Below are 56,672 nucleotides of genomic sequence, written 5' to 3'. Positions count from 1 at the left end.
CGCTTTCCGTGGTCACGTATTCGGCCAGGTACAAAGGCGACAAGCGGTCATAGAACGCGTCGGCCGCATGCAGCGGGTGGCGGAAGCTGATGCCGGCCAGGGCCGCGCCGTCGCACGTGGCGATGGTCGTGCCATCGAGTTTGAAGCGCGCCAGGCTGGCGACGACCAGGTCTTGCGCCAGGATCAGCAGCAGCGGCTGGCCATCGCGCTCGGCTTTCACCAGCGCATATTTGACTTCCGGGTGCACGTTCAGGGCCTGGTTCGACGGGATGGTCCACGGCGTGGTGGTCCAGATGACGATGAAACCGTTATCGGTCGGCAGGGAGCGCAAGCCAAAGGCTTGCGCGATTCGTTCAAGCTCTTCAAACTTGAACCCGACATCGATGGCGGGATCGCGTTTTTCCGCGTATTCCACTTCCGCCTCGGCCAAGGCCGACTGGCAGTCGAAGCACCAGTTGACGGGCTTCAGGCCGCGGTAGACATAACCTTTTTCCAGCAGCTTGCCCAGCGCGCGCAATTCGTCGGCTTCATTGCCGTGCGCCATCGTCAGGTAGGGGTTGTCCCACTCGCCCAGCACGCCCAGGCGGATGAAATCCTTTTTCTGGCGCTCGACCTGCACGTTGGCGTAGGCGCGGGCCTTTTCCAGCACTTCGGCCGTCGGCAGGTTCTTGCCGTGCAGTTTTTCGATCTGGATCTCGATCGGCATGCCGTGGCAATCCCAGCCCGGCACGTACGGCGCGTCGAAGCCGGCCAGCGAGCGCGACTTGACGACCATGTCCTTCAGGATCTTGTTGACGGCGTGGCCCAGGTGGATATCGCCATTCGCGTACGGCGGGCCGTCATGCAGGATGAATTTCGGGCGGCCGGCGGCAGCCTTGCGCACGCGCTCGTAAATCTTCTTGTCTTGCCATTGCTGTACCCATTGCGGCTCGCGCTTGGCCATGTCGCCGCGCATCGGGAACGGGGTTTCCGTCATGTTGACCGGGTATTTGCTTTCAGGCTTCTTGTTCTGCTTGGGCGTGGCTGGCTTGTTTTGATCGGACATAATCTTCTTTAATGGTATGGAGTATATTTTTGCAGCGGGTTGGCGGCGGCAGGTGCCGCCAGGCGGTGGAGTTGGCCGGCGTCAAATTCGGTCGGTGGCGGTAATGGCGCCGCTGCGCTGCTCAAAATACGCGCGCGCCTGGTTCGAGTCGCGCTCGATGGCGGCCGTCAGGGTGGGCAAATCGTCGTACTTCTCTTCGTCGCGCAGTTTTTCCAGGAATTCCACGCGCACCAGCTTGCCATAGCAGGACTGGGCAAAATCAAACAGATGCACTTCCAGCAAGACGCGGCCGCTGTCGTCGACGGTGGGGCGTACGCCGAGGCTGGCCACGGCCGGCAGCGGCACCGGTCCCAGGCCATGTACTTGCACGATGAAGATGCCGGACAGGGCGGGGCGGTGCGCCACGCGCAGGTTCAGGGTGGGGAAGCCGAGGGCGCGGCCCAGTTTCTGGCCGTGGATGACGTGGCCGGAAATGGCATACGGATGGCCCAGCAACTGCGTGGCCAGCGGGAAATCGCCTGCCGCCAGCGCCAGGCGCACGGCCGAGGACGAGATGCGCGTGCTGCCGCTCATCACGGTAGGCAATGTTTCTACATGGAAACCATATTGGCGGCCCGCTTCCTGCAGCATGGCCACGTCGCCGGCGCGCCGGGCGCCATAGCAGAAGTCGTCGCCGACCATCAGCCATTTCACGTGCAAGCCGTCGACGAGGACTTTTTCCGTGAATTCCTGCGGCGTCAAGGCGGCGAACTGGGCGCTGAAGTGCTCGACGACGACACGGTCGATGCCGGCGTCGTCCAGCGATTGCAGCTTGTCGCGCAAGTTGGCGATGCGCTGCGGGGCCTTTGACAGGTCGCCCGCGCGCTGCGCAAAGAATTCGCGCGGGTGCGGCTCGAACGTCATCACGGCCGCTTCAATGCCGAGTTCGGTCGCGGCGCCGCGCACGCGCGCCAGCAAGGCCTGATGGCCGATGTGGACACCGTCAAAATTGCCGATGGTCAGAGCGCAAGGCGCTCGTGCCTGGGCATTGGGAAGTCCGCGGAATACCTTCATAGGAATCTGATGAAAAACTGTGCCAAAAGGGGGATTATACGGACTGTTTCAGGGATGCACACCCGGCAGGGCGGGCACAGGGCGAATTTCACTGCTGAAATAACAAAAAGCGTTGCCGGCGGGTGTGCTGGCAACGCTTTTGGATGGCACTCGACTAGCTGCCTGCAACTCCCGGAGGATGTTGCCTTATTTATTCATCAACGTCCAGTAACGGGCCAGGTCAGCCGCGCCATCCGTGCCCTTGACGGCTTTGAGTGCTGTCGAGGCATTGGACTTCTTGCCGGCGTGAATGTAAGCGATGCCCAGATGCAGCTTGGCTTCTTCCGCATACTTGGCGGTGCCCATTTTCACGGCATCGTTCATCAAGCCCAGGCCCTTGTCGGCCTGGCCGTCGTAGACCAGGGCGAAGCCCAGCTTGCTCAAGCTGTCGGCGTCCTTGTTCTTGACGTATTCCGCTTCCGACTTGGCGGCGTTGGCTTTCAGCTCGGCCTGGGTTTTCAGGGCCAGGTCTTTCAGGCGCTGGTGACGTGGCGCATCGGCGCCGGTACCCAGTACGCCTTTTTTGTAGCCTTGCTCGATGATGCTCAGCGCTTCGCCAGGATTGCCTGCTTGCAGGGCCAGCTGGCTGATTTCCATGTATTCGGAAGGTTTGCTGAACAGGCCGTTGGCCAGGCGCAGGCGCTGGACGTCCAGGGCCAGGCGTTGCGAGAAGCCAGGCTTGCCCGAAACGCGGTTCAGCAGGTCAGCCCAGTAGCTGGTTTTCGGATAGCTCGATGCCAGTTTTTCCAGGGTGGCGACGTAGCCGCCCTTGTCGTTTTGCTTCAACTGGATGTTGGCCAGCATTTGCAGGCTTGCTTCCGAGTTGCCGCCGCGCGATTGCAGCTCTTTCGCCGCTTCGGCGTAGTTGCCGCTGACGTAGTAGGTCTGGATCAGCAGTTCGCGCATCTGGGCATCGTCGCGGTCTTTCAGCGAGCGCTTGATCCAGGTGATGGTGTTCGGCCAGTCCTTGGCGCGGTAGTACATGCCGGCCAGGGCTTGCGTGAATTTCGGGGCTTCGGCGGCGCTCAGGCGGCCGGAATTGATGACGGCTTCAAAGGCCTTGATGGCGGTGCCGTTGTCGCCGGCGGCGGCAGCGGCCGAAGCGCGCACGCGTTCGATCTGGTAGCTTTCAAAGGCGGTCTTGCCGCCGACGCTGTCAGCTTCGCGCAGCTTGGCCAGCGCTTCCTTGTTTTTGCCGCTGCTAGCGAGTTTTTGCGCTTCTTGCAGTGGCTTGCCCACTTCGGCACGCACGGTGTCCGCGGCGTATGCCAGCGAGCCCAGGCCGATTACGGGAGTTGCTGCGGTAAAACCGATAGCGGCCATGACGAGGCCGAGATGAGCGAGACGAAACTTGGACATAAGAAAGTCTTTCAGTAAAAAGCGAATAGGCAGGAAGTCCTGCCTATTCGGATGTAAAGAGAACCTGATTGCTGCAGCTTACTGGAATTGCTCGTTGCCGACCAGACCGATTTTGGTCACGCCCAGACGCTGCGCCGACGCCATCACACCGGCGACGACTTTGTATTCCACCAGCTTGTTCGGACGCAAATGCACTTCCGGCTGGTCTGCTTGCGCAGCAACGTTGCTCAGCTTGGCTTCCAGCGAAGCGCGGTCAGGAATGACCTGATTGTCCCACAAGATCGTACCGTCAAAATCGACATCGATCGTGACGACCACTGGTTCGGTTGTCGGTGGCGGCGGGGTGCCGACCGGCATGTTCAAGTTCACCGAGTGGTTTTGCTTAGGAATCGTGATGATCAACATGATAATCAGCACCAGCATCACGTCGATGAGGGGCGTCATGTTCAGTTCCATCATTGGTTCCGGATCCGCGCCTGCTGCGCTTCCCGAACCGACATTCATACTCATAGTGTTTCCTTTAAGAAGTCCAACGAAGCACCGGGCGAAACTGCCGCCCGGTCAGCTTCTGGCGGCGGCATCCCCATGTTGCCGGGACGCCGCCGCCAGTCGCTATCAGCCCTTGTCAGGTGGTTCGGTGATGAAGCCGACCTTCTGGATCCCGGCACGTTGGGTCGTGTAAATAACCCGGCCGATCGATTCGTAGCGTGTTTCTTGGTCGCCACGAACGTGTACTTCCGGCTGCGGTACTTTCACTGCTTCAACTTTAAGATAATCGAACAATTCGTTCGTGTCTTTCAGTCTGGTCTGGCCCAGGTAAATCTCACCGTCCTTGTTAACAACGATGTTGACGTTTTCTGGCTTGCTTTGAAGGGCTTGGTTGGCCTCGATCGGCAGATCGATTTTCTGCAATTTGAGGACAACCGGACTGGTGATCAAGAAAATGATCAGCAAAACCAACATGATGTCGACGAGCGGCGTCGTGTTGATTTCTGACATTACTTGATCTTCATCTCCGCTGTCGGAGCCGACGGACATCGACATGATTCTTATCCGATCTTTTTAGCGCCGGCAGCACGGCCAGCTTCGCTGGTCGACATTACGCCGGAAACCAGAACCGAGTGAACGTCGGCGCTGAACGAGCGGATGTCTTCCATTGCGGATTTGTTACGACGAACCAGCCAGTTGTAACCCAGAACGGCAGGAACGGCGACCAGCAGACCGAAAGCGGTCATGATCAGTGCTTCACCAACTGGACCTGCAACTTTGTCGATCGATGCGTTACCGGTCATGCCGATAGCGGTCAGCGCGCCGTAAATACCCCAAACGGTACCGAACAGACCGATAAACGGTGCGGTCGAACCAACGGTTGCCAGGAACGACAGGCCATCTTGCAGACGCGATTGGACTTTGTCCGAAGCGCGCTGGATCGACATCGTCACCCAGGTCGACAGGTCGATTTGTTCCAGCAGGGCGCCGTCATGGTGTGCGGTTGCCTTGGTGCCCGATTCAGCGATGAAGCGGAATGGCGAGCCTTCGCTCAGGGTTGCCGAACCAGCAGCGATCGAAGGAGCTTTCCAGAATTTGGAAGCGGCTTCTTTGGCTTGCTTGAAGATCTTCATTTGATCCAGCAGTTTGGTGATGATGATGTACCAGCTGCCGATCGACATGATGGACAGGATGATCAGGGTAGCGCGTGGCACGAAGCCGCCGTCCCATACTGCGGACAGGCCGAACGGGTTGTGCACTTCTTCGGTTTTGGCTGGAGCTGCTGCATCAGCGGCTGGAGCTGCTGCGTCTGCTGCTGGAGCGGCTGCATCTGCAGCAACTGGTGCTGGTGCAGCGTCTGCCGCAGGAGCCGAAGCGGCAGCCGATGCTGGCGCGTCAGCGAATGCCGGAGCTGCTACCAGAGCGGTAGTAGCGGTAACGGACAACAGAACCGCGGCAAAAAATGCGGACAAACGGGTATTCTTAAACATGCTTCCTCCAAAATTAAAAATAACAGATCGCTGAACGTAATGACAACGAAATCATAGTGTGAGACAGGGGATAACTGTCTCGGGTTTTAATCCAGCGACCAAACGTATTGCATTTGCTGCCAGCCTTGTTCCGGCTTGCCGTCAACTGTTGCCGGCTTAAATGTACAGCGGCTAATACCTTGCACCGCGGCTTTGTCCAGGTCTCTGAAGCCGCTGGACTTCACGATCTTCGAATCAGCGACCTTGCCGTCTACACCGATCAGGAACGACAGTGTCACCACACCGGTTTCCTCATTGCGCTGCGACGACTTTGGATAAGCCGGTTTTTCGCAGACACTGAAGTCAACCACGGCCGGTGTACGCACCGATTTGGCTGGTCCAGGAGTTGGCGCAGGCTGTGCAGGCGGTGCTGGCGGTGCCAATACATTCGTGGCTGGCTTCACAGCAGTCGTATTTGCAATCACGTTCTGTTGTGGCGGCGGCTGCTGCACGTTCACCTCGACTGGCGGAATGAATGGCGGCGGTGGCGCCTTCATTTCTGGCGGCGGTGGTGGCGGTGGAAGATCCTTCGGTGGAGGCGGTTTGACTTCCTCGATAATCTTGGTTTCAACCGGTTCCATCATTTTGGTAACTAACCGCTTGCCCAAGCCCGTCGCGATCCCGTAAGCCGCGAGAACGTGCAGCAGGACAACGACAGTTATGCCTGTGTAGTTCTTGGGACTTTTCTCGTTCGAAAAATTCATGCCTGCTTTCTCCAAATACCATCTCTTGTCTTGCAACTGAACCCCAAAATGACGACACAAAGCTCCAGCCGTATCCGGGACGTCGCCGAATTATACATACGAATTCTTTATTTTACACAGATTTTTAACGCCTAAAACCGGTTAAATTTTTGGCGCTTTTGCGCCCTGAAAACGTACTTGCTTATGTCATCTTTGCACGCTTTCGGACAGAAAAAAAGGCGGTCTTATCGGTTTTTTACAGCCGTTTTGGACGACCGCTGCTAAGTTCTCCGATGTGCCTATATGGCGGAATTATATTTCGTGATATCCAATATGGAAACTGCTAAATTTGGAGAAAAATCTTTCTTTATGGAAATGTTTTGGCTCTGAACCAGACCACTTAGCCTTAGCTGCGCACCAAACGGGTGCGGAACGCACTTCACCCAGGTCAAAAAAGGCGCTCCTGGAGGCCTATTTGAGGCCGTCAGGCCATACTGAATTCCTATACGGGCATAGGAAGCGCTTATATTCTTGCTATTGATTATTATCAACAAAACATTTCATGGCCGGACAACCGGGTCATCGCGCCGGTTGCGCTTCTCGCGCCGGCAATTCAGGGTGCCCAGGACCACGCCCTGGGGATCGACCGTATCGAGGTGCACATCGAAGCCCCACAGCCGCGCCACATGCTTGAGCACCTCGGCTGCCTGCTGGTTCAGCGGGCGGCGCTGGAATTGCGTGTGGCGCAGGGTCAAGGCGCGGTCGTCGCGCGTATTCACGGACCACACCTGGATGTTCGGCTCGCGGTTGCCCAGGTTGTACTGCTCGGCCAGCTGCTGGCGCACGTAGCGGTAGCCGGCATCGTCATGGATGGCGGAAATGGCCAGTTTTTCATTCTTGTCGTCGTCAAGCACGGCAAAGAAGTGGAATTCGCGGATCAGCCGCGGCGACAAATACTGGGCAATGAAGCTTTCATCCTTGAAATTGCGCATGGCAAAGTCCAGGCTCTTGCGCCAGTCGCTGCCGGCCATGTCGGGAAACCAGGCGCGGTCTTCGTCCGTCGGGTGCTCGCAGATGCGGCGGATGTCGCTCATCATGGCAAATCCCAGCGCATACGGGTTGATGCCGCTGTAATACGGGCTGTCGATGGGCGGCTGGTAGACCACATTGGTATGGCTTTTCAGGAATTCCATCATGAAGCCGTCACCGACCACGCCTTCGTCATACAGCTGGTTCAATATCGTGTAATGCCAGAAGGTGGCCCAGCCCTCGTTCATGACCTGGGTTTGCCGTTGCGGGTAGAAGTACTGGGAAATCTTGCGCACGATGCGCACCATCTCGCGCTGCCATGGTTCCAGCAGCGGCGCGTACTTCTCTATAAAGTACAGCAGGTTTTCCTCGGGTTCGGGCGGAAAGCGGGGCGCGGCCTTGCGCTGGTCTTCCTCGTCCTCGTCATCCTCGCGCCGGGGCAGGGTACGCCACAGCTGGTTGATTTGCGACTGCACATAGGCTTCGCGCTCTTTCTGGCGCGCATATTCCTTCGCCATCGACAGTTTCGCCGGGCGCTTGTAGCGGTCCACGCCATAGTTCTGGATCGCGTGGCACGAGTCGAGCAGCAATTCCACGGCATCGACGCCATGGCGCTGTTCGCATTCGGCGATGTAATTCTTGGCAAACACCATATAGTCGATGATGGCGTCCGCATCCGTCCAGGCGCGGAACAGGTAATTGCCCTTGAAGAAGGAATTGTGGCCGTAGGCCGCATGCGCGATCACCAGCGACTGCATGGTCAGGCTGTTTTCCTCCATGAGATAGGCGATGCAGGGGTTGGAGTTGATGACGATCTCGTAGGCGAGGCCCATCTGGCCGCGCTTGTAGCTTTTCTCGGTAGACAGAAAGTGCTTGCCGAAAGACCAGTGGTTGTAGGAGACGGGCATGCCCACCGAGGTATAGGCATCCATCATCTGTTCGGCCGTGATGATTTCCAGCTGGTTCGGATAGGTATCGAGGCCAAACTGTTTCGCTACGCGGCGGATTTCCTCGTGGATTTGCTCGATCAGCTCGAACGTCCATTCCGACTGCTCGGGCAGGGCGTTCGGGTGGCGCAGGCGCACGAACGGTTCGCCCGGGGTGTTGCTGGCGCGGTCAAAGGCTGCACTCATCATTTCACCTGTTTCTTGAACAGTTCGCGGAAGACCGGGTAGATATCGGCCGGCGTGACGATCTTTTGCATGGCGAAATGGGCGTGATGGTCGAGCACGCCCGCGTATTGCTCCCACAGGTTTTGCTGCGGGCCATCCGTGATCTCGACATAGGTGTAGTACTGCACCTTGGGCATGATGGTGTTGATCAGCAACTGGCGGCACAGCACGGAATCGTTGTCCCAGTTGTCGCCGTCGGACGCCTGCGCCACATAGCTGTTCCATTGCCCGGCGCCATAGCGCTCGTCGATGATGGTGTTGAGCAAGTGCAGGGCGGAGGATACGACGGTGCCGCCCGACTCGCGCGAATTGAAGAATTCATGCTCGTCCACTTCGGCCGCCGCCGTATGGTGACGGATGAAGACGACTTCGATCTTGTCGTAGACGCGCTTGAGGAACAGATATAACAGGATGAAGAAGCGCTTGGCCGTGTCCTTGCGCGACTCGTCCATGGAGCCGGACACGTCCATGATGCAGAACATGACGGCTTGCGTCATCGGCTTGGGTACCTTGACGCGGTTGCTGTAGCGCAAGTCGAACGGGTCGATGAAGGGAATGGCCAGCAGGCGCGTGTGCAGGTGGTGGATCAGGCGGCGCAGTTCCGTCACCAGCGGGTCGCTGTCGGGCGCGCCTTCGTGCAGCAGTTCGGCCAGGTCTTCCTCGGCCTGCGCCAGTTGCTTGCGGGCGCCGCCGCCGACGGCGATGCGCCGTCCCAGCGCGCCGCGCAAGGAACGCAGCACATGGATGTTCGATGGCGTGCCCGACATATTGTAGCCGGCGCGCTGGTTCTTGAATTCCGTGGTGGCCGTCAGCTGGGTTTTCACCATATGCGGCAATTCCAGGTCCTCGAAGAAATAATTCATGAATTCTTCGCGCGACAATTCAAAGATGAAATCGTCTTCCGTCGTCTCGTCGCTATTGCCCGCCTTGCCCCGCCCGCCGCCACCGCCGCCTTTCGGCCGGGCGATCTGGTCGCCTTTCAGGTATTCCTTGTTGCCGGGATTGACCACTTCCCATACGCCGCCATGCGCGTGGCCGAACGATGGTTCGCCCACGTCCTTGACGGGGATGCTGACCTTCTCGCCATTCTCGACGTCCGTGATCGAGCGCCCCTTGATGGCACGCCCCACGGCATCCTTGATCTGGCCCTTGTAACGCCGCAGGAAACGCTCGCGGTTGACGGCGGATTTATTCTTGCTTTGCAAGCGCCTGTCGATGAGATATGTCAAAGGGTGCCTCCTTGCCTCTCGTCTCGCGCGCCCCGCCATCCATCGGGCGGGAGCGCGCCTTCGCTGTCCGCGCTATGACGACTTGCGTACGCGCAAGTACCATTCGCATAACAGGCGTACCTGCTTGGCCGTATAGCCTTTTTCCACCATGCGGGCCACGAAGTCGGCGTGCTTGTTGGCATCGTCGGCGCTGGCCTTGGCATTGAAGGAAATCACGGGCAGCAATTCCTCCGTATTCGAAAACATTTTCTTTTCAATCACGGTGCGGAACTTTTCATAACTGGTCCAGGCGGGATTCTTGCCGCCGTTCGAGGCCCGCGCGCGCAAGCCGAAGTTCACGATTTCATTGCGGAAATCCTTCGGATTGGAAATGCCCGCCGGCTTCTCGATCTTTTCCAGTTCATTGTTCAGCGATTCGCGGTCGAAACTTTCGCCCGTGTCCGGATCGCGGTATTCCTGGTCCTGTATCCAGAAATCGGCAAACGTCACATAGCGGTCGAAGATGTTCTGTCCGTATTCCGAATAGCTTTCCAGGTAAGCCGTCTGGATCTCCTTGCCGATGAATTCCACATAGCGCTGCGCCAGGTGCTCCTTGATATAGGAGAAGTAGCGCTGCTCGAGTTCCGGCGCGAATTGCTCGCGCTCGACCTGCTGTTCCAGTACATATAATAGATGCACGGGATTGGCGGCCACTTCGGAATTGTCAAAGTTGAACACTTTTGACAGGATCTTGAAGGCAAAGCGCGTCGACAAGCCGTTCATGCCTTCGTCCACGCCCGCGTAATCGACGTATTCGTGCATGGACTTGGCTTTCGGGTCCGTATCCTTGAGGTTCTCGCCATCGTAGACGAGCATCTTCGAAAAGATGCTGGAGTTTTCCGGGTCTTTCAGGCGCGACAGGATGGCGAACTGCGCCATCATGCGCAGGGTGCCGGGCGCGCATGGGGCCTTGACCAGCGAGGAATTGGCCACCAGCTTGTCGTAGATCTTGATTTCATCGGAGACGCGCAGGCAATACGGCACCTTGACTATATAGATACGGTCAAGAAACGCCTCGTTGTTGCGGTTGTTCTTGAAGGTCTTCCATTCCGACTCGTTCGAGTGGGCCAGGATGATGCCGTCGAACGGAATCGCGCCGAAGCCTTCCGTGCCCTTGTAGTTGCCTTCCTGCGTGGCCGTCAGCAGCGGATGCAAGACCTTGATCGGCGCCTTGAACATTTCCACGAATTCCATCAAGCCCTGGTTGGCCAGGCACAGGCCGCCCGAATAGCTGTAGGCGTCCGGGTCGTCCTGCGCATAGTCTTCCAGCTTGCGGATGTCGACCTTGCCCACCAGCGAAGAAATATCCTGGTTGTTTTCGTCGCCCGGCTCCGTTTTCGAGATGGCGATCTGTTTCAGCACGGACGGGTAGCGCTTGACGACGCGGAACTGGTTGATATCGCCATTGTATTCATGCAGGCGCTTCACGGCCCACGGGCTGGGGATGTTGCGCAGGTAGCGGCGCGGGATGCCGTAATCCTCTTCCAGGATGGTGCCGTCCTCTTCCTCGTTGAACAGGCCCAGCGGCGATTCGTTGACGGGCGAGCCTTTCAGGCAATAGAAGGGCACATGCTCCATCAGCGACTTGAGCTTTTCCGCGATCGACGATTTGCCGCCGCCGACAGGCCCCAGCAGATACAGGATCTGCTTGCGTTCTTCCAGGCCTTGCGCCGCGTGGCGGAAATACGAGACGACTTGCTCGATGACTTCCTCGGTGCCGTAGAACTCGCGGAAGGCGGGATAGATCTTGATGATCTTGTTGGCGAAGATGCGCGACAAGCGCGTGTCGTTGCGCGTGTCGACCAGTTGCGGCTCGCCGATGGCGGCCAGCATGCGTTCGGGCGCGCTGGCATAGGTCAGCTTGTCCTTCTTGCACAGGGCCAGGTATTCGGTGAGCGACATTTCCTCTTCGCGGGTGCGCTCGTAGCGTGCTGCATAGTTATCAAAAATGGTCATGTCAATGTCCTTTAATGTAAACCTGTACTGCCAGTCACCATGGCCGCCCGCCTGGCACTCGCCTGGGCTTGCCGTCTGAACTTTTCCTGTACCCCGTATCGATTTTTATTGTTGTTTCAAGCCCGGCTGTCTTTGCGAGTCCGGATTGCCCGGACCAAAAAACTGGCGCTTGATGCCGTGTGCTGACGTAGCCAGCCGGCTTTTTTTTCACTGTTGATAGCGCTTGTTGCACCTACCTTTACCCCATGAAATTTATTATTGCTCTAAAGGATCAGGAAGTCAAAAGATATGTCAGCATATCCTTAATACTTGTTTGTAAATTGTTGATTTAATTGGATAAATCATCAGATTTTCCATCAATTTCGATGAACCTTTTTGTACCTTTTAAATCATCATACGACAATTCGCCAGCGCGTGCCGGAGCCGGCCATGGCGCTGCCGCGGCCTGCGCCATGGCGGCCGGGCGCCGGTGAGGCTGGCCATCTTGCGCTAAGATGCCTGCATGTCTGATGGCCCTGCGCGCCGCGCGTGCGTCTTCCGCGCCGCGCCCGGCGCGTGCGAGCCAGCATTTTTATCGTCACCCTATAAGGAACACCCATGATGAACCCCCAATTGCGCGCGATCGTCCGCGGCATGCCGAAGGCCGAACTGCATATCCATATCGAAGGCTCGCTGGAGCCAGAACTGATTTTCGCACTGGCCGAGCGCAATGGCGTGCCGCTGGGCTATGAATCGGTGGAACACTTGCGCAGCGCCTATGCTTTTACGGATTTGCAGTCTTTTCTCGACATTTATTACGCTGGCGCAAGCGTGCTCTTGAAAGAGCAGGATTTCTATGACATGACGCAAGCCTACCTGCGCCGCGCCGAAGCCGATAACGTGCTGCACACGGAAATCTTCTTCGACCCGCAAACCCACACGGCGCGCGGCGTGGCCATGGCTGACGTGATCAACGGCATCCACCGCGCCTGCCAGGACAGTCCCGTCAGCGCGGCCCTGATCCTGTGCTTCCTGCGCCACCTGAGCGAGGAAGAAGCGTTCGAGACCCTGGAAGACGCGCTGCCGCACCGCGACAAATTCATCGGCATCGGTCTCGACTCGTCGGAAGTGGGCAACCCGCCCGAGAAATTCTCGCGCGTGTTTGCCCGTTGCCGCGAGCTGGGCCTGCACCTGGTGGCCCACGCGGGCGAGGAAGGTCCGCCCGCCTACATCCGCACGGCGCTCGACGACTTGCAGGTCGAACGCATCGACCATGGCGTGCGCTGCCTGGAAGACGCGGAACTGACGGCCCGCCTGGCGCGCGAACAGGTCGCCTTGACGGTCTGCCCGCTGTCGAACACCAAGCTGCGCGTGTTCGACCAGATGCATGACCACAACCTGGTGCAACTGCTCGACGCGGGCCTGCTGGTGACGGTGAACTCGGACGATCCCGCGTATTTCGGCGGCTACATGAACGACAATTTCGACGCCATCTTCGACGCCTTGCCGCTGGGCCTGTCCCACGCGCAACGCCTGGCGCGCAACGGTTTCATCGCCGCCTTCCTGCCGCAAGCGCAGAAAGACGCCTTCCTCGCTACCGTCGATGCGTATTTCGCCCAGCACGCGGCCGCCCACGGCATCGCGCAATAACATCTTCATAAAGACCCGCCGCCCATGTTCCGCCTCTCCCTGAAAATGACCGGCCGCGACTGGCGCGCCGGGCAACTGCGTTTCCTGCTCGTCGCGCTGATCGTCGCCGTGGCGGCCCTGTCGGCCGTGGGTTTCTTCGTCGACCGCCTGCGCGCGGGCCTGAACCGCGACGCGCACCAGTTGCTGGGGGCCGACCTGGTCATCAGCGCCGACCAGCCCGTCAATGCCGCATGGCGCGCGGAAGCGCAGAAGCGCGGCTTCCTCCTGGCCGACACGGTGACGTTTCCCAGCATGGCGCAGGCGGGCGAGGGCGAACAGTCGCTGTCGCAGCTGGCGTCCATCAAGGCCGTCTCGCCCGGCTACCCGCAGCGGGGCAAGCTGAAAATCACGACCAAACCGAGCGAGGCGCAGGATGCCGTGGGACGGCCAACCGACCAGGTGCCGGCGCCCGGCACCCTGTGGGTCGATGCGGCCATCCTGTCCAGCCTGAACGCCAGGCTGGGCGACACCCTGACCCTGGGCGACAAGGCATTTACGGTCACGCAACTGATCGCCAGCGAGCCGGACCGCGGCGCCTCCTTCCTCAATTTCGCGCCGCGCGTGATGCTGCCCCTCAGTGATCTTGCCGCCACGGCGCTGGTGCAGAACGGTTCGCGCGTGTCATACCGGCTGCTGCTGTCGGCTCCACCCGCTAAGGCGGCCGAGCTTGCGCAATATCAAACCTGGCTGGAAAGCCAGATCAAGACGCAGGCCATCAAGGGCGTGCGCATCGAGTCGCTGGAATCGGGCAGTCCGCAGATGCAGTCGACCCTGGACCGCGCCGACCGTTTCCTGTCGCTCGTCGGCTTGCTGTCGGCCATGCTGGCGGCCGTCGCCGTGGCCATGGCGGCGCGCCGCTTCATGCTGCGCCACCTGGACGCCTGCGCCATGCTGCGCTGCCTGGGCTTGACGCAAAACCAGGTCACGGCCATGTACGTGATCGAATTCCTGCTCGTTGGCCTGGCCGGCAGCGTGGTCGGCGTGATGGTGGGCTTCGGCGGCCACCTGGTATTGCTGGAGCTGTTGGGCAAGCTGGTGCAGAGCGACTTGCCGTCCGTCTCCATGCTGCCCGCGCTGCAGGGCGTGGCCACCGGCATGCTGTTGCTGCTGGGCTTTGCCCTGCCGCCGATTTTGCAGTTGCGCAATGTTCCCCATAACCGCGTGATCCGCCGCGAACAGGAGCCGCCGCAGGCGCTGGCCGTGGCCACGTACGGCCTGGGCATCGCCGCCTTCGTCGTGCTGCTGTTGTGGCAGGCGGGCGACGTGAAACTGGCGCTGCTGACGGCGGCCGGCTTCCTCGGCGGTTTCGCCCTGTTCGGCCTAGCCGGCTGGCTGGGCATCCGCTCGCTGAAAACCCTGCGCGGCGCCTTCAATCACCAGGGCTGGCGTTTTGCCGTCACTTCCCTGCAGCGCCGCCCGGGCGCCACCGTCATCCAGGTGGTGTCGCTGGCGCTGGGCCTGATGGCCTTGCTGCTGCTGACGGTGGTGCGCGGCGACCTGATGGTGGCCTGGCGCAATGCCACGCCGCCGGACGCGCCGAACCGCTTCATGATCAATATCCTGCCGGAACAGAAAGAGCCGATCGCCGCGCGCCTGGCCCAGGCCGGCGTGGCCAACGCGCCCTTGTATCCGATGATACGCGGGCGTTTGGTGGCCGTGAATGGCAACGCCATCACGGAAACCACCTACGAGGATGACCGGGCCAAGGGCCTGGCCGACCGCGAATTCAACCTGTCGACGATGGCCACGATGCAGGAAGAAAACAAGCTGGTCGCCGGCAAGTGGTTCGGCAATGGGCCCGGTGCGCCGGCCGAGGCATCGGTGGAGGAGGGCATCGCCAAGACATTGAAACTGAAACTGGGCGACAAGCTGCGCTTCGACATCGCCGGCCAGCCCGTGGAAGCGGCCATTACCAGCTTGCGCAAGCTGGAATGGGGCTCGATGCGCGTCAATTTCTTTGTCATCATCAATCCGGCCGCGATGGCGGACACGCCGCAGACGTGGATCACGGCCTTTCACCTGCCGCCCGCGCAGGCGGACCTGGGCAATGCCTTGCTGCGCGATTATCCGAACCTGACGGTGGTCGACGTGGGCGGCGTGCTCAAGCAAATCCAGGGCGTGCTGGACCAGGTGGTCACGGCCGTGGAATTCCTGTTTGCCTTCACGCTGGCATCGGGCTTGCTGGTGCTGTATGCGGCCCTGATGGGCTCGCAGGACGAGCGCACGCGCGAAGCGGGACTGCTGCGCGCGCTGGGCGCCACGCGGCGCCAGCTGGCGCAGGCCCAGTTGATCGAGTTTTCGCTCGTCGGCGCCCTGGCCGGCTTGCTGGCGGCATCGGGCGCGGCCGCCATGGGCTGGGCGCTGGCCACGTACCAGTTCAAGTTCGCCTGGAGCTTCGCGCCCGGCGTGTGGGCCTTTGGTTTGCTGGCCGGTGCCCTGTGCGCGATTGCCGGCGGCTGGCTGGGCTTGCGTAACGTGCTGAAACATCCTCCCCTGCAGACCTTGCGGGAAGGCTAGTCTTAAGCGCTGACGCTATCGCCTGCGCCCGCCCGCAGAAATTGCGCGTAGGACATCACCGGCTGCCCCAACTGGTGCGCCGGCACGTCGAACAGGGCCCAGAAATACGTCATGCGGCCCAGGCAGATGGTGGGCGCGGCGCAGTAGCGGAACCAGTTTTCGCCGATCTGCGCCGCGTACATGCCGTCGCTGTCGGCGTCGGAGAAGTAGGGAATCACGCGCATTTCCAGCAGGGCCAGCAGCAGTGACTCGGGCGCGTCGCTGTCGCGCGCCATTTCGTACTGCGTATGCAGGCTGCGTTCCGTCTCGATGATCATCAGCTTGGCGTGGCCTTCGCGCGTGAAGAACAGGATGCCGCTGGGATTGGGGAAAATATAGTATTCGACAAAGCCATGGCGCTGGCACAGCTCGTGCACGACGGCGGCCAGCGCTTCGTCTTGCAGGAAACTGTAGTCGTGCAGCATCAGCAAGTCGCGCACGGTTTCCGATTGCTGCAGGAAGAATTCGCGCTGCAGGGCAACGATTTCCTGTTCCAGGATGTCGAGCGCATCGTCGTCGCTCTTCTTGATGTAGCGGTCGATCAAGCCCCGGTTGAAGGCCGTCACGGCCACTTTTTCATCGGCCGCGCCCGTAAATAGAATCTTCTTGCACGGCAAGTCGCGCACGGCCTGGCAAAATTCCAGACCATTCATCTGCGGCATCGAATAATCGACCACCAGCACGGAGGGCACGGCAAAGCGCTGCGCCTGGCCGCTGATGCGCCAGATGCGTTCGATGTCGAGCGCCACGTTGCACTGGTCGGGCGGCAGGTTTTGCGTGTCGAAGTTGACGTGCAGCGGCGTTTCGCCCGGCTGCGCGCTCTGGCGCAACCAGTGCAGGGCGCTGCTGGTGTCGTGGAAGGTCTTGCGCGCCAAGCCGGGATCGAGCTGGAACGCCAGGCTTTTCAGGAAGGAATCGCTGTCGTCGATCAATACGGTCAGGGTCGGATGGGTGTAGACGGGCAGTTGCATGCGTCACCTTGCGGGGGAAGAGGGTTGGAAGCGGGCAGGCACGGGCTGGGGGAATTCCAGGATGAAAATCGCATAGGCATGCTCGCGCGACACGCAGCGGATGCGCGCCTGCCAGGCGGTGACGATCTGCCGGCACAGGGCCAGGCCGATGCCGCTGCCGTTATGTACGGGATAGGAGTAAAAACGCTCGAAGATCAGTGGCAGGCGGTTCTTCGCGATGCCGCAGCCCGTATCGATGAACAGCAGCCTGGGCACGGGGCGGGCGCCGTCGATGATGATGCGCACGCGTCCCTTGCCTGCCCGCTGGATGGCTTTCAGCGCGTTTCTCAGCAGATTCAGCAGGATCACCACGCACAGTTCGTCCTGGCCGGCGAACTGGAAGTCGGCACGCACGTCCACCTTGACGCTGCTGCGCTGGCTGTTGCTGGTAAATGGGTAGCGCTTGAGCACGGAGTTCACCATCTCCAGCATCGATAGCGCCTGGCTAGGCTGGAGGTTGCGGTTCACGGCACTGGCGCTCATCAGGAACAGATCGATCATGTGATGCATGTGGCGCACTTCGAACTGGATGCGCGACAGGGCTTCCTGCAACGGGGGCATGTCGTCCGCCTGGTCGGCCAGCTGCGGCAGCAGCCGGCGCATGCCCCGCACATTGGCTTCCACGCTGGTCAGCGGCGTGCGCAGCTCGTGCGCCACGGAACCGAGCCCGGCCGCCAGGCCTGCCAGCCGTTCCAGTTCCAGCACCTTGCTGCCCACTTTCACCACGGACAGCGCGGCAATGGTGAACCAGTGCACGGGCAGTTGCTGCAGCACTTCACGTTGCAGCAGGAAGCCGCCTTCCCCTTGCAGAATGACGGCGAGGCAGGCGGCGCTGGTGCCGATCAGGTAGGCGCAGCACGCCAGTTTCGTTTCGAAATGAAACAGCACGACCAGGCCGATCAGCAGCGATTCGCTCCAGATGGACGACGCATGGTTCATCAAAAACATGAAAGTAAAGAAGAAGGGCAGGATGTAGCTGAGCGCGAACAGCAGGTAACGCGACAGCCAGCGGACCGAGAAGCGGCGGGCAAACAGGCCAGCCATGCAAATGCCCACGCCCGTCAGGCGCAGGGTCAGGTTTTCATAGGCTTGCGGAAAAAAGTAATGCCACAGCAGGTAGTACAGCGGCATCGCCACCGTGCCCACGGCGGCCAGCATGGCGACCCGGCCGGCCAGGTCCTCATGCGGCACGCGCTCATGCAGCAGCGAATGGAGCAGGCGCCTGCGCCAGTGTGTCCATCGTCCTTGCAATTGCTGCGTCATGACTCTGCCTAGATTCTCTTTAGAACATTATCATCGCGTAAATTTTCCTGGTTGAACGGTTATCTCGTCGGACATTGATATACGTCAATGGATGGGTTTGCAACACGGTCAAGGCTTTAATTTGCAGCAAACCTTTCCCTAGGAGAAAAACCATGACCATCGCTACCAGCGTGCATACCCCATCTTTCGCCCGTGCCGAACACTGCCTGCCCGACTACATCGTGCGGCGCATGGATGCGCATCACATCACGCGCATCGAAAAACTGCTGGGCGGCCAGCATCCCCATGCATGGCAACCGACCCCCGCCCATGCTATTTTCCTGGCCGGCAATGACTACCTGTCCATCGCCGCCGAGCCGACGCTGGTGGCGGCGCAGGTGGCATCCCTGCAGGCGCATGCGGGCGGCATGCTGATGTCGGCCGTGTACTTGCAGGAAGGCAGCGAACAGCACCGGCTGGAAAGCCGGCTGGCCCGCTTCATGGGCTGCGAGGATGGCATCCTGGCGCAGTCTGGCATGGCGGCCAACATCGGCTTGCTGCAGTGTATCGCCGGCCCCGGCATTCCCGTCTACCTGGACATGCAGGCTCACGCGTCGCTGTGGGAAGGCGTGCTGTCGGCCCAGGCCCAGGCCGTGCCCTTCCTGCACAACGACATGACGCACCTGCGGCGGCAGGTGGCAAAGCATGGCCGCGGGGTGATTGTCGTCGATGCCCTGTACAGCACCAACGGCAGCCTGGCGCCGCTGCTGGAGCTGCTCGATATCGCCGAGCGCAGCGACTGCGTGGTGGTGGTCGACGAGTCGCATTCGCTGGGCACGCACGGCCCGCAGGGCGCGGGCCTGGTGGAAGCCTGGGGACTGGGCCACCGCGTGCATTTCCGCACGGCATCGCTGGCCAAGGCCTTCGCGGGCCGGGCCGGTTTCATCAGCTGTTCCAGCCGCTTCAAGGGGTATTTCTTGTCCGAATCACGCCCCGCCATCTTCAGTTCCTGCCTGCTGGCGCATGAGCTGGCGTGGCTGGGCGCGGCGCTCGATTTCATCATGGCCGCCGACGAGCGCCGCGCCACCTTGCGGCGCCACACGCTGCAGGTGCGTGACGGCTTGCGCGAGCTGGGCTACAACGTCAGCGATGGCACGGAGCAGATCGTGGCGCTGGAGGCTGGCGGCGAACCGGCCACCCTGGCCCTGCGCCAGGCGCTGGAACGGCACGGCATTTACGGCGCCATGTTTTGTGCCCCGGCTACGGCGAAGAACCGCGCCATCGTGCGCCTGACCCTGAATGCGGGCTTGCGCGAGGATGAGTGCGCAAGAGTGCTGGCCGCCTGCGCCGCCATTCGCGACGAAACGGGCGTGGAGCACTGGCAGTCGACACGGCGCCTGCGCAAGCTGGCGCTCGTGTAAGGGCGATGCGTCAGCCGTTCGCTGGCTGGCTGCCGGCGATGCCGGCCAGCAGCATGGACAGCGGTGTCAGCTGTTCCGCGCTGGCGCTGCCCAGCAATTCCTGGCCCAGTGCCTGCGCTGTCGCATCGGCGTGGAGCAGCAGGGCTTGTCCCGCTTCCGTGATGACGGCATAGCCGACGCGGGCATCGCGCGCATCGGCCTGGCGCGCCACCAGGCCGATTTTTTCCAGCGGCATCAAGGAGCGCGTGATGCCGGACGCCGTCAGCGCCAGGCGTTCGGCCAGGTCGATGCGGCGCAGGCGGCCGCCAGGCGCGCGCTGCAAGTGGTACAGCAATTGATAATCGCTGAAGCTCAGGCCATGCAGATTGCCCAGGATGCTGTCGAAGCGGCGCACCAGCACGGCCTGGGCGCGCGCCAGGCGCAGGCAGAAGTCCAGCGCGCTGGCACCGTCCGGCGGCGGGGGAGTGTGATCGATCATGACGTCCTTTCAATTCGCTGCGAAGTGCTTGAGTGCGCAAGTGTAAAGCATGGCCGCTCAATAGCGTGCCTGTCCCTGCTCCAGCAGCTGTGCCTGGTACAGCGCCAGCAGGGCGTCCAGTTCGGCATCCGCATCGAAGGCGGGATCGTCGGGCACCTTGACGGCATCGAGCAGCTCGAAACGGAAGGCCGCCGCGCCGTCGCGTTGCCAGTCCGCCTGCAGTAGCGCATTGCGGTGCTTGCCCAGGTTCAGTTCGAAGCGATGGCGGTTCAGCGCGCCAGGGGCATTGCGGCTGCGTTCGAGCAGGGTGCGTCCGCTGGGCAAGTGGCGCAGCGCGATGATGCCCAGCGCGGGCGCTTGTTGCCGGTAGGCCGCTTTCAGGGCCGCTTGTCGTGTTTTATCCATGCTGTGACTGCCTCAAGGTTGGACTGCGTAATCGCCGGTCCCGATGCGGGGGATGTCCGTCCACAGGATGGCGGCCACGGCGGCGGCCAGCAGCAGGGCGCCGCCAGCGCAGAACAGCTCGCCCACGCTCAGGTGGCGCAGCAACGCGCCCGTGGCCGCCGCCGACAGGGGCGCCAGTCCCAGGAAGATGCCCATGAACAGTGCCATTGCCCGGCCCAGCATGGCGGGCGCCACGCGCCGCTGTATCCACGTAAAGATGGCTACCTGCACATAGCCGCCCAGCATTCCCGTGACGGCCAGCAAGGCCGCGCCCTGCCAGACCGTGCCGATTTGCCCCAGCGCCATCAGCAGCAGGCCCACGACCGCATCGACCAGCAGCAGGGTGGCGCCGAAGCGGCGGCGCAGCCAGGCGCCTCCCAGGCTGGACGCCAGCATGCCGGCCAGGGTGCCCGCACCGTGCGTGCCCATCAGCACACCCAGCGCCGCGGCGCCGTGCAGACGCTCGCTGGCCAGCACGGGCAAGGCCACTTGCAGCGGCCCCATGACGAAGAAGGCCACCACCGCCCAGTACACATAGCAGCTGCGCAAGGGAATGTCGCGCCACACCATGGCCAGGCCCGCCACCATGTCGCGCCACATGCCCTGCGCCGCCGCCACGGCCAGTGGCCGCAGGCTGACTTGCCGCAAGGTCCAGGCCGAGAACAGGAACGTCAGCGCATCGATGGCAAAGGCGGCGGCCAGCGCCGCCATGCCGGTGTGCCGGGCGCCATCGTGGGTGCCGAGCACGAGCGCCGCCAGCAGGGGGCCGGCCAGCAAGGACAACTGGCGCGCACCCATCTGCAGGCTGTTGGCCGCTTGCAGTGACTGCGACGGCACGGCTTGCGGCAGGATGGCCGTGCCGGCGGGAATGCCGAAGGCGGAAGCGATGCCCAGCGCCAGCGCGGCCGCATACGCCAGCGCCAGGCTGGCCTGGTCCAGCAGCAGCAGCCCGGCCAGCGCCAGCAGGATGGCGGCATTGGCCAGTTTGCTTGCCAGCAGTACGCGCCGGGGCGAATGCCGGTCGGCGACCGTGCCACCCAACAAGATGAGCACGGCGCGGGGCGCGCCCATCAGGGCCACGGCGATGCCCAGGCTGAGGCTATCGCCCGTCAGGCTCAGCACCAGCCACGGCAGGGCCAGCATGCTGAACTGGTCGCCCAGCATGGACACGAGGCCGCCGCCCAGCAGCCAGCGGAAGTTGGTATTGCGCATCAAGTGGGATTCTGCGGTGGTCGACATGCTGTATCTTCCCGTGTTTAAAGATTGCATAGTAGTTGATATAAGCTTGAGTAGTCAAGTATATTGCTTTTTATTGTGGCAGCGACAGCTGCCGCCGCATGAGGCGCCAGCGCTTGCGCTATCATGGCGGCCATGACTGATACCACTGCCCCCACCCTGTACGAGACCATCGGCGGCGCCCCCGTGCTGCGCGAAATGGTCGACCGTTTTTATGACTTGATGGAGCTCGAAGCCGAGTTCGCCGGCATCCGCGTCATGCATCCGCCATCGACGGACGGCTCGCGCGACAAGCTGTATTTCTTCCTCACGGGCTGGATGGGCGGACCGGATTTGTATATCGAGAAATTCGGCCACCCGCGCCTGCGCGCCCGTCACTTGCCCTACGCCATCGGCACCAGCGAGCGCGACCAGTGGCTGCGCGCCATGGCCTGGGCCATGGAAGACACGGGCATCGAAGAATCCTTGCGCGTACGCCTGATGGAATCGTTCTATCAGACGGCCGACTGGATGCGCAACAAGCCTGACTGACACCCATGAGCCCAATCGAGTTTTACAGCCTGCTGGGCGCCGCCATCGTCGCCATCGTCCTGTTGCTATTGATCTTGCTGCGCCCGCGTGGCGCGGCCGGCGATGGTGCCACCACCCTGGCCCTGGTGCAACAGCACCAGCAGCAAAGCCTGGAGCGCATCGACCGGGTCGAGCGCGAAGTGCGGCTGCAACTGCAGGCATCGGCGCAAGCGACGCGCCAGGACCTGGCCACCGGCCTGGCGCAATTCCAGGCGGCGACCTTGCAACAGCTCGACAGCCTGCGCACGCAGATGCAGGCGCAGGGGAAAGTCGGGCGCGAAGAGCAGGCGCAAAGCCTGGCGCGCTTTGCCGAGAGTACCAATCAAACCCTGGCCCAACTGACGGAATCGAATGCGCAGCGCATGCTGGAAGTGCGCGCCACGCTCGAGAACAAGATCCGCGATTTGCAGGCCGACAATGGCGCACGCCTGGAAGAGATGCGCAAGACGGTCGACGAGAAACTGCACGCCACCCTGGAAACGCGCCTCAGTGCGTCGTTCCAGCAAGTGTCGGAGCGGCTGGAAAAAGTCCACCAGGGTCTCGGCGAGATGCAGCAGCTGGCGCTGGGCGTGGGCGATTTGAAGCGGGTACTCACCAATGTGAAGACGCGTGGCACCTGGGGCGAAGTGCAGCTGGAAATGCTGCTGGAGCAGGTACTCACTGTCGACCAGTATGCGAAGAACGTGGAAACCGTGGCCGGCAGCGGCGCGCGCGTGGAATTCGCCTTGAAATTGCCGGGCCTCTCCGATGGCGGCCCTCCCGTGTGGATGCCGATCGATGCGAAGTTTCCCAAGGAACAGTACGAGCGCCTGGTCGAGGCGGCCGAGCGGGCCGATGCCGACGGCGTGGCCCTGGCCGGACGCGAGCTGGAACGGGCCGTGCGCGGCGAAGCGAAAACCATCGCGGAGAAATACCTGGCGCCGCCGCACACCACCGACTTTGCCATCCTGTTCCTGCCCACGGAAGGCTTGTATGCGGAAGTGTTGCGCCGCCCGGGCCTGGCCGACGAATTGCAGCGCGTGCACCGGGTCAGCATCGCCGGACCGTCCACGTTGACGGCCTTGCTCAACAGCCTGCAAATGGGTTTCCGCACCCTGGCGCTGGAAAAGCGCTCGTCGGAAGTGTGGCAAGTGCTGGGCGCCGTGAAGACGGAGTTCGGCAAGTTCGGCGACGTGCTGTCGCAAACCCGGCTGACCCTGGAAAAGGCGGCGAAGAATATCGAAAGCGCGGAAGTGCGCAGCCGGCAGATGGCGCGCAAATTGAAATCCGTGGAAGCCTTGCCGGGCGAGGCGGCCGCCTTGCTGCTGGGTAAGGCGGACGCCGTCGACGGCGAGTAGCGCGCCGCCTCAGGCCGCCCGCACAGTGCGGCGGCGCAGCGCGCTGTAACCGACCAGCGCCAGTCCCGCCAGCAGCATGGCCCAGGTTTGCGGTTCGGGCACGGCCGGCAAGACCGTCGGCACCGTGGGCGGAAAGGTGGGGATGATCACGGTGGGCGGCACGATGATGCTGCTGCCCTGGTCCGGCGGCAGACCGCCGCCACCACCGCCGCCGCCCATGCCGGCCGGCGGCGTGATGCCGCCGACGGTGCGCACATAATTGTTGAAAGGCAGTAATGGAATGCTGGCCACCTCGGGCGGCATGGCGCCGCCCGTGAAAGAACCGCCGCGCAAGGCGTCGGGATTGTCGATCAGTGGCACGCCTGCCGCTTCCGGGGCGGCGGGGGCGGCCGCAACAGGCGCTGCACCGCCGGGCGCGGCGCCTGCCGCCGGCGGCGCCGACGCGGGTGCCTGCGTGATACGGCTGACGTTACGGCAAATCGTCGGCACGAGGATGCACTGGCCCTGTACGCAATACACGAGTCCCCGTTCCTGCATCTGTTCGCTCCAGCCTGCACGTGTGACATTGCGGCAAACGCGGCCAGGGCCGAAATGCATGTCGCTGATGCGCGTGTTGTAGTTGCCCTTGCCGCGGATGGCGTCGCGGCTGATCACCACGATCTCATCATACTGGCGCGCGCGCATGCGCTCCTTCAATTGTTCGCGCACTGGCGGCGCGATATCCGTATAGCGGTCTACCGCCGCCACCACGTCACCCATGAACGGGTCGACGCCTGGACGGTTCCAGTTACAGTTATCCAGCACACCGGCGCGCGCGATGCCTTTCGCGCTGGCGGTCAAGGGCGCCAGGGACAAGGTAGCAAGCAGGCATGCCACGCCCAGCATGCTGGCTCCCGCGATCCATGAGCTGTGTCTCATTGTTAGTTTCCTCATGAAAACAATATCAAAATTGAATTTTATACAAGTTTGAATGTTATCACCAAAGAAACTTCAATATCAACTAATAAATAAAATTATTACAATTAGTGTTGTCTTTATTGATTTATTCGTTGTGGAAATGATTAATATTTTTATCTTGATAGCCGAACAGTTGCCGTGCAGGATAAATTGATTGCGAAGGGGAAATGCGAACGGCCCGCGCAGGGCGGGCCGTTATGAAGAGGAGGGCGAAACGCAGGTGACGCAGCGTGGAATGCGGCCCGGCCAGCGCGTCAGCCTGGTCGGTGGTAGTACATCAGGTCAATCCATGGAACAGCACGATATCGACCAGGTCGCCGGCCGCCACGTGGCCTTGCGCTTCGTGCAGCACGATCATGCAATTGGCTTGCGTCATCGAGCGCAGGATGCCGGAGCCTTGCGCTCCCGTCACGCGCACGTGCTGGCGCCCGTCCGCGCCCCGTTCGACGATGCCGCGCTGGTATTCCGTGCGGCCCCGCTTCTTGCGGATGGGCGCTTGCGCCGCCACCTGCAGCAGCGGCAGGCTGGCCGTGTCCGCAGCGGCGCCCATCAGGCGCAGCAGGGTCGGGCGGGCGAGGAAATAAAACGCCGCCATTACGGCCACGGGGTTGCCGGGCAGGCCCAGCAGTAGTGCCGATTCGCCTTCGCTGGCAATCCGCCCGAAGGCCATGGGGCGGCCCGGGCGCATGTTGATTTGCCAGAAGGCCACTTCACCGAGGCGCGCGAGGATGTCGCGCGTAAAATCGGCCGCGCCGCTGGACACGCCGCCCGACGTGATGATGACGTCGGCCGAGGCGCAGGCGCCGCGCAGGGCCGCTTCCAGCGCTTGCGGATTGTCCTTGACGATACCCATGTCGAGCACTTCGCAGCCGAGGCGGGTCAGCATGCCCAGCAGGGTGTAGCGGTTGCTGTCGTAGATGCAGCCCGCGTCGAGCGGCTCGCCGATCGAGCGCAATTCGTCGCCGGTGGAAAAGAAGGCCACGCGCAGGCGCCGGCGCACGGGCACCGTGGCGATGCCCAGCGAAGCCAGTAGCCCCAGTTCCGCAGGACCCAGGCGTTTGCCCTGCAGCAGGGCAGGCTGGCCCTGCATCAGGTCTTCGCCCTTGAAGCGGCGGTTGTCGCCGGGGCGGATGCAGTCCGGCGCCACGGTGATGTGCTGTGCGCTGGCGTGCTGCACCAGTTCCTGCGGCACCACGCTGTCGCAGCCGTCCGGCATGACGGCGCCCGTCATGATGCGCGCGCATTGGCCGCGTCCAATGTTGACCGTGCCTGGACGCCCGGCCAGGATGGTGTCGACCACGGCCAGGGTGACAGCAGTGTCGCCACCGAGGTCGGCGCCGTGCAGGGCGTAGCCATCCATGGCGGAATTGTCGTGAGCGGGCACGCTGATGGGCGAGATGATGTCGGCCGCCAGGATGCGCTCGAACGCTTGCGGCAGCGGCAGTTCCTCGATCTCGGCGACAGGCGCGACGGTGTCGGCCAGGATGGCTTGCGCCATCGGCACGGACAGGCCCTGCGCCTGCAGGGCCGCCAGCTCGTCCGGGGTATTGATGTTGCCGAACGCGCTATTGTTCTCGAAGAGCACCTCGGCCAGTTTCAAGGGGCCATGCCAGGTGCGCATGCGGCGCTCTCCGCCGCGCAGATACGCATCGAGCTGGGACAGGGCGGAAGTCTTGACGAGACAGAAGACGGGGTGCGGACGGCGCACCGTCTGGCCCGTCGCGGGATCGATGTCCTCGGTGACGGCGATGGCCAGGTCCGCATTGTGCTCGGCCAGGCCGGCGGCCAGGCGCGCTGCCAGGTCGTGCGGCAGCAATGGCGAGTCGCACGGCACGGTGAGCAGATAGGGGGCGGTGGCATGCTGCATGCCGCTGTGCAAGCCTGCCAGCGGACCGAGCTGGCCGGGCAGCGCATCGGGCCACACGGGCAGGCCGAAGCGCGCATAATCTCCGGCATCCGCATGGACACTGATGGCCAGCTGGCCCACTTGCGGCGCCAGGCGCTGAAGCACGTGGCGGACCAGGGGCTGGCCATGCAGGGGCAGCATGCCCTTGTCGCGCTGGCCCATGCGCGTGCCGAGGCCGCCGGCCAGGATCAGGCCGGTAATGTCGTGTTGATTGATCATGAGAGGCGAAAATGTGGATGCATACGCCATGGTAGCAGCGGCAGGCGTGCGCCGCTCCCGATTCAGCCGCCGATGTACGACATTTCCACTTTCTTTTTACCGTGCTCAAGTGCGCCGCCCGTCAAATCCGTCTGGCTGGTGCGCAATTGCGAATAGCGGTCGCCGCGGCCACGCCACAGCTGCGCCACGGCCGAGGAAATTTCCGCATCGCTGTGGCCGCCGCGCAGCAGGCTGCGCAAGTCGTGGCCGCTGCTGGCGAACAGGCACGTGTACAGCTTGCCTTCGGTCGAGAGGCGGGCGCGGCTGCAGTCGGCGCAGAACGCTTGCGTGACGCTGGAAATGAGGCCGATTTCGCCGCTGCCATCCGCATAGCGCCAGCGCGCCGCCGTTTCGCCCGTGTAGTTCGGGTTGATGGGCAGCAAGGGCATCTGCGCGCCGATACGGCGCACGACTTCTGAGGAAGGGATGACTTCTTGCAGGTTCCAGCCGTTCGAGGCGCCCACGTCCATGTATTCGATGAAGCGCAGGATGTACGGCGTGCCCTTGAAGTGGCGCGCCATGGGCACGATTTCCTGCTCGTTCATGCCGGCCTTGACGACCATGTTGATCTTGATGGGGCCGAGTCCTGCCTGGTGCGCCGCATCGATGCCGTGCAGCACGTCGGCCACGGCAAAGTCCACATCGTTCATGCGCTTGAAGGTGGCGTCGTCGAGCGAATCGAGCGACACGGTGACCCGGTTCAGGCCCGCATCCTTGAGCGCCTGCGCCTTTCTTGCCAGTAATGAGCCGTTGGTTGTCAAGGTCAGGTCCAGCGGCTGGCCCGACGGCGTGCGCAGTTCGGCCAGCATGGCGATGAGCTTTTCGATATTCTTGCGCAGCAGCGGTTCGCCGCCCGTCAGGCGGATCTTTTCCACCCCGTGCGCGACGAACAGGCGCGCGATGCGCGTGATTTCCTCGAACGACAGCAAATCCGTGTGCGGCAGATACACGTGGTTCTTGTCGAACACGTCCTTCGGCATGCAGTACACGCAACGGAAATTGCAGCGGTCGGTAATCGAGATGCGCAAGTCGTGCAAGGGCCGGCCCAGGCTGTCGGCCACATTGCCGCTGGGGCTTTCCAGCTGCGCAGGGATCGCCGGTGCCCCGTTGCGGGCTTCGGCGAGGTAGATAATCTTGTCAGCCATGAAAGGTGATACCACTTACGTTGAGTCGTTCAAGGCAGATACGATAGCACGAGGCCGAAGATGGCACAGGCGAGCAGCAATTTGATGGTGCCCACTTGAAACCTGATCAGCGCCACGCCGGCCGCCAGCGCGATGAACATCGCCAGCCAGTCCCAGTGCGGCAGCGGGTTTTCTTGCCAGAAGACATGGCGGCCAAAGAACAGCGCCAGGCTGGCGATGACGCCCACCACGGCTGCCGAGATGGCCGTCAGGGGCGCGCTCAGGCGCAAATTGCCGCGCGACGCTTCCACCAGCGGCGCGCCGGCCAGGATGAAGATGAACGAGGGCAGGAAGGTGAACCAGCTGGCGACGAGCGCGCCGCACACGCCCGCCAGCCACAGCTGCTCCCCTGTCACGGCATGGCTCCAGCCGCCGACAAAACCGATGAAGGCGACGATCATGATCAGGGGGCCGGGCGTCGTTTCGCCCAGCGCCAGGCCATCCATCATTTGCGCGCTGGTGATCCAGTGGTAGTGCTCGGCGGTGCCCTGCACCAGGTAGGGCAGCACGGCATACGCGCCGCCAAACGTGAGCAGGGCCGCCTTGCTGAAAAACACGCCCATCTGCGCCAGCGGCTGGTCCGCGCCGCCCGCCAGCGCCAGGCCCAGCCAGGCGAGGAAGGCCAGGGCCAGGCCCACGGCGGCCGTGCCAAGCAGGCGCGGCCAGCTGAAGCGCGCGTGCTCCGGCGTGGGCGTGTCGTCATCGATCAGGGCTGCGCCGTAGCGGGCTGCGCCGACATGTTGCGTGCCGCCCAGATGAAAGTGGCCCGGCAGCCAGCGGCCGCCCGCCATGCCCAGCAGGGCGGCGGCGAGCACGATCAGCGGAAATGGCAGCTGTAGCGCGGCGATGGCGACAAATGCGCCCGCCGCGATGGCGATCAGGCCGGGGCTGCGCAAGGTGCGCCGGCCCAGACGCCAGGCGGCCGCCAGCACGATGGCGACGACGGCCGGCTTGATGCCGTACAGGACGCCGGCAATGGCGCCCACATGGCCATACGCCATGTAGAGCCAGGACAGCACGATCAGCACCAGCAGCGAGGGCAGCAAAAACAGCAGGCCCGCCACCAGGGCGCCGCGCGTGCGGTGCATCAGCCAGCCGATGTAGATGGCCAGCTGGGTCGCTTCCGGCCCCGGCAGCAGCATGCAGTAGTTGAGGGCGTGCAGGAAGCGCTGCTCGGAAATCCAGCGTCGCTTTTCCACCAGCTCCGCATGCATCATGGCGATTTGCCCGGCCGGGCCGCCAAAACTGACGCAACCGAGCTTGAGCCAGTAGCGGAAGGCGCTGCGCAGGCTGACGGGGGCGGGAGCTTGATTGGCGTTCTCGTGCATGGCGGGCGGATGGCTGGCAAAGAAGTGGACGTAAAAAAGGGGAAGCCTGAGCTTCCCCTTTCATCATTGGCGGCTGGGCGAACCCGGCGCGCTTATGGACGTTGCGTGTTGACCTGGATCAACGGCTCATCCGATTGCGGCGGCAATGGCTTGCGTTCGCGCGGCTTGCGCACGGGAGCAACTGCCTTGGCAGCCGCTTCCTGCGCCAGGCGCAGTTTTTCCGGATCGGTGGCAGCCAGGGTCAGGCCGGCCGAACCGAGCACTGCGCTCAAGTCCAGCGGCGCGGCGACTGGCGCAGCAGGAGCCGGAGCAGGAGCAGGAGCCGGAGCAGGAGCCGCCACAGGGGGTGGCGCCGGAGCAGGTGCAGGAACAGGGGCGGGAGCCACTTCGGCAACCACCGGGGCCGCTTCCACCACGGCCGGTGCCGCTTCGGCGACTGGCGCTTCTTCAGCTACGGCGACGGTTTCCACGACAGCAACCGTTTCCACGACTGGCGCCGCTTCGACGATGACTTCCGCTGGAGCAGGCGCTTGCGCCGGTGCAGCTTCCGTTTTCTCGGCAAAGCTGTACTCGGCAGCTGGCACTGGTTCGGCAGCGGCTGGTTCAGCTTGCGCTGCAGCCGCTTCCACAGGGGCTGGCGCTACGATCACTTCAGCGGCTGGTGCGGCTTCTTCGACCTTGGCGATGTCCGCGACCTTGGCGATTTCGACCACTTCGACCACTTCAGCCACGACGGCAGGGGCGGTTTCGGCAGCAGCTTCCACTGGCGCAGCGACGGCGACGACAGCGGCGGCAGCCACGACGGCTACTGGAGCGGCATCGGCGGCAGCTTCCGGCGCCGGAGCAACCGTGAAGCTGATTACCGGTGCGTCCTGGCCTTCGTTTTCACCGTTTGCCGATTCGATCAGCTCGCCCGTTTCGCGGTCGCGGCGGTTGCGGTTGCGGCCACCACGGCGGCGGCGGCGGCGCGGTTCTTCGCCTTCCACGTCGTTTTCCGTCTCTTCGCCTTCAGGACCGGCATTGGCCGGCGCTTTCAGCAGGTTCGCCGGTGCGGCGTCGGATTCCGGGCCGTTGGACGGCACGATGACATTCACTGCGCTGGCGGTGGCGCCAACCAGTGCCAGCTCTTCAGCTTTCACTTCAGCAACAACAGCCTTGTCGGCGCGTGGTTCGCGGCCTTCGCGTGGCTGGCGTGGCGGACGTTCGGCGCGCTCTGGACGTTCTGCGCGTTCCGGACGCTCGGCGCGCTCAGGACGTTCGCCCCGTTCGCGTGGCGCTGCCGTTGCATCGCCGCCTTCGCGGGCTTCACGCGGTTCGCGTGGCGGACGCGGTGGGCGTGGCGGACGTGCCGCTTTTTCCAGTGCTTCCGCTGCTGCATCGTCCTGGGCTGGACGGCCCTGGCCCGGTTCGCGTTCTTCGCGGCCAGGCTTGCCGTTGCGGCCACGGCCACGCGGGCCACGGCTGTTGCGGTCGCCGCGGTCGGCGCCGGCCGGCTTGGCTGGTGCGACAGGGGCGGGTGCCGGTGCCACCGGTGCCGGGGCGCCGGTGAAGAAGCTGATGATCTTGGCGATCAAGCCCTGTGGTGCGGCAGGCGCGGCCACGGGAGCCGGTTTCGCTTCGACGGGCTTGCGCTCGACCAGCGGTGCCGGCTGGTCAGGGGTGATCGTCTTGACGACGGCTTCCTGGCGCGGCTTGGCTTCTTCCTTCTGGCGCTTGCTGTAAGCCATGTCGGTTTCAGCGCTTTCAGCCAGGTTGTAGCTGGCCTGGCTGTCTTCCAGACGCGGATCGTCGTGCTTGATGCGCTCGAGCTTGTAGTGCGGCGTTTCCAGATGCTTGTTCGGAATCAGGATCACGGCGATGCGGTGGCGGTTCTCGATTTTCAGTACTTCGCCGCGCTTTTCGTTCAGCAGGAAGGCGCCCACGTCCACGGGCACCTGCACGTGGATGGTGGCCGAGTTTTCCTTCATCGCCTCTTCCTGGATGATGCGCAGCACCTGCAGGGCGGACGACTCCGTATCGCGGATGTGGCCGGTGCCGGAGCAGCGCGGGCACGTCACGTGCGAGCCTTCGGACAGCGAAGGGCGCAGGCGCTGGCGCGACAGTTCCATCAGGCCGAAGCGGGAAATCTTGCCCATTTGTACACGGGCACGGTCATGGTGCAGCGCATCTTTCAGACGCTGTTCCACTTCGCGCTGATTCTTCGCCACTTCCATGTCGATGAAGTCGATGACGATCAGGCCGCCCAAGTCGCGCAGACGCAGCTGGCGGGCCACTTCTTCGGCCGCTTCGCAGTTGGTGTTGAAGGCGGTCGTCTCGATGTCCGAGCCGCGCGTGGCGCGGGCCGAGTTGACGTCGACGGACACCAGCGCTTCCGTGTGGTCGATCACGATGGCGCCGCCCGATGGCAACGGCACGGTGCGGCTGTAGGCCGTTTCGATCTGGTGTTCGATCTGGAAGCGCGAGAACAGCGGCACGTCGTCGCTGTAGCGTTTTACGCGGTGCACCATGTCGGGCATCACGTGGCTCATGAACTGGTGCGCCTGGTCGTAGATCTCGTCGGTGTCGATCAGGATCTCGCCGATGTCGGGCTGGAAGTAGTCGCGGATGGCGCGGATGACGAGCGACGATTCCTGGTAGATCAGGAAGGCGCCGTTGGCCGACTTGCCGGCGCCTTCGATGGCGCGCCACAGTTGCATCAGGTAATTCAAGTCCCACTGCAGCTCATCGACGTTGCGGCCGATGCCTGCCGTGCGGGCAATGACGGACATGCCAGCAGGCAAGTCCAGTTTATCCATGGTTTCGCGCAATTCCTGGCGCTCTTCACCTTCCACGCGGCGCGATACGCCACCGCCACGCGGGTTGTTCGGCATCAGGACCAGGTAACGGCCGGCCAGCGAGACGAACGAGGTCAGGGCGGCGCCCTTGTTGCCGCGCTCTTCCTTTTCCACCTGGACCATGATTTCCTGGCCTTCGCGCAGCGCTTCCTTGACGGAAGCGTTACGCACGTCCACGCCTTCACGGAAGTACGTGCGGGCAACTTCCTTGAAAGGCAGGAAGCCGTGGCGGTCTTCGCCATAGCTGACGAAGCACGCTTCGAGCGATGGCTCGATGCGCGTGATCACGCCCTTGTAGATGTTGGATTTGCGCTGTTCGCGCCCGGCTGTCTCGATATCGATGTCGATCAGTTTTTGTCCGTCGACAATCGCTACGCGCAGTTCTTCTTGCTGCGTGGCATTAAACAACATGCGTTTCATTTTTATAACTCCGCGACCCGTAGGCCATCTCAAAGCCGCTTCCGGGGAAGCGGCGAAGTACAGGGATATATGCGAGAACGGGAGTGCTGGCGGGGGAAATGCCTAGGCGTGCGGAGCAACAACGCGTACGAGGTATACGTTACGGCCGCAACAGGCGCGGTGAGGTCGATCGTCATGCCGAGTGCACAGGACACTTGCAACTCATCTGAAGCAGCCCGGATGTCGGGGGCAGAGAATGCAAGTGGTCAGCAAATTCAGAGCCAAATCGTAAGCCGGCTCATTACAGGGATCGCGATGGCGAGGCTTGGCCTCAGCCTATTCATCGACAACCCTCAGTATTGTGGCCGCATACGGGGTTTGGCGAAAACGGCAAGCGTTATCAACTTCATCAACCCGCGAGCCCGACTCGATAAGTCGCGCTAACGGGTACTTATCCTTATAATCCAATACACTCACTTCAGCATCTCCACGCGTTATCCGATTACAACTACGGTGCAACCTTGATTCGCGCAGGGATGGTGCATATACATTTTTTTCCACCGAATTTGCAATTTGGCGAGGCCGGTGGAGACGCCCCTGTGTAAAATGTGCTTTTATTCTTACACTCGCAGCAGCCAGGGCCGCAGCAAAAACAATTATATATTCAAAATGAAGGACTTAGAGAGATTTCTGGGAAGACATAGTAAATGAAGAGTCAAAATGATGTTGTTCCCCCTTCAACACCCCCGGTTCAGCCGCAAGCCCAATTCGTAACGATCGCCGAGGAAGAAGCAGGCCAGCGCATCGACAACTACTTATTAAGAGTGTGCAAGGGAGTGCCTAAAAGCCACATCTACCGGATCTTGCGATCGGGAGAAGTGCGGGTTAATAAAGGCCGTATCGATCAGCTGTACCGTCTCGCCGCCGGCGACGTGGTGCGCATTCCCCCCGTGCGCGTGGCCGAAAAGGCGCCCACGGGCGCGCCGGCCGCCGAATTCAAGATCATCTTTGAAGATGCGCAGCTGCTCGTCATCGACAAGCCGGCCGGCGTGGCCGTGCATGGCGGCTCGGGCGTGTCGTTCGGCGTGATCGAGCAATTGCGCGCTTCGCGCCCCGACGCCAAGTTCCTGGAACTGGTGCACCGCCTGGACCGCGACACGTCCGGACTGCTGTTGCTGGCAAAGAAACGCTCGGCGTTGACGAACTTGCACGAGCAGATGCGCGATGGCGTCACCGACAAGCGCTACCTGGTGCTGGTGGCCGGCGACTGGAAGAATGCGCGCCAGCATATCAAGTTGCCGCTGCATAAATATACGACGGCCGAAGGCGAGCGACGGGTGGCCGTGCAGGCCGATGGCCTGGCGTCGCACACGGTGTTTTCACTGTTGCATAAATATCACAACTTCGCCTTGCTGGAAGCGGAATTGAAGACGGGACGCACGCACCAGATCCGCGTGCACCTGTCTTCGTCCGGTTTTCCCATCGCCGGCGACGATAAATATGGCGACTTTGCCCTCAACCGTGCGCTGTTGAAAGCCGACAGCACGCGCGGCGCCCTGAAACGCATGTTCCTGCACGCGCACCAGATCACGTTTACGCATCCGGAAACGGGCAAGACGATGACCCTGAACGCGCCGCTGGCTGCCGAATGCGAACGTTTCTTGGTAAGCTTGGGCAAACCATTGGCCGTTGCCCCACGTTAAGTGTGGCCGGGACTATCCACAAGATAGTCAGGCCATTATTCATTCTCAAGGAGCCGACGGCTATGCCGTCGGGAAACATGGCAAGAAAGCAATTTGATCTGATCGTCTTCGATTGGGACGGTACCCTGATAGACAGTACCTCGACCATCGTCAAGTGCATCCAGGCGTCGGCCAAAGACCTGGGCTTGCCAATTCCCACCGAGTTGCTCGCTTCGCACGTGATTGGCCTGGGCTTGCAGGAAGCCATGCAGCTGGTGATGCCCGACGTGGAGCCGAAATTCCATGCGCGCATGGCCGAGCGCTACCGCTATCACTACTTGTCGCGCGACCATGAGCTGGCCTTGTTTCCCGGCGTCTACGAGATGCTGCAGGATTTGTCGCAGCAGGCGTATTTCCTGGCGGTGGCCACGGGCAAGAGCCGCGTCGGCCTGAACCGCTCCCTGAATGCCGTCAAGCTGCTGTCCCTGTTCGATGCGACGCGTTGTGCTGACGAAACCTTTTCCAAGCCCCATCCGGCCATGCTGCAGGAGCTGACGCGCGAACTGGGGCAGGATATGCGCCGCACCGTGATGATCGGCGACACCAGTCATGATTTGTTGATGGCAAGCAATGCAGGCGCGGCCAGTATTGCCGTAGAGTATGGAGCGCATCCTGTCGAGCAGTTGCAAGCTTGCCATCCCCTGTATTCGGCCGCCACGGTGGCCGACCTGCATCAATGGCTGAGCGAGCACGCATGATGAACGATGTTGTCGATGTATTCATTTGCGCCGCCGACGCCGTGGCCGATGGCGGCAAGGGCGTGCGCTTTCCCGTCTCGGCCGGTGGCGAAGCGACCACCGGTTTTGTCGTGCGTCATGGCGGCAAGGCGTATGGCTACCTGAACCGCTGCGCCCACGTGCCGATCGAGCTGGACTGGGCTGAAGGCGAGTTTTTCGAGTCCAGCGGCTTGTACCTGATGTGTTCGACGCATGGCGCCATCTATGTGCCGGAAAGCGGCTACTGCGCGGGCGGCCCCTGCAAGGGCGGACGCCTGCGTCCGATCGCCGTGGCCGAGCGCGATGGCCAGCTGTACTGGCAACCCGACGAATATGTCCAGCCACTGCCGGCCTGAGGCCGGGACGGGCTTTCTGTAATTTAAGCAAAGTGAACCATGAGCGATAACACGAATGACAAGCTGGCCAGCAGCGCGCCAGCCGCCGGCCACGGCGCCCCTGCGGGACACTGGGAGCGCGACGTGCTGGAAAAGCTGGTATTTGCCACTTTGCAAGAGCAACGCGCACACCGCCGCTGGAGCATCTTTTTCAAGGTCTTCAGCCTGCTGATCGTGCTGTTCGCCCTGTGGGTGTTTTATGACTACAACACGGCCGACGACAGCGAAACCCTGGGCCGCCACACGGCCCTGATCGACATCAGCGGCGCCATCGAGTCCGAAGGCAGCGGCTCGGCCGCCGTCGTCATCCCCGCGCTGGACAAGGCGTTTTCCGATGCCGGTTCGGTGGCCGTGGTGCTGCATATTAATAGTCCGGGCGGAAGTCCCGTGCAGGCCGGCATGATCGTCGAAGAGATGCAACGCCTGCGCAAGGGCTATCCGGACAAGCCTTTATATGTGGTGGTCGATGAAATGTGCGCCTCGGGCGGCTATTACATCGCCGCCGCCGCCGACCGCATCTACGTCAACAAGGCCAGCGTGGTCGGTTCCATCGGCGTGCTGATGGATGGCTTCGGCTTCACGGGCGTGATGGAAAAGGTCGGCGTCGAGCGCCGCTTGCTGACGGCGGGCGAGAACAAGGGCTTCATGGACCCGTTCAGCCCACTGACGGAAAAACACAAGGCGTATGCGCAGAGCATGCTCAATGAAATCCACCAGCAATTCATCGACGTCGTGCGCACGGGACGGGGCAAGCGCCTGAAGGAAACGGCCGATACCTTCTCCGGCCTGTACTGGACGGGCGCGAAAGCCGTGGAAATGGGCCTGGCCGACGATTTCGGCACGGTCGACAGCGTGGCGCGCGATATCGTCAAGGCGGAAGACATCGTCGACTACACGCAGCATGAAGGCTTGCCGGAACGGGTGCTCAAAAAGTTTGGCGCCGCCATGGGTGCGGGCGCCATGAAGGCGGCCGTGCAGCAGTCACAACCGGCGTTGCGTTGAAGACATCACTCTTGGCTGGCAGGCAAGCCAATCGAGAATGATTTTCAATAAGGTGGTAAATTGGCTTGAAAACGGGGCTGCTTGGGCTATAGTGAAAGCGTAGTTCTTTTCAAGGAGGGGCGATATATCAACTATGTTGTCAGTACTAACTTGATTGGCAGGTCTTGGAACTACTCGCCGCATCGCAGATGTGGTTTTGAGTGAATTTACATTCCTCACTAAAGTCCCGATGGGGCTTGGGAACGGCGGCGCAATGCCGCCGTTTCCTTTTGTGTGTGCTGGATGGGCCGGTGTCGGCGGATGGGGCTGGGTGCGCTGGCAAGGCAGGCATGCGAAGGCAGGGCATGGCTGGTCGGACGGGCCGCGCTCAGACGGCGCAGCCGTTGCAGTGCGCGGGCAGCGGCTGCCTGGCTGCCGCAGCGCCGACGCTGGCGTTGGTGTCGGACGGTATGTCCGCCATGGCAGGCGCGGTCACGCTGTCGGTTTCCGCGTCCGCGTCCGCATCCGCGTGCGCAAAACCACCCAGTTCCAGCCAGCACATGAAATGGCATTGCGCCTCGGCATGCCAGTGCGTCTGGCTGGCTGGCGATGGCGGCGCGTCCGCATCCTGCGGCGCAGGGGTGCTGCTCCAGCGTGCCACGCCGAGTCTGACTTTGTGCATGGCCGCCTGTTCCGCAGCGATGCGCTGGCGCATGTCGGCGATGCTGCCTTGTAAGGCGATGGTATCGGTATGCTTCATACAATGTCCTTGTGGGTCGTTGCCTGGTTATTATTCCTAAAGCTCGTTAGGCGGATTCCTACCGAAGTTTCAGTCTATCAATGCGATATTCCGAGCGCTTGATATTTCTCAAAGGAATCAACCATTTCTCGCCAAATCTCACCTTGTTCTTTTTGGTATTTCTGCGTGTGCCATGGTTTCATGCTGCCTGGACCGCCGCGCGGGCGCCAGGTGCCGCCGCTTCACGCTGCCAGCCGCTTCTGGTAAAGTCACGCCCATGAGTAAATTATCCCTAGACCGCATCCTGCAATCGCAGGGTTTTGGCACCCGTAAATATTGTCGTTCCCTCATCGAGGATGGCGATGTCGTCATCGATGGCGTCACCCAGACCAATTACCGCACCACCGTCGAGACCGAAGGCCTGGTGCTGCACGTGTTCGAAGAAGAGTGGGTGGTCCGCCAGCACCTGTACCTGGCGCTGAACAAGCCTGCCAACTTCGAATGCTCGCGCAAGCCCAGCCATCACCCTGGCGTGCTGACCTTGCTGCCGGAACAATTCACCTGGCGCGAAGTCCAGCCCGTCGGCCGGCTCGACCACGATACGACCGGCATGCTGCTGATGTCCGACGATGGCCCGTTTATCCATGCACAATCGTCGCCGAAGCGCCACGTTCCCAAGATTTACCAGGCCACCACGCAAGAACCCGTAACGGATGAACTGGTGGCCCTGCTATTGGCTGGCGTGCAATTGCACGACGAACCGGCCCCGCTGGCGGCCCTCGTCTGCGTCAAGCGGGGCGAGCACCAGCTGGAAATCGTGCTCGAGCAAGGCAAATACCACCAGGTCAAGCGCATGCTGGCCGCCGCCGGCAACCATTGCAGCGCGCTGCACCGTTCCGCCATCGGCAGCCTGACCCTGGAATCGCTGGGCATCGCCGAAGGCGAGTGGTGCTACCTCACGCCCGAGCAGATCGCGCTCCTGGCCTAGTCCCTTCCTGATCGCCAAAGCCGGGGATGCCCCGGCTTTTTGGCGTCTTTAGCCTCCATTGCCTGCATTTGACGAAGTTTCCCGCCCATGAAATTAGCTACCCTGAAGGATGGCACGCGCGACGGCCAGCTGGCTGTCGTCTCGCGCGACCTGAAAACGGCCCATCTGGCCGATGGCATTGCCTCGAGCCTGCAAAAGGCGCTCGACGACTGGAGTTTCATCGCGCCCCAGCTCGATTTGCTGTACCAGACCATCAATAGCGGCCGCGGCCATCGCGCCTTCGAGTTCGACCCCGCCAACTGCATGGCGCCCTTGCCGCGCAGCAGCCTGCGCGTTGCCGGCGCCTCCTACCTGCCGCAGATCGAGCGGGCCTGCAAGGCCGCAGGCCGCGAGGTACCGGCCAACTTGCGCGACGCACCGCGCATGTACCAGGGCGCCAGCGACGATTTTCTCGGTGCCCACGACGAGATCATCCTGGCGCACGAGCAATGGGGCATCGATTACGAGGCAGGCATCGCCGCCATCACGGACGATGTGGCCATGGGCTCCACGCCCGACCAGGCGCACCTGAACATCAAGCTATTGATGCTGGTCAACGACATCACCCTGCGCAACCTAGTGCCGGACGAGCAGGCGAGTGGTTATGGTTTCCTGCAAGCGAAACCGGCCATGGCCTGCTCCCCTGTCGCCATCACGCCTGACGAGCTGGGCGATGCCTGGCGCGGCGGCAAGGTGCATCACGCCCTGCGCTGCAGCCTGAACGGCAAGTTGACGGGCCAGCCCCACGCGGGCGCCGACATGGCGTTCAATTACCCGCAATTGCTCGCCCATCTGTGCCAGACGCGCAACGCGCGCGCCGGCAGCGTGGTCAGCGCGGGCGGGGTCGCCAACAAGGAAGTCAAGAAGGGGTTTTCCAGCATCGTTGAACGACGTAACCAGGAGATGATCGCCGATGGCGTCGCCAGCACGCCATTTCTGTTGTTTGGTGATGTTGTTCGATTGGAGATGCTGGGGGACGACGGCAAGTCCTTGTTTGGCGCCATCGAGCAGACCGTGAAACAGGCCGAGGCGAGAAAAAGCCGTTAGGAACCCCGAGAAAATGGCCATGACTGCGTTGCAACCCCTCGCCGTACTGTTCGTACTGTCTTCGGGGCTGCGCCTTGCCCTGACCATTTTTCGGTCTCCTTTGAAGTGGGCGCCTGCGGCTGTTTCATTTAGGCAAAGGAAAAGCAGGGGATTCGCCCTCCTTTTCCCTTGATGGCGTTGCGGTAATTGAACCGATAATGCCACATGCCCAGTCCGTATTGCGCCTAGCCAGGCCGCAGGACTTCACCGGAGTTGATTGATGTCGGAAGACAGCGACGCAGAAAAGACCGAAGCCGCGTCACCGAAGCGCCTCGAGCAGGCGCGTGAGGAAGGCGACGTTCCGCGATCGCGTGAAGTGGCAACGTTCACTGTGCTGATGGCGTCCGGCTGCTGCCTGTGGTTTGCCGGCGACGCCATCGTGCGGCGGCTGACGGCTGTCATGGTTTCCGGGCTGACCCTGGACCGGGAGCAGATACTCAATCCCGATGCGATGATGTTGCGCATCGGCTACGACGTGGGCTCCGTCTTGCTGACTTGCCTGCCGTACGCGCTGGCCATCATGCTCGTCGCCCTGGCCTCGCCCGTGCTGGTGGGCGGCTGGCTGTTCAGTTCCAAGGCGTTCACCCCCAATTTTGGCAAGCTCAACCCGATTCGCGGCCTGGGCAACATGTTTTCGAAGAATGCGCTGGTGGAATTGCTCAAGGCCATCGCCAAGACCCTCGTTGTCGGCGTCGTCGCCTGGATGGTGATGCAGCATCAAAAGGACGCCGTGCTGGGCTTGTCGGTGGAATCCTTGCGCGCCGGATCGGCTCATCTGATCAGCTTGCTGATCACGGCCTTTTTGCTGATCGTCGGCGCGCTGGGCTTGATTGCCGCCATCGACGGTCCGTACCAGATGTGGCACTACGCCAACAAGATGAAAATGTCCTTGCAGGAAGTCAAGCAAGAGTCGAAAGAGTCGGACGGCAATCCGCAGATCAAGGCGAAGATACGCCAGATGCAGCATGAAATGTCGCGCCGCCGCATGATGGCCGATGTGCCGACGGCCGACGTGGTGGTGACCAATCCTACCCACTACGCGGTGGCCTTGAAGTATGGCGAGAATTCGCGCGGCGCGCCGCAGGTGGTGGCCAAGGGCATCGACGAGGTGGCGGCGAAGATCCGCGAACTGGCCGGCGAACACAAGGTTGCCATCCTGGAAGCGCCGGCCCTGGCGCGCGCGCTGTACAAGCACACGGATATCGGCGACGAGATCCCCGAGGCGCTGTATGGCGCCGTGGCCGAAGTGCTGGCTTACGTGTTCCAGCTGCGCAGCTATGGCAAGGGTCAGGGCGAGCGTCCCGACAAGCCGAAGAAGCTCGACGTGCCGCCCGAGCTTGACCCGCAGAACCCCGCATCGCAGACACCGCCCGCAGCAGGCGCGGCAGACAATAATAAAGGAAGTACACCATGAACGGCCTGAGAATGCCAGCCTGGCTCAGTGGAATGGGCGGCAACGCCAGCAAGGGCATCGCCGCGCCGGTCATCATCATCATGCTGCTGGCGATGATGGTGCTGCCGCTGCCTGCCTTTATCCTCGACATCTTCTTCAGTTTCAATATCGCGCTGTCGATCATCGTGCTGCTGACGGCGCTGTACACGGTCAAGCCGCTCGACTTCATGGCCTTCCCGACCATCCTGCTCGTGTCGACCATGCTGCGCCTGTCGCTGAACGTGGCGTCCACGCGCGTGGTGCTGACGGAGGGCCATACGGGCGCCGACGCGGCCGGTAAAGTGATTGAGGCGTTCGGTCACTTCCTGATCGGCGGCAACTACACGGTCGGTATCGTCGTGTTCATCATTTTGACGATCATCAACTTTACCGTGGTGACCAAGGGCGCGGGCCGTATCGCCGAGGTGGGCGCCCGCTTCGCGCTGGACGCCATGCCTGGCAAGCAGATGGCCATCGATGCCGACCTGAATGCCGGCCTGGTCGGTGAAGACGAAGCGCGCCGCCGCCGCACGGAAGTGGCGCAGGAAGCGGAATTCTATGGCGCCATGGATGGCGCCAGCAAATACGTGCGCGGCGACGCCATCGCCGGCATCATGGTTACCGTCATCAATATCGTCGGCGGCTTGCTGGTGGGCTTGTTGCAGCACGACATGGGCTTTGCCGACGCGCTCAAGAACTACACCTTGCTGGCCATCGGTGACGGCCTGGTGGCGCAGATTCCTTCGCTGATCATTTCCACGGCGGCTGGTATCGTCGTTTCGCGCGTGGCCAGCGAACAGGACATCGGCACCCAGCTGGTGGGGCAGCTGTTTGCGAAACCGCAAGTACTGTATATTACCGCCGCCATCATCGGCGGCATGGGCCTCATTCCCGGCATGCCGAACATGGTCTTCCTGTTGCTGGCCTCGCTGCTGGCCGGTGCCGCCTTTCTGATCAGCAAGAAACGCATGCAGGAAAAAGAGGCGGCCGAAAAACCGGCCGAAGTGCCGCAAGCGACCGTGGCGCCCGAGCAGGAAGAAGCCAGCTGGCAAGACATCATGCCCGTCGATACCCTGGGCCTGGAAGTGGGCTACCGTTTGATTCCCCTGGTCGACAAGACGCAGGGTGGCGAATTGCTCAAGCGCATCAAGGGCATCCGCAAGAAATTTGCCCAGGAAGTGGGTTTCCTGGCGCCGCCCGTACATATCCGCGATAACCTGGAACTCAAGCCGTCCGCCTATCGCATCACCCTCAAGGGCGTGGAAGTGGGCGTGGGCGAAGCGTTCAACGGCCAGTTCCTCGCGATTAATCCCGGCATGGCCAGCGGCACCTTGCCGGGCCTGGCCACGAACGACCCCGCTTTCGGCTTGCCCGCCACCTGGATCGACGCGAGCTTGCGCGACCAGGCCCAATCGATGGGCTACACGGTGGTCGATGCAGGCACCGTGGTGGCCACGCACCTGAACCACCTGATCACTTCGCACGCTTCCGAGCTGCTGGGCCGCGCGGAAGTGCAATCGCTGCTCGACCACCTGGGCAAGGAGTCGCCGCGCCTGGTGGAAGACCTGGTGCCGAAGATGCTGTCCCTGTCGACCTTGCAGAAGGTGCTGCAGAACCTGCTGGCCGAGGGCGTGCACATCCGCGACATGCGCACCATCATCGAAACCCTGGCCGAGCATACGGTCAGCACGCAAGACCCGAACGACCTGACGGCGCTGGTGCGCGTGGCCCTGGGCCGCGCCATCGTGCAGCAACTGTTCCCCGGCTCGGCCGAACTGTCCGTGATGACCCTCGACAGCCGCCTGGAGCGGCTGCTGATGCAAGCCATGGGCAATGGCGGCGACGGCGCCGGCATCGAGCCGGGCCTGGCCGACACCATCGCGCACCAGGCGGGCCTGGCTGCGCAGCAGCAGGAAGCGCTGGGCCTGACGCCAGTGCTCTTGGTGCCGGCGCCGCTGCGCGCCTTGCTGTCGCGCTTCCTGCGCCGCGCCTTGCCGCAGCTTAAAGTGCTGTCGCATGCGGAAGTGCCGGAAACCAAGACCATCCGCGTCACGGCGCTGGTGGGGGCGCAGTAGTTGACAGCATTAGTACCGGGTCTGACCCGCCGGGTCTGACCCCGGCCCTTGCCTTTGGTCAAATAAACATCAATTTCCTCTCGGCAAACTGAATAACGGGTACTTTCCCGTCCTGTTCCTTCGATCGTTTCCTGCAAGCATCGCTAATAATGGAAACTGTCCGGGTGATCTGTGTCCATGTGGAAGACAGCACTCAAGCAACAGGAGTCGATGATGGTCACACAGTTCAGCCAATATTGCGCCACCCCCGCCGTGGGAGGCCGGTCATGAATGTGAAGAAATTTACGGGCGCCTCGTCGCGCGATGCGCTGCGCAAGGTGCGTGAAGCGCTGGGCCCCGATGCCGTGATCCTGTCGAACCGCCAGGCCGATGGCGTGGTGGAAATCCTCGCGCTGGCCAATGACGATGCCGCTTCGCTGGCGTCGCCGCCGGCCGCCTCCGAAATGGCCCAGCCCCGTCCCCAGTTGCAGACCCAGTTCGCCACGCCGCAGCGTCCGGCCGCCCCGGCCCAGCGCCCGGCTGCGCCACGTCCCGCCGCACCGCGCCAGGCTGCCTCCGAGCCAGTGGACATGGCCCGCATGCAGCAGATGATGGCCAGCGCGCTGGCGCACGTCAAAGAGAACGCCGCCGCCGAGATGAGCGGCATGATGAATGAAATCCGCGCCATGCGCGGCATGATGGAAACCCAGCTGGCGGAAATCTCGTGGGGGTCGACGCAGCAGCGCGAGCCGCAAAAAGCCGTCGTGCTGCGCGAAATGCTGGCCGCCGGCTTCTCGGCCAGCCTGGCGCGCTACCTGATCGACAAGCTGCCGGCCGGCCTCGATGGCGCGCAAAGCATGCGCTGGATCAAGACCGTCCTCAGCCGCAACCTGAATACGGTGGCCAATGAAGACGCCATGCTGGAGCAGGGCGGCGTGTTTGCCCTCGTGGGCCCGACCGGCGTCGGCAAGACCACCAGCACGGCCAAGCTGGCGGCCCGCTGCGTGATGCGCCACGGCCCGGAAAAGCTGGCCCTGATCACCACCGATGCCTACCGTATCGGCGCGCACGAACAGCTGCGCATCTACGGCAAGATCCTCGGCGTGATGGTGCATTCCGTGAAGGACGAGGCGGACTTGCGCATCGCCCTGAAGGAATTGAAGAACAAGCACACGGTGCTGATCGATACGGTCGGCGTGAGCCAGCGCGACCAGATGGTCACGGAGCAGGTGGCCATGCTGTCGGGCGCCGGCGCCGATGTGAAACGCCTGCTGTGCCTGAATTCCACGGCGACCCAGGAAACCCTCAACGAAGTGGTGCGCGCCTACCAGGGCAGCGGCCTGGCCGGCTGCATCATGACCAAGCTCGATGAAGCGGCCTCGATCGGCAACGTGCTCGACGTGGTGATCCGCCAGAAGCTGAACCTGTTTTATGTGTCGAATGGCCAGCGCGTGCCGGAAGACCTGTACCTGGCCGACCGCGGCTACCTGATCGACCGCGCCTTCAAGCTCAAGCGCGATGCGGCGGCGACGCAGTTTTCCGATGCCGAACTGCCGCTCCTGATGGCGCAGGCGGCCGCCCGCAATAATGAAGCGCGCGGGGTGCACCTTGGCTAATTTCGATTTCGACCAGGCCGAAGGCTTGCGCCGCATGCTGGCCGGCCCGCAGCCGCGCGTCATGACGTTCCTCTCGGCCACGCCGCAGGACGACAAGGGCGCCATGCTGGTCAATCTGGGCGCGTCGCTCGTCTACGGCGGCAATGACGTGCTGCTGCTCGACGCCAGCGGCGGCAGCGATGGCGTGGCGGCGCGCCTGGGCCTGGCGCACGGCGCCAGCCTGCGCGACGTGGCGCGCCAGCAGTGCGGTTTGAACCAGGTCATCCACCAGGTGCCGCAAGGCTTTGGCGTGGCCAGCCTGGGTGCGCGCAACCATTTGATGGACAGCATGGACTATGCGGGCGAGGACGAACTGCGCCGCCTGGGCAAGACGTTCGAGGTGCTGGCGCGCCAGAGCGGCATCGTGCTGGTCGACGGCGTCGTGGCAGACGAGGGCGATTGCTTCCCCGTGCCGCTGATGGCGTCGTCCGATATCGTCGTGCAAGTCTCGACCAGCGCTACCTCGATCAAGGCGGCGTACTGCCTGATCAAGCGCCTGAGCCAGGAACTGGGACGCCGTCCGTTCGGCATTCTCGTCACCGGCGCTTCCGAATCCGAGGCAAAAGTGGTATACGATAATATGGCGCAGGCGGCGAGCCGCTACCTGGCCGTGAAGCTGACCTCGATGGGTTCGGTGCCTGCCGACGAGTATCTGCACCGCGCGGCGCGGCTGGGCCGCAGCGTGGTCGATGCGTTTCCGCTGGCGGGCGCGTCGGTGGCGTTTCGCGGACTGGCCGAGCGGCTGGCCCGTTCGGCGGCACCGGTGCTTGGCGGCACCTTGTACCAGACGGGGAGCCCGCACCAGTTCAGCGCCTGAATCGAACCGTAGCACCAGATAAGATGAGAAAACAATAAGCAGCCTATGTACACGGTCAAAGGGAAATCGAACAAGGACTATTTGCTGACGGAGCACATTCCGCTGGTGAAGCGTCTGGCGCACCATATGAAGGCGAAATTGCCGCCTTCGGTCGAGGTCGATGACCTGATCCAGGCCGGCATGATAGGCCTGCTCGATGCCATTAGCCGCTATGAAGAGACACATGGCGCGCAGTTCGAGACGTATGCCGTGCTGCGCATCCGCGGCGCCATGCTCGACGAATTGCGCACCAGCGACTGGTTGCCGCGCAGCATGCGCCAGAACATGCGCAAGATCGAAGAGGCGATGAGCACCTTGCAGCAGCGCCTCGGCCATCCGCCGACGGAGTCGGAAGTGGCGAAGCTGCTCAAGATGTCGCTGGCCGACTACCAGGAAATGCTGGGCGACGGCGGCGGCCACCAGCTCGTGTACTACGAAGACTTTCATGACCCGGACGGCAATGACAGCTTTCTCGACCGCCACTGCGTGGACGAGGACAGCGACCCCTTGCGTTCCCTGCTCGATACCGATTTCCGGCAATCCGTGATCGATGCCATCGACGCGCTGCCACCACGCGAGAAAATACTCATGGGCCTGTATTACGAAGAAGAGCTGAACCTGAAGGAGATCGGCGCGGTGATGGGCGTGTCGGAATCGCGCGTCTCGCAGCTGCATACCCAGGCCGTCGCGCGCCTGCGCGCAACCTTGAGGGAGCAGGCGTGGACTGGTCCAGCGTAATCGGGCTGGCGCTGGCGCTGGCGGGCCTTTTGGTCGGCCAGGCACTGGAAGGCGGCAAGATGGCCTCCCTGCTGCAACCGGCCGCCTTTGCCATCGTTGTCATCGGCACCTTCGGCGCCGTGCTGCTGCAAACGCGGCTGCGCACCTTCGTGCGCGGCCTGGAAATGCTGCGCTGGGTCTTCCTGCCACCGGCCGACACGCGTGCCGCGCTGGCGCGCGACATCGGGCAGTGGAGCCTGACGGCGCGGCGCGACGGCCCGCTGGCGCTCGAGCGCCTGATGGAAAACACGGCCGACCGCTTCAACGCCAAAGGCTTGAGGATGATCGTCGACGGCATCGCGCCCGACAAGCTGCGCCAGCTGCTCGACGTGGAAATCTCCGCCTATGAAATGGCCGAACGCCAGGCCGTCAAGGTGTGGGAATCGGCGGCCGGGTATTCGCCTACCATCGGTATCCTGGGCGCCGTGCTGGGCCTGATCCACGTGATGGAAAACCTCACCGATCCGAGCAAGCTGGGCGGCGGCATCGCCGTGGCGTTTGTCTCGACCATCTATGGCGTCGGCCTGGCCAACCTGCTGTTCCTGCCGGTGGCGAATAAACTCAAGGCCATCGTTTCGCGCCGCGTGCTGCAGTACGAAATCACGGCCGCCGTGCTGTACGACATCGCCACGGGCGACCATACGCGCATCATCGAAGAGCGCGTCGCCAGCCTGCTTCACGAGCACTGAGCGAGCACTGACCATGATGCGGCGCGCGCGCAGGAAGTATGACGAGGAACCGGACAACCAGGACCGCTGGCTGATCTCGTATGCCGACTTCATCACCCTGCTGTTCGCGTTCTTCGTTGTCATGTACGCGATTTCGCAAGTCAACGAAGGCAAATACCGCGTCTTCCAGAATGCCATCGGCCAGGCCTTCAGCCTGGAAAAGGGCGCGCCGCCCATCCTCATGGAAGCGCCGCAAGCCATTCCGCTGCCGAACCCGGCCCTGAAACGCCGCACGGAAGCCATCCGCCGCGAGCGCGAACACATGACGCGCCTGGCGCAGGACCTGACTTCCACCCTGGCGCCGCTGGTGAAGGAAGGCAAGGTGCGGGTCACGCAGACGAGCCGCGGCGTGAGCGTGGAAATCAATGCCAGCGTGCTGTTCGACCCGGGCGCGGCGCGCCTGACGGTGGAATCGGACCAGGCCCTGCGCGCCGTCGCCGTACTGCTCAAGGACGATACGCACGACGTGCAGGTGGAAGGGCATACGGACGTCCAGCCGATCAGTAATTCCAACTTTGCCTCGAACTGGGAATTGTCGGCCGCGCGCGCCAGCGCCGTGGTACGCCTGTTCATCGCCAGCGGCGTCAAGGCGTCGCGCCTGACGGCCGTCGGCCACGCCGACAACATCCCCGTGGCGCCGAACGAAACGGCGGAAGGGCGCGCGCGCAACCGCCGGGTCGCCGTGACGATTTTGTCGGGCATCCCCGAAACGGTGACGGAAGTGCCGACGGCGCCGGTGGCGCCTGCGCCAGCCAACTGACGCTCGTCAATTGCGGGCTGCCGCTTGGTACAATCGCGCTTTCTTCCTCTTTTATCGTTCCCTCATGAAAAGCAGCTCCCTGGGCGGTCTCGTCTATTCCACCGAAACGGGCCGCATGTGTCCCGCCTGCCGCCAGCCGCTGGCGCAATGCGCATGCAAGGCGCAAGCCAAGGCGGCGCCCGCGGGCGATGGCGTGGTGCGCGTCTCGCGCCAGACCAAGGGCCGTGGCGGCAAGAGCGTCACCGTGATCAAGGGTTTGCCGCTGGACGCCATCGCGCTGGCCCTGCTGGGCAAGCAGTTGCGCACGCAGTGCGGCTCGGGCGGCACGGTCAAGGATGGCGTGATCGAGGTGCAGGGCGACCATGTCGACACCATCCTTGCCGCGCTGGTCAAGCTGGGCCACCAGCCGAAAAAGGCCGGCGGCTGAGCGTGCGGAGGCGTGCGGCCCGCTGCCGCAGGCCTGTGGTAACGTGCATTTCCTTTTATGCGCCACCTCATCATGAATAGCAAACTGACCGGCATCGCCAGCGCCGCTGCCATCGCGGCGGTACTGGCGCTCGTGTACTGGCCCGCGCCCGACGCCGGCGCGCCGCAAGCGGATGCGGCTGCCGCCAGCGCGCCGGCGGGGCGCAGCCTGGCGTCGTATCTGAATATCGACGCCGCCCCCGTCGCCGATGCCGCACCCGTTCCCGTGACCCTGGCGCGGCAGCTTGCGCGCCTGGCTGCCAGCGGCAGGGCGGAAGACGCGTATGCGGCGTTCAGCCTGATCGACGACTGCATCGTCTTCCAGCACGAAGGGCGCTTGCCGGGCATGGAATTCGAGCTGGGCCGCGAGATGACGGTGGAAGAAAAAGCCGCCCAGCAGCAGCTGTGCGCGGGCCTGACACAGCGCCAGCGCGAGGACCGGCTCGGCTACCTGGCCACCGCCGCCAAGGCGGGCGTGCCGGGCGCGGCCACCCTGTTCCTGTCGGAAGGTCCGTTCGGCGACCGCAGCGCGCTGCGCAACCGTCCCGACGATCCACTGGTGCAGGCATGGAAGCGGCAAGCCATCGCCCAGCTGACGGCGCAGGCGGACGAGGCGGAACTGACCAGCGTGGCTACCCTGATGATGGCGTACTTGCGCGATGGCGAGGTGGTGCGGAAGGATGCGCCGCAAGCGTATGGCTACCTGCTGGCCCTGCGCCAGGTCTACGACGATATCCTCGCGCCCGGCGTCACCAATCCGTATCAGGATGAGTACTGGCACTGGCTGCAGGCGGAGCTGACGCCGGAGCAGCAAGCCGCGGCCAGCGCCAGGGCGCAAGCCATCGTGGCGAAATACCGCCAGCATGCGGGGCGTCCCGCGCACGGTTGAGCTGGCAAGGCCGCTGCGCCTTGCCGGGTTGCTGTTAACTAAGGGGGACTAGCCGATGACGACGCGCCGGCTGGCCGTGTTCGTCGTCGGTTGGCCGCTGGGGCCGTAGAAATTGCCGCTCTGGGCCGGGGGGCGCATGGCGTTCAGGGCGCCTTGCGTATGTACCATATGCTTGTTGACGAGCAGGCTGTTCAGGCGGTTTTGTTCCTTGGCTTCGCGCGTCGTCTCGAGCAGGGCTTTCCACAGGGGCGCCGCTTCCGCTTCGCTGGCGCCCACCAGCCAGTCTTCCATGCCCGCTTCGGCCGCCATGAAACCGGCCGCCGCCAGCGCCTGGTGGCGTTGCGCCGCCAGCTGGCTCAATTGTCCTACGAGTGCCGTCTTGCGCGCCGTGAGCTCCGTGATTGCATCGATGTCAGCCGCAACCAGATGCCGCTGTTCTTCTTTCATCAATGCCAGCAATGTGGTCATGAGCTGTTGCTCGTCGCGCAGGCTGGAAAACGGAGTCACTGATTGCATGAGGGAACCTATCTATTTCGTGAGTGCAGCAAGTCCTTGACCGTGTCGAGGAGACCGTCCGCCACTTTTTCTGAGTTGACCTGGAACTGGCCGTCGGCGATCGCCAGCTTGATGCGTTCGACTTTTTTCGTGTCGAACACGGCGCCGCTGCCGGCAGTTGCACTGGCCGCTAATGCCTGTCCTTGCGGCGACAGGCGTACATTGTCCGACGTTGTCGGTGTTGCCTGGGCTTTCTCGGCATTCCGGGCGCCGGAGGTACTCGCGGGCGCCACCGGCAGGCCGGGATTGCTTTTAATGGTGTTGTCGGTAATTTTCACAGCGTGATCCTCGTCTGGTCGAAGTCAAAAAACTCCGGGATATGTGTCATTATCGGCACCTTCTCCCGAAACTTTAGTGCGCCAGACCACAATATCGCTGTCCATCCGTGTTTAAAAGGCGACCTCCACCAAGCCGCCTGCGCGCGCCACGCCGCTGATCTGCTGGCCGCTCTGCGTGCGTACCTGCACCGTCTGGCCATCGCCGGCGCTGCCGATGGCGCGTCCTTCTGATGCCACCTGGAAACCATTGCCACTGGAAACGACGCGTACCAGTTGGCCTTGCATCACCACCGGCTTGCGGCGCAGGGTGTCGAGGCGCATCGGCGTGCCGGGTGGCAAAGAAATATTCGTGCTGGCACCCACCACCTGGGCCATGTCCGTGGCGATGCCTGCCGGCAATGCGGCCAGGTCGCCCTGCATCGTTACCAGCTGGCTGGCGTCGATGGCTTGCCCTTGCGCCAGCGGCACGGCGCTGGCCACGTAATCGCCGACGACGGCCACGTTCGCTTGCAGATAGATGGTCCAGTTGCTTGGCGCCGTGCAGCGCACGCCGACGGTGGTCTTGCCCCAGGCGCGCGCGCCCGGCGCCATGAATGCTTGCGGCGCGGGGCAGGCCGCCAGGTTCAGGCGCGGATCGACGGCGCCGACGGTCACCGTCACCTTGCCGGGCAAGCCGTTGCTTTGTACTTGCAGGAATTGTTCCACGCTGTTGCGCAGCGCTTCCGGCGTCTGGCGGCCGGCGTTTTGCGCCTGGGCCAGCAGTGGCAGGGAGGCAAGAGCGAAGAGGAAAGCAAGCGGTGTTTTCATGGTGATAGGCCTCTGGAATAGTGCCATGATAGTGCGCGCGGCCCCGTTCGAAGCGCCGATTAAGGGGTAAAAGTACGGTCTGATCCGGCGATGGTCTTGCTGGTGGGCGCCGTACTATGTTTCCTGTCATCACTAATCCGCCATCCTTCCGCCATCTCGGGCGCCAGTGGCAGATCTTTCCGGAGCCTGACATGATAGGGAAACTCGACGATTACATGCGCTTCAACGAGACGGCGCTGAGCCTGCGCTCGACGCGCCAGGAATTGCTCGCCTCGAATATCGCCAATGCCGACACGCCCAACTACAAGGCGCGCGATGTCGATTTCGCCGCCGCGCTGAAGGGTGCGATGGCGCGCAAGGATGGCGTGCCGCCGGCCCTGAAGGGCACGGCGCCGCAGCATATGCCGGGCAAGGGCGTGGCCGCGGCTGCGGGCGCAGCCGGCGGCGGCAAGGTCGAGACCCTGGCCGACGGCACGCCGCTGCTGTACCGCGCGCCGGCCCAGGGCGCCGTCGATGGCAATACGGTGGACATGGATCTCGAGCGCAACGCCTTTGCCGACAATGCCATCCGCTACGAGGCGGCCGTGACGTTCCTTAACTCGCAGATCAAGGGCATGCTGACGGCCATCCAGGGAGGACAATAATCATGTCGCTATTTAATATCTTCAATGTTTCCGGTTCGGCCATGAGCGCCCAGGCGCAGCGCCTGAACACGGTGGCCAGCAACCTGGCCAATGCCGACAGCGCCACCAGCGCCACGGGCGAAGCCTACCGCGCCAAGCAGGTGGTGTTCGAAGCCGTGCCCATGGCCAATGGCGCCACGGCCGTCAAGGTGCAGAAGGTGATCGAAGACCCGTCGCCGATGAAGCTGGTCTACGACCCGAAGAACCCGCTGGCCGACGAGAAGGGCTACGTCACCATGCCGAACGTGAATACGGTCGACGAGATGGTCAACATGCTGTCGGCTTCGCGCTCGTACCAGACCAACGTGGAAACCATGAACGCGGCCAAGTCGCTGCTCCTGAAAACCCTCACCATCGGCCAATAAGGCTGACTGATCATTATGGCAACCATCGATACCAATACCGCCGTCACCACCGACCTGATGGCGACGATGAATCCGAAGAAGAGCACGGCCGAGCCAGGCAGTGTCGAAGCGGAAACGAACAAATTCCTCACCTTGCTGGTCACCCAGCTGAAAAACCAGGATCCGATGAATCCGCTGGACAATGCGCAATTGACCAGCCAGCTGGCGCAATTGTCCACCGTGACCGGCGTCAACAAGCTCAACACGACCCTGGAAACCCTGAAGGCCAGCTACCAGCAAGCCGAATCGATGCAGGCGGCCAACATCATCGGCCATGGCGTGTTGACAGCGGGCAAGGATATCAACCTGAGCAAGAGCGCCGCGCTGCTGGGCGTGGACCTGGCCACGGCAGCCGACAAGGTCAAGGTCGTCATCTACAAGGATGGCAAGGAAGTCCATTCCATCGACCTGGGCGCACAGGCGGCGGGCACCTTGCCGCTGGGCTGGAACGGTTCCACCGCCGATCTCGACAAGGATGGCAAGCCGGTCGTGCTGGCCGATGGCGCCTACACCTTCACGGTGGAAGCCACGCGCGGTGGCACCAAGCTCAAGGATGCGACGGCGCTGATGTTCGGTTCGGTCGCCAGCGTGTCGACGGGCGCGAATGGCGTGAAATTGAATGTCCCGGGCGTGGGCAGCATCACCATGGCCGACGTGAAACAGATTCTGTAAGCCGCTTCCCCTTAGCGTGACCCTCTACCCCTAATTTCTACCAGGAGAACACAATGTCTTTCCAACAAGGCCTGAGCGGCTTGAATGGCGCCGCCAAATCGCTGGACGTCATCGGCAACAACATCGCCAACTCGTCGACCGTGGGTTTCAAGCAGTCGCAGGCCCAGTTCGCCGACATTTATGCCAACTCGCTGTATGGCGTGGGCGGCAACCAGGCGGGGATCGGCGTGTCGGTCTCGCAAATCGCCCAGCAATTCAACCAGGGTAACCTGGAAACGTCGTCGAATCCCCTCGACATCGCCATCAATGGCGGCGGCTTCTTCCGTACCAGCGTCAACGGCGCCATCCAGTACTCGCGCAATGGCCAGTTCCAGGTCGACAAGAGCGGCTTCATCGTCAACGCCCAGCTGGCGCAACTGACCGGCTATCCGGCCGACGTCAACGGCAAGATCGTCGCCGGCGCCGTCGTGCCCCTGCAAATCGACCAGTCGGACATGAAGCCCCAGGCAACGACCAAGGTCGACACGCAAGTCAACCTCAATTCGAACACGGCCATGCCGACCACGGTGCCGTTCAAGTCGACGGACGACACCTCGTACCACAAGCAGTTCCCCGTCGAAGTCTTCGATTCGCTGGGCAATTCCCACAACATGGCCAATTTCTATGTCAAGACGGGCACCAATACCTGGGATGTCTACTCGGCCATTGACGGCACGGAAGTAACCAGCATGAAGGTCGCGGCCGCCCTGCAGACGGACCCTGCCTCGCTGGCCGCGCGCGCCGCCTACCAGGCTGCCGCCACGGCCGTGCCGCTGGTGCCGGCCAACGTGACGACGGCCGCCGTCGCCTATGGCAATGCGGTTGGTGCCGCCGTCTCGGCCGCCGCCGCCGCCGCGGGCGCCACGCCGGCGCAACTGGCCGCCATCGCCGCCACCTACGGCAGTGCCGTGCCGAATGGCGTCAATTCGAGCCGCACGCCCGACCAGATCGACGCTGCCATCCGCGCCGTGACCGTGGTGCCAGCCGTCAAGACCGGTTCGCTGGTCTTCAACACGGTCGGCAGCCTGGACCGGGCCGCCATGCTGGCCCTGACGCCGCCGCAAACCTTGCCCGTCACCGTCAACCTGCCGATCTTCCCGGCCACGGGCGCGAATGCGACCCTGTCGGTCCAGGTCGACTTCACCAAGTCGACCCAGCTGGGCACCGCCACGGCGGAAAAGAAAACGGAAGCGGACGGCTACAAGGCGGGCCAGCTGAGCCAATTCATCGTCGGCGACGACGGCGTCATCCAGGGCCAGTATAACAATGGCAAGACGCGCAGCCTGGGCCAGGTGGTGTTGAGCAACTTTGTCAACCCGAACGGTCTGGAGCCGCTGGGCAACAACGCCTGGGTGGAAAGTTCGGCCTCGGGCAAGCCCGTCACGGGCGAGCCCAAGACGGGCAACCTGGGCAACTTGCGCGCCTCGGCCGTGGAAGTGTCGAACGTCGACCTGACGGCGGAACTGGTCAACATGATCACGGCCCAGCGCGCCTACCAGGCAAATGCGCAGACCATCAAGACGCAGGATTCCGTTTTACAGACTCTGGTGAACTTGCGCTAATCGTTTGAACCCCTGACGGCGAAAGGCTGGGGTCGGACCTTAAGGACTTGGCGTCCCCGTCCGACCCCGGTTTTTGCCTTGGGTTGAAGGCAACAGGAGAAATAAAAAATGGACCGTCTCATCTACACCGCCGGCTCGGGCGCCAAGCACATCCTGGACAAGCAGGCGACCACGGCGAATAACCTGGCGAACGCCACCAGCACGGGTTTCCGCGCCCAGCTCGACTCGTTCCGCGCCGTGCCCGTGGTGGCCGACGGCATGATGCCGACGCGCGCCTTTGTCGTCGATTCGACGGTCGGTTCCGATTTCACGCAGGGTCCGATGCAGCACACGGGCCGTGCGCTCGACGTGGCCGTGGAAAACGGCGGCTGGATCGCGGTGCAGTCGGCCGACGGTTCCGAAGCCTACACGCGCAACGGCGCCTTGAAACTCAATGAAAACGGCATGCTGCAAACGCAGGGCGGGCTGATGGTGCAAGGCGATACGGGCCCCATGGCGATTCCGCCCGGCGTGACGGTGGCCATCGCCAGCGATGGCACGGTGGGCACGATTTCCACCGACGTGCCGCCAGGCCCGTCGACGGTGCTGGGCCGCATCAAACTGGTCAACCCGCCCGAGCAGCAACTGGTACGCGGCGACGACGGCCTGTTCCGCCTGAAGGATGGCACGGTGGCGCAAGCCGACCAGGCCGTCAAATTGACCACGGGCGCGCTGGAAGGCAGCAATGTCAGCCCCGTCGACTCCATGGTCAGCATGATCGCCCTGGCGCGCCAGTTCGAAACGCAAATGAGCTTGTTGAAGAATGCCGAGAATAACGCGGCGAAAGCCACCCAGATCCTCGCTTTGAATTGACGGGGGCCACCGCATAATGGTCACATAGAAATAGTCTACAGGGCTGGTTAGCGCTGTTACTGGAGAAAAATCATGATTCGTTCCCTTTGGATTGCCAAGACCGGCCTGGAAGCGCAGCAGACGCAGATGGACGTGATCGCCAATAACCTGGCCAACGTCAGCACCACGGGCTTCAAGAAGTCGCGCGCCGTGTTTGAAGACTTGCTGTATCAAAATGTGCGCCAGCCGGGCGCGCAATCGTCGCAGCAAACCCAGCTGCCATCGGGCTTGCAGATCGGCACCGGCGTGCGCACCGTGGCAACCGAACGCATCCATACGCAGGGCAATCCCCAGGCCTCGGGCAATTCGCGCGATGTGATGGTCAACGGCACGGGCTTTTTCCAGGTGCTGATGCCGGACGGCGCCACCGCCTACACGCGCGACGGCTCGTTCCAGACGGATGCCAACGGCCAGCTGGTCACCTCGGAAGGCTTCGTCATCCAGCCCGCCATCACCGTGCCGACCAATGCGCTGAGCCTGACCGTGGCGCGCGACGGCACCGTGTCCGTCACCTTGCCCGACACCGTTGCGCCATCGCAAATCGGCTCCCTGCAGCTGACCACCTTCGTCAATCCCGCCGGCCTGGAATCGAAGGGCGAGAACCTGTACATGGAAACGGGCGCTTCCGGCGTGGCGCAAACCAACACCCCGGGCACGAACGGCGCCGGCGTGCTGATGCAGGGCTATATCGAGACGTCGAACGTCAACGTGGCCGAGGAAATGGTCAACATGATCCAGACGCAGCGCGCCTACGAGATCAACAGCAAGGCCATCACCACATCCGATCAAATGCTGCAGAAATTGTCGCAACTTTAATTTTCATAGTCGTCATGCCATCCGCCGCCGGATGGCAGCGGAGGTTCGCCATGCAATACCCCATCATCGCTTTGTTCTCTGCAGTCCTGCTGTCCGGCTGCGCCATCACGCCTACGTCCATCGTGCAATATCCGACCAGCACGCGCGCGCCGATGCCGGAACCGGTGGTCGTCAACAATGGCTCCATCTACCAGCCGTCGACCTACCGTCCCGCCTTCGAAGACCGCCGCGCGCGCCACGTGGGCGACACCATGACGATCGCCATCACCGAGCGCACGAATGCCGTCAAGGCGGGCGCCAGTTCCGGCAACAAGTCGGGCAGCGTGGGCTTCAGCACGCCGGGCATGCTGCAGGGCCGCCTGGGCGGCACCGTGGCGGCAAATGGCGCGACGAAATTTGCCGATGGCGACAACCAGTCCGCCAGCAACACGTTTTCCGGCGTGATCGGCGTGACGGTCATTGAAGTGCTGCCGAATGGCAACCTGATCGTCGCCGGCGAAAAACAGATCGCCATGAACAAGGGCACGGAATTCATCCGCTTCTCGGGCATGGTCAATCCCGACACCATCGGCACGGGCAACGTCGTGCCATCGACCCAGGTGGCCGAAGCGCGCGTCGAATACCGCACCAACAGCCAGATCGACCGCGCCGAAATGGCCTCGATGGCGTCGCGCTTCTTCCTCAGCCTGCTGCCTTTCTGATCATGGCAACGTTGACCTTTCCCCGTTTTCTCGCCATCTGCGGCCTGGCTGCCTCGCTGATGGCGCCCGTGGCGCAAGCCGAGCGCATCAAGGACCTGGCCAGCATCGCCGGCGTGCGCCAGAATCAGCTGATGGGCTATGGCCTCGTCGTCGGTCTCGACGGCAGCGGCGACCAGACCACGCAAACCCCATTTACCATCCAGAGCGTGGCGGCGATGCTGCAGCAGCAGGGCATCAACTTGCCGCAAGGCACCAGTTTGCAGTTGAAAAACGTGGCCGCCGTGATGGTGACGACGGCCTTGCCCGCGTTTGCCCAGCCGGGCCAGTTGCTCGACGTGACGGTATCGTCGATGGGCAATGCGAAAAGCTTGCGCGGCGGCACCTTGCTGATGACGCCATTGAAGGGCGCCGATGGCCAGGTGTACGGCATGGCGCAGGGCAACGTGCTGGTGGGCGGTGTAGGCGCGCAGGCGGCCGGCAGCTCCGTCGTCATCAATCACCTGAGCGTGGGC

52 protein-coding genes (2 of these 52 running past the window's edge) are annotated in these 56,672 nt (G+C 62.7%); 28 read left to right on the top strand and 24 right to left on the bottom strand.

Annotated features, from left to right (window positions below):
* The 10 genes from ileS to U0004_RS23935 form a co-directional block, all read right to left on the bottom strand.
* A protein-coding gene (gene ileS, locus U0004_RS23980; RefSeq protein WP_070253698.1) for an isoleucine--tRNA ligase crosses the window boundary here: on the bottom strand, positions 1–1,045 show its 5' portion. Its footprint begins 1,856 nt before the window's first position; only the first 1,045 of its 2,901 coding nucleotides appear in the window; its start codon is at positions 1,043–1,045; the stop codon falls past the left edge of the window.
* Between the two features lie 81 nt (positions 1,046–1,126).
* A complete protein-coding gene (locus U0004_RS23975; protein ID WP_070253699.1) occupies positions 1,127–2,098 on the bottom strand; it encodes a bifunctional riboflavin kinase/FAD synthetase in 972 nt (323 codons plus the stop codon).
* A gap of 186 nt (positions 2,099–2,284) precedes the next feature.
* Positions 2,285–3,496: a tetratricopeptide repeat protein gene (locus tag U0004_RS23970; protein ID WP_034785237.1), complete on the bottom strand. Its 1,212-nt coding sequence runs from the start codon at positions 3,494–3,496 to the stop codon at positions 2,285–2,287.
* Positions 3,497–3,574: 78 nt separating this feature from the next.
* Positions 3,575–4,006, bottom strand: coding sequence for an ExbD/TolR family protein (locus U0004_RS23965; RefSeq protein ID WP_177886013.1), 432 nt, complete (start codon positions 4,004–4,006; stop codon positions 3,575–3,577).
* A 105-nt stretch (positions 4,007–4,111) separates the two neighbouring features.
* Positions 4,112–4,540: an ExbD/TolR family protein gene (locus tag U0004_RS23960; RefSeq protein WP_034785240.1), complete on the bottom strand. Its 429-nt coding sequence runs from the start codon at positions 4,538–4,540 to the stop codon at positions 4,112–4,114.
* Positions 4,541–4,545: 5 nt separating this feature from the next.
* Positions 4,546–5,475, bottom strand: coding sequence for a MotA/TolQ/ExbB proton channel family protein (locus tag U0004_RS23955; RefSeq protein ID WP_167468694.1), 930 nt, complete (start codon positions 5,473–5,475; stop codon positions 4,546–4,548).
* An 86-nt stretch (positions 5,476–5,561) separates the two neighbouring features.
* Entirely contained in the window at positions 5,562–6,218 is a 657-nt protein-coding gene (locus U0004_RS23950; protein ID WP_034785244.1) for an energy transducer TonB, read from the bottom strand.
* A gap of 539 nt (positions 6,219–6,757) precedes the next feature.
* Positions 6,758–8,359, bottom strand: coding sequence for a SpoVR family protein (locus U0004_RS23945; RefSeq protein ID WP_052140385.1), 1,602 nt, complete (start codon positions 8,357–8,359; stop codon positions 6,758–6,760).
* Complete coding sequence (locus tag U0004_RS23940) at positions 8,359–9,627, bottom strand: YeaH/YhbH family protein (protein WP_034785247.1); 1,269 nt, start codon at positions 9,625–9,627, stop codon at positions 8,359–8,361. Before U0004_RS23940 ends, U0004_RS23945 begins: the two co-directional genes overlap by 1 nt.
* Positions 9,628–9,699: 72 nt before the next feature.
* The gene (locus U0004_RS23935; RefSeq protein ID WP_034785249.1) at positions 9,700–11,622 is read right to left on the bottom strand and encodes a PrkA family serine protein kinase; all 1,923 of its coding nucleotides are present in this window, start codon (positions 11,620–11,622) and stop codon (positions 9,700–9,702) included.
* A gap of 597 nt (positions 11,623–12,219) precedes the next feature.
* On the opposite strand from U0004_RS23935, the gene U0004_RS23930 reads away from it, so the two are divergent.
* Both U0004_RS23930 and U0004_RS23925 read left to right on the top strand, forming a co-directional pair.
* Positions 12,220–13,251, top strand: a complete 1,032-nt coding sequence (locus U0004_RS23930) for an adenosine deaminase (RefSeq protein WP_070253700.1) — start codon at positions 12,220–12,222, stop codon at positions 13,249–13,251.
* 24 nt (positions 13,252–13,275) lie between these two features.
* Positions 13,276–15,807 (top strand): ABC transporter permease, encoded by a 2,532-nt coding sequence (locus U0004_RS23925; RefSeq protein WP_070253701.1) that lies wholly within the window; start codon positions 13,276–13,278, stop codon positions 15,805–15,807.
* Between the two features lie 2 nt (positions 15,808–15,809).
* On the opposite strand, the gene U0004_RS23920 is transcribed toward U0004_RS23925, so the two are convergent.
* Entirely contained in the window at positions 15,810–16,817 is a 1,008-nt protein-coding gene (locus U0004_RS23920) for a response regulator (RefSeq protein ID WP_070253702.1), read from the bottom strand.
* A gap of 3 nt (positions 16,818–16,820) precedes the next feature.
* Positions 16,821–18,119: a sensor histidine kinase gene (locus U0004_RS23915; protein WP_070253703.1), complete on the bottom strand. Its 1,299-nt coding sequence runs from the start codon at positions 18,117–18,119 to the stop codon at positions 16,821–16,823.
* A gap of 152 nt (positions 18,120–18,271) precedes the next feature.
* Here U0004_RS23915 and cqsA point away from each other — a divergent pair, with 152 nt between their 5' ends.
* Positions 18,272–19,519: an alpha-hydroxyketone-type quorum-sensing autoinducer synthase gene (gene cqsA / locus U0004_RS23910; RefSeq protein WP_070253704.1), complete on the top strand. Its 1,248-nt coding sequence runs from the start codon at positions 18,272–18,274 to the stop codon at positions 19,517–19,519.
* 10 nt (positions 19,520–19,529) lie between these two features.
* Here the strand turns inward: cqsA and U0004_RS23905 are convergent, their stop codons facing one another.
* From U0004_RS23905 to U0004_RS23895, 3 genes are read right to left on the bottom strand one after another with little or no spacing between them, the layout of a single operon-like run.
* Positions 19,530–19,997: a MarR family winged helix-turn-helix transcriptional regulator gene (locus U0004_RS23905; protein ID WP_070253705.1), complete on the bottom strand. Its 468-nt coding sequence runs from the start codon at positions 19,995–19,997 to the stop codon at positions 19,530–19,532.
* 57 nt (positions 19,998–20,054) lie between these two features.
* Complete coding sequence (locus U0004_RS23900; protein ID WP_070253706.1) at positions 20,055–20,402, bottom strand: GIY-YIG nuclease family protein; 348 nt, start codon at positions 20,400–20,402, stop codon at positions 20,055–20,057.
* A 12-nt stretch (positions 20,403–20,414) separates the two neighbouring features.
* Positions 20,415–21,680 carry an MFS transporter gene (locus tag U0004_RS23895; protein ID WP_070253707.1) on the bottom strand — a complete coding sequence of 422 codons (1,266 nt, stop codon included), beginning with the start codon at positions 21,678–21,680 and terminating at the stop codon, positions 20,415–20,417.
* 132 nt (positions 21,681–21,812) lie between these two features.
* Here U0004_RS23895 and U0004_RS23890 point away from each other — a divergent pair, with 132 nt between their 5' ends.
* Positions 21,813–22,208 (top strand): group II truncated hemoglobin, encoded by a 396-nt coding sequence (locus tag U0004_RS23890; protein WP_034785429.1) that lies wholly within the window; start codon positions 21,813–21,815, stop codon positions 22,206–22,208.
* A 5-nt stretch (positions 22,209–22,213) separates the two neighbouring features.
* Positions 22,214–23,584, top strand: coding sequence for a DNA recombination protein RmuC (locus U0004_RS23885; protein ID WP_070253708.1), 1,371 nt, complete (start codon positions 22,214–22,216; stop codon positions 23,582–23,584).
* Between the two features lie 9 nt (positions 23,585–23,593).
* On the opposite strand, the gene U0004_RS23880 is transcribed toward U0004_RS23885, so the two are convergent.
* The 5 genes from U0004_RS23880 to U0004_RS23860 all read right to left on the bottom strand — a co-directional run bounded on the left by U0004_RS23880 (position 23,594) and on the right by U0004_RS23860 (position 32,471).
* Complete coding sequence (locus U0004_RS23880) at positions 23,594–24,502, bottom strand: MHFG family PEP-CTERM protein (RefSeq protein WP_139144046.1); 909 nt, start codon at positions 24,500–24,502, stop codon at positions 23,594–23,596.
* Between the two features lie 316 nt (positions 24,503–24,818).
* Positions 24,819–26,666, bottom strand: coding sequence for a molybdopterin molybdotransferase MoeA (gene moeA, locus U0004_RS23875; protein WP_070253709.1), 1,848 nt, complete (start codon positions 26,664–26,666; stop codon positions 24,819–24,821).
* A 62-nt stretch (positions 26,667–26,728) separates the two neighbouring features.
* The gene (gene moaA, locus U0004_RS23870; RefSeq protein ID WP_070253710.1) at positions 26,729–27,850 is read right to left on the bottom strand and encodes a GTP 3',8-cyclase MoaA; all 1,122 of its coding nucleotides are present in this window, start codon (positions 27,848–27,850) and stop codon (positions 26,729–26,731) included.
* A gap of 29 nt (positions 27,851–27,879) precedes the next feature.
* Entirely contained in the window at positions 27,880–29,217 is a 1,338-nt protein-coding gene (gene chrA / locus U0004_RS23865) for a chromate efflux transporter (protein WP_070253711.1), read from the bottom strand.
* Between the two features lie 92 nt (positions 29,218–29,309).
* Positions 29,310–32,471, bottom strand: coding sequence for an Rne/Rng family ribonuclease (locus tag U0004_RS23860; protein ID WP_070253712.1), 3,162 nt, complete (start codon positions 32,469–32,471; stop codon positions 29,310–29,312).
* 686 nt (positions 32,472–33,157) lie between these two features.
* On the opposite strand from U0004_RS23860, the gene U0004_RS23855 reads away from it, so the two are divergent.
* The 4 genes from U0004_RS23855 (at position 33,158) to U0004_RS23840 (ending at position 36,305) form a co-directional block, all read left to right on the top strand.
* Positions 33,158–34,153 (top strand): RluA family pseudouridine synthase, encoded by a 996-nt coding sequence (locus U0004_RS23855; protein ID WP_070253713.1) that lies wholly within the window; start codon positions 33,158–33,160, stop codon positions 34,151–34,153.
* A 77-nt stretch (positions 34,154–34,230) separates the two neighbouring features.
* Positions 34,231–34,890, top strand: a complete 660-nt coding sequence (locus U0004_RS23850) for an HAD-IA family hydrolase (protein WP_070253714.1) — start codon at positions 34,231–34,233, stop codon at positions 34,888–34,890.
* Complete coding sequence (locus tag U0004_RS23845) at positions 34,887–35,264, top strand: Rieske (2Fe-2S) protein (protein WP_115057572.1); 378 nt, start codon at positions 34,887–34,889, stop codon at positions 35,262–35,264. Before U0004_RS23850 ends, U0004_RS23845 begins: the two co-directional genes overlap by 4 nt.
* 39 nt (positions 35,265–35,303) lie before the next feature.
* Positions 35,304–36,305: a S49 family peptidase gene (locus tag U0004_RS23840; RefSeq protein WP_070253715.1), complete on the top strand. Its 1,002-nt coding sequence runs from the start codon at positions 35,304–35,306 to the stop codon at positions 36,303–36,305.
* A gap of 367 nt (positions 36,306–36,672) precedes the next feature.
* Here U0004_RS23840 and U0004_RS23835 read toward each other — a convergent pair whose 3' ends face one another.
* Positions 36,673–37,044, bottom strand: coding sequence for a hypothetical protein (locus tag U0004_RS23835; protein ID WP_070253716.1), 372 nt, complete (start codon positions 37,042–37,044; stop codon positions 36,673–36,675).
* Between the two features lie 256 nt (positions 37,045–37,300).
* Here U0004_RS23835 and U0004_RS23830 point away from each other — a divergent pair, with 256 nt between their 5' ends.
* From U0004_RS23830 to U0004_RS23780, 11 genes are all read left to right on the top strand, one after another.
* Positions 37,301–38,011 (top strand): pseudouridine synthase, encoded by a 711-nt coding sequence (locus U0004_RS23830; protein WP_034785285.1) that lies wholly within the window; start codon positions 37,301–37,303, stop codon positions 38,009–38,011.
* An 87-nt stretch (positions 38,012–38,098) separates the two neighbouring features.
* Positions 38,099–39,097 carry a fumarylacetoacetate hydrolase family protein gene (locus tag U0004_RS23825; protein ID WP_070253717.1) on the top strand — a complete coding sequence of 333 codons (999 nt, stop codon included), beginning with the start codon at positions 38,099–38,101 and terminating at the stop codon, positions 39,095–39,097.
* A gap of 259 nt (positions 39,098–39,356) precedes the next feature.
* Positions 39,357–40,550: a flagellar biosynthesis protein FlhB gene (gene flhB / locus U0004_RS23820; protein ID WP_070253718.1), complete on the top strand. Its 1,194-nt coding sequence runs from the start codon at positions 39,357–39,359 to the stop codon at positions 40,548–40,550.
* Positions 40,547–42,643, top strand: coding sequence for a flagellar biosynthesis protein FlhA (gene flhA / locus U0004_RS23815; protein WP_070253719.1), 2,097 nt, complete (start codon positions 40,547–40,549; stop codon positions 42,641–42,643). Before flhB ends, flhA begins: the two co-directional genes overlap by 4 nt.
* 266 nt (positions 42,644–42,909) lie before the next feature.
* A complete protein-coding gene (flhF, locus tag U0004_RS23810; RefSeq protein WP_034785293.1) occupies positions 42,910–44,238 on the top strand; it encodes a flagellar biosynthesis protein FlhF in 1,329 nt (442 codons plus the stop codon).
* Complete coding sequence (locus U0004_RS23805) at positions 44,231–45,094, top strand: MinD/ParA family ATP-binding protein (protein WP_034785294.1); 864 nt, start codon at positions 44,231–44,233, stop codon at positions 45,092–45,094. The genes flhF and U0004_RS23805 overlap by 8 nt, the downstream gene beginning before the upstream one ends.
* A 45-nt stretch (positions 45,095–45,139) precedes the next feature.
* Complete coding sequence (locus tag U0004_RS23800) at positions 45,140–45,871, top strand: RNA polymerase sigma factor FliA (protein ID WP_010400804.1); 732 nt, start codon at positions 45,140–45,142, stop codon at positions 45,869–45,871.
* Positions 45,853–46,599: a flagellar motor protein gene (locus tag U0004_RS23795; protein WP_070253721.1), complete on the top strand. Its 747-nt coding sequence runs from the start codon at positions 45,853–45,855 to the stop codon at positions 46,597–46,599. Before U0004_RS23800 ends, U0004_RS23795 begins: the two co-directional genes overlap by 19 nt.
* 16 nt (positions 46,600–46,615) lie before the next feature.
* Complete coding sequence (motD, locus tag U0004_RS23790) at positions 46,616–47,398, top strand: flagellar motor protein MotD (RefSeq protein ID WP_070253737.1); 783 nt, start codon at positions 46,616–46,618, stop codon at positions 47,396–47,398.
* Positions 47,399–47,462: 64 nt separating this feature from the next.
* Positions 47,463–47,825 carry a translation initiation factor Sui1 gene (locus tag U0004_RS23785; RefSeq protein ID WP_070253722.1) on the top strand — a complete coding sequence of 121 codons (363 nt, stop codon included), beginning with the start codon at positions 47,463–47,465 and terminating at the stop codon, positions 47,823–47,825.
* Positions 47,826–47,897: 72 nt separating this feature from the next.
* Positions 47,898–48,752 carry a hypothetical protein gene (locus U0004_RS23780; RefSeq protein WP_139144047.1) on the top strand — a complete coding sequence of 285 codons (855 nt, stop codon included), beginning with the start codon at positions 47,898–47,900 and terminating at the stop codon, positions 48,750–48,752.
* A gap of 48 nt (positions 48,753–48,800) precedes the next feature.
* Here U0004_RS23780 and U0004_RS23775 read toward each other — a convergent pair whose 3' ends face one another.
* The 3 genes from U0004_RS23775 to flgA all read right to left on the bottom strand — a co-directional run bounded on the left by U0004_RS23775 (position 48,801) and on the right by flgA (position 50,392).
* Positions 48,801–49,268 (bottom strand): flagella synthesis protein FlgN, encoded by a 468-nt coding sequence (locus U0004_RS23775; protein WP_070253724.1) that lies wholly within the window; start codon positions 49,266–49,268, stop codon positions 48,801–48,803.
* Between the two features lie 8 nt (positions 49,269–49,276).
* Positions 49,277–49,585, bottom strand: coding sequence for a flagellar biosynthesis anti-sigma factor FlgM (gene flgM / locus U0004_RS23770; RefSeq protein ID WP_034787161.1), 309 nt, complete (start codon positions 49,583–49,585; stop codon positions 49,277–49,279).
* Between the two features lie 111 nt (positions 49,586–49,696).
* Positions 49,697–50,392 (bottom strand): flagellar basal body P-ring formation chaperone FlgA, encoded by a 696-nt coding sequence (gene flgA, locus U0004_RS23765; protein ID WP_034787159.1) that lies wholly within the window; start codon positions 50,390–50,392, stop codon positions 49,697–49,699.
* 191 nt (positions 50,393–50,583) lie between these two features.
* Here flgA and flgB point away from each other — a divergent pair, with 191 nt between their 5' ends.
* The 8 genes from flgB to U0004_RS23725 form a co-directional block, all read left to right on the top strand.
* On the top strand, positions 50,584–51,036 hold the full coding sequence (gene flgB / locus U0004_RS23760; RefSeq protein ID WP_034754084.1) for a flagellar basal body rod protein FlgB: 453 nt from the start codon (positions 50,584–50,586) through the stop codon (positions 51,034–51,036).
* 2 nt (positions 51,037–51,038) lie between these two features.
* A complete protein-coding gene (flgC, locus tag U0004_RS23755; protein WP_034754081.1) occupies positions 51,039–51,440 on the top strand; it encodes a flagellar basal body rod protein FlgC in 402 nt (133 codons plus the stop codon).
* 15 nt (positions 51,441–51,455) lie between these two features.
* Positions 51,456–52,151, top strand: a complete 696-nt coding sequence (locus U0004_RS23750; protein ID WP_070253725.1) for a flagellar hook assembly protein FlgD — start codon at positions 51,456–51,458, stop codon at positions 52,149–52,151.
* Between the two features lie 53 nt (positions 52,152–52,204).
* A complete protein-coding gene (locus U0004_RS23745; RefSeq protein ID WP_070253726.1) occupies positions 52,205–53,752 on the top strand; it encodes a flagellar hook protein FlgE in 1,548 nt (515 codons plus the stop codon).
* A gap of 108 nt (positions 53,753–53,860) precedes the next feature.
* The gene (locus tag U0004_RS23740) at positions 53,861–54,604 is read left to right on the top strand and encodes a flagellar basal body rod protein FlgF (RefSeq protein WP_070253727.1); all 744 of its coding nucleotides are present in this window, start codon (positions 53,861–53,863) and stop codon (positions 54,602–54,604) included.
* Between the two features lie 72 nt (positions 54,605–54,676).
* Complete coding sequence (gene flgG, locus U0004_RS23735; RefSeq protein ID WP_034754070.1) at positions 54,677–55,459, top strand: flagellar basal-body rod protein FlgG; 783 nt, start codon at positions 54,677–54,679, stop codon at positions 55,457–55,459.
* Positions 55,460–55,509: 50 nt separating this feature from the next.
* Positions 55,510–56,160, top strand: coding sequence for a flagellar basal body L-ring protein FlgH (locus U0004_RS23730; RefSeq protein ID WP_034787150.1), 651 nt, complete (start codon positions 55,510–55,512; stop codon positions 56,158–56,160).
* Positions 56,161–56,162: 2 nt separating this feature from the next.
* Positions 56,163–56,672, top strand: partial view of a flagellar basal body P-ring protein FlgI gene (locus U0004_RS23725; RefSeq protein WP_070253728.1) — the 5' end (the start) only. It continues 606 nt past the right edge of the window; only the first 510 of its 1,116 coding nucleotides appear in the window; its start codon is at positions 56,163–56,165; its stop codon lies off the right edge, out of view.

The organism is Janthinobacterium lividum (genome assembly GCF_034424625.1).
Lineage (GTDB): Bacteria > Pseudomonadota > Gammaproteobacteria > Burkholderiales > Burkholderiaceae_D > Janthinobacterium > Janthinobacterium lividum.
Note: the sequence above shows the minus strand (reverse complement) of the source record. Positions and strands in the feature narration are given on the sequence as shown.

What these genes read in the sequence shown, in the direction of transcription:
- U0004_RS23880 (WP_139144046.1), bottom strand. Translation starts at nt 24,502, where the DNA reads ATGAGACACAGCTCATGGATCGCGGGAGCCAGCATGCTGGGCGTGGCA.
- motD (WP_070253737.1), top strand. Translation starts at nt 46,616, where the DNA reads ATGCGGCGCGCGCGCAGGAAGTATGACGAGGAACCGGACAACCAGGAC.
- U0004_RS23970 (WP_034785237.1), bottom strand. Translation starts at nt 3,496, where the DNA reads ATGTCCAAGTTTCGTCTCGCTCATCTCGGCCTCGTCATGGCCGCTATC.
- U0004_RS23825 (WP_070253717.1), top strand. Translation starts at nt 38,099, where the DNA reads ATGAAATTAGCTACCCTGAAGGATGGCACGCGCGACGGCCAGCTGGCT.
- U0004_RS23740 (WP_070253727.1), top strand. Translation starts at nt 53,861, where the DNA reads ATGGACCGTCTCATCTACACCGCCGGCTCGGGCGCCAAGCACATCCTG.
- U0004_RS23785 (WP_070253722.1), top strand. Translation starts at nt 47,463, where the DNA reads ATGAAAAGCAGCTCCCTGGGCGGTCTCGTCTATTCCACCGAAACGGGC.
- U0004_RS23890 (WP_034785429.1), top strand. Translation starts at nt 21,813, where the DNA reads ATGACTGATACCACTGCCCCCACCCTGTACGAGACCATCGGCGGCGCC.
- U0004_RS23845 (WP_115057572.1), top strand. Translation starts at nt 34,887, where the DNA reads ATGATGAACGATGTTGTCGATGTATTCATTTGCGCCGCCGACGCCGTG.
- moeA (WP_070253709.1), bottom strand. Translation starts at nt 26,666, where the DNA reads ATGATCAATCAACACGACATTACCGGCCTGATCCTGGCCGGCGGCCTC.
- U0004_RS23935 (WP_034785249.1), bottom strand. Translation starts at nt 11,622, where the DNA reads ATGACCATTTTTGATAACTATGCAGCACGCTACGAGCGCACCCGCGAA.
- U0004_RS23835 (WP_070253716.1), bottom strand. Translation starts at nt 37,044, where the DNA reads ATGAAGCATACCGATACCATCGCCTTACAAGGCAGCATCGCCGACATG.
- U0004_RS23840 (WP_070253715.1), top strand. Translation starts at nt 35,304, where the DNA reads ATGAGCGATAACACGAATGACAAGCTGGCCAGCAGCGCGCCAGCCGCC.
- U0004_RS23885 (WP_070253708.1), top strand. Translation starts at nt 22,214, where the DNA reads ATGAGCCCAATCGAGTTTTACAGCCTGCTGGGCGCCGCCATCGTCGCC.
- U0004_RS23860 (WP_070253712.1), bottom strand. Translation starts at nt 32,471, where the DNA reads ATGAAACGCATGTTGTTTAATGCCACGCAGCAAGAAGAACTGCGCGTA.
- moaA (WP_070253710.1), bottom strand. Translation starts at nt 27,850, where the DNA reads ATGGCTGACAAGATTATCTACCTCGCCGAAGCCCGCAACGGGGCACCG.
- U0004_RS23960 (WP_034785240.1), bottom strand. Translation starts at nt 4,540, where the DNA reads ATGTCGATGTCCGTCGGCTCCGACAGCGGAGATGAAGATCAAGTAATG.
- U0004_RS23750 (WP_070253725.1), top strand. Translation starts at nt 51,456, where the DNA reads ATGGCAACCATCGATACCAATACCGCCGTCACCACCGACCTGATGGCG.
- U0004_RS23905 (WP_070253705.1), bottom strand. Translation starts at nt 19,997, where the DNA reads ATGATCGATCACACTCCCCCGCCGCCGGACGGTGCCAGCGCGCTGGAC.
- chrA (WP_070253711.1), bottom strand. Translation starts at nt 29,217, where the DNA reads ATGCACGAGAACGCCAATCAAGCTCCCGCCCCCGTCAGCCTGCGCAGC.
- U0004_RS23900 (WP_070253706.1), bottom strand. Translation starts at nt 20,402, where the DNA reads ATGGATAAAACACGACAAGCGGCCCTGAAAGCGGCCTACCGGCAACAA.
- U0004_RS23775 (WP_070253724.1), bottom strand. Translation starts at nt 49,268, where the DNA reads ATGCAATCAGTGACTCCGTTTTCCAGCCTGCGCGACGAGCAACAGCTC.
- flgA (WP_034787159.1), bottom strand. Translation starts at nt 50,392, where the DNA reads ATGAAAACACCGCTTGCTTTCCTCTTCGCTCTTGCCTCCCTGCCACTG.
- U0004_RS23915 (WP_070253703.1), bottom strand. Translation starts at nt 18,119, where the DNA reads ATGACGCAGCAATTGCAAGGACGATGGACACACTGGCGCAGGCGCCTG.
- U0004_RS23965 (WP_177886013.1), bottom strand. Translation starts at nt 4,006, where the DNA reads ATGAGTATGAATGTCGGTTCGGGAAGCGCAGCAGGCGCGGATCCGGAA.
- U0004_RS23955 (WP_167468694.1), bottom strand. Translation starts at nt 5,475, where the DNA reads ATGTTTAAGAATACCCGTTTGTCCGCATTTTTTGCCGCGGTTCTGTTG.
- U0004_RS23930 (WP_070253700.1), top strand. Translation starts at nt 12,220, where the DNA reads ATGATGAACCCCCAATTGCGCGCGATCGTCCGCGGCATGCCGAAGGCC.
- U0004_RS23855 (WP_070253713.1), top strand. Translation starts at nt 33,158, where the DNA reads ATGAAGAGTCAAAATGATGTTGTTCCCCCTTCAACACCCCCGGTTCAG.
- U0004_RS23925 (WP_070253701.1), top strand. Translation starts at nt 13,276, where the DNA reads ATGTTCCGCCTCTCCCTGAAAATGACCGGCCGCGACTGGCGCGCCGGG.
- U0004_RS23730 (WP_034787150.1), top strand. Translation starts at nt 55,510, where the DNA reads ATGCAATACCCCATCATCGCTTTGTTCTCTGCAGTCCTGCTGTCCGGC.
- U0004_RS23895 (WP_070253707.1), bottom strand. Translation starts at nt 21,680, where the DNA reads ATGTCGACCACCGCAGAATCCCACTTGATGCGCAATACCAACTTCCGC.
- U0004_RS23950 (WP_034785244.1), bottom strand. Translation starts at nt 6,218, where the DNA reads ATGAATTTTTCGAACGAGAAAAGTCCCAAGAACTACACAGGCATAACT.
- flgC (WP_034754081.1), top strand. Translation starts at nt 51,039, where the DNA reads ATGTCGCTATTTAATATCTTCAATGTTTCCGGTTCGGCCATGAGCGCC.
- U0004_RS23945 (WP_052140385.1), bottom strand. Translation starts at nt 8,359, where the DNA reads ATGAGTGCAGCCTTTGACCGCGCCAGCAACACCCCGGGCGAACCGTTC.
- flhF (WP_034785293.1), top strand. Translation starts at nt 42,910, where the DNA reads ATGAATGTGAAGAAATTTACGGGCGCCTCGTCGCGCGATGCGCTGCGC.
- U0004_RS23745 (WP_070253726.1), top strand. Translation starts at nt 52,205, where the DNA reads ATGTCTTTCCAACAAGGCCTGAGCGGCTTGAATGGCGCCGCCAAATCG.
- flgB (WP_034754084.1), top strand. Translation starts at nt 50,584, where the DNA reads ATGATAGGGAAACTCGACGATTACATGCGCTTCAACGAGACGGCGCTG.
- U0004_RS23800 (WP_010400804.1), top strand. Translation starts at nt 45,140, where the DNA reads ATGTACACGGTCAAAGGGAAATCGAACAAGGACTATTTGCTGACGGAG.
- U0004_RS23830 (WP_034785285.1), top strand. Translation starts at nt 37,301, where the DNA reads ATGAGTAAATTATCCCTAGACCGCATCCTGCAATCGCAGGGTTTTGGC.
- U0004_RS23780 (WP_139144047.1), top strand. Translation starts at nt 47,898, where the DNA reads ATGAATAGCAAACTGACCGGCATCGCCAGCGCCGCTGCCATCGCGGCG.
- U0004_RS23920 (WP_070253702.1), bottom strand. Translation starts at nt 16,817, where the DNA reads ATGCAACTGCCCGTCTACACCCATCCGACCCTGACCGTATTGATCGAC.
- flhB (WP_070253718.1), top strand. Translation starts at nt 39,357, where the DNA reads ATGTCGGAAGACAGCGACGCAGAAAAGACCGAAGCCGCGTCACCGAAG.
- cqsA (WP_070253704.1), top strand. Translation starts at nt 18,272, where the DNA reads ATGACCATCGCTACCAGCGTGCATACCCCATCTTTCGCCCGTGCCGAA.
- flhA (WP_070253719.1), top strand. Translation starts at nt 40,547, where the DNA reads ATGAACGGCCTGAGAATGCCAGCCTGGCTCAGTGGAATGGGCGGCAAC.
- flgG (WP_034754070.1), top strand. Translation starts at nt 54,677, where the DNA reads ATGATTCGTTCCCTTTGGATTGCCAAGACCGGCCTGGAAGCGCAGCAG.
- U0004_RS23975 (WP_070253699.1), bottom strand. Translation starts at nt 2,098, where the DNA reads ATGAAGGTATTCCGCGGACTTCCCAATGCCCAGGCACGAGCGCCTTGC.
- U0004_RS23850 (WP_070253714.1), top strand. Translation starts at nt 34,231, where the DNA reads ATGGCAAGAAAGCAATTTGATCTGATCGTCTTCGATTGGGACGGTACC.